This is a genomic window from Caulobacter sp. 05T431 (genome assembly GCF_056665975.1).
Map to the genome: position 1 here is coordinate 56277 of NZ_JBFTKU010000018.1, position 53241 is coordinate 109517.

At 68.4% G+C, this 53241-nt stretch carries 44 protein-coding genes and 2 tRNA genes (1 of these 46 cut by a window edge); 16 read left to right on the plus strand and 30 right to left on the minus strand.

The features are described 5' to 3' along the window. The 6 genes from AC1U89_RS16825 to clpX form a co-directional block, all read right to left on the minus strand. Positions 1–303: the 5' portion of a winged helix DNA-binding domain-containing protein gene (locus AC1U89_RS16825; RefSeq protein WP_479900822.1), read on the minus strand. 795 nt of this gene lie to the left of the window's left edge; only the first 303 of its 1098 coding nucleotides appear in the window; the start codon lies at positions 301–303; the stop codon falls past the left edge of the window. An 18-nt stretch (positions 304–321) separates the two neighbouring features. Next, positions 322–1512, minus strand: a complete 1191-nt coding sequence (locus AC1U89_RS16830) for an esterase-like activity of phytase family protein (protein WP_479900823.1) — start codon at positions 1510–1512, stop codon at positions 322–324. A gap of 48 nt (positions 1513–1560) precedes the next feature. Next, positions 1561–1635, minus strand: a tRNA-Val gene (locus AC1U89_RS16835). A gap of 157 nt (positions 1636–1792) precedes the next feature. Beyond that, positions 1793–2071: an HU family DNA-binding protein gene (locus AC1U89_RS16840; RefSeq protein WP_479900824.1), complete on the minus strand. Its 279-nt coding sequence runs from the start codon at positions 2069–2071 to the stop codon at positions 1793–1795. A 147-nt stretch (positions 2072–2218) separates the two neighbouring features. Next, the gene (gene lon / locus AC1U89_RS16845) at positions 2219–4618 is read right to left on the minus strand and encodes an endopeptidase La (RefSeq protein ID WP_479900825.1); all 2400 of its coding nucleotides are present in this window, start codon (positions 4616–4618) and stop codon (positions 2219–2221) included. Between the two features lie 400 nt (positions 4619–5018). Then, a complete protein-coding gene (gene clpX, locus AC1U89_RS16850; RefSeq protein ID WP_029913277.1) occupies positions 5019–6281 on the minus strand; it encodes an ATP-dependent Clp protease ATP-binding subunit ClpX in 1263 nt (420 codons plus the stop codon). Positions 6282–6662: 381 nt separating this feature from the next. Here clpX and AC1U89_RS16855 point away from each other — a divergent pair, with 381 nt between their 5' ends. Continuing rightward, positions 6663–7334, plus strand: coding sequence for an HAD-IB family hydrolase (locus tag AC1U89_RS16855; RefSeq protein WP_479900826.1), 672 nt, complete (start codon positions 6663–6665; stop codon positions 7332–7334). A gap of 24 nt (positions 7335–7358) precedes the next feature. On the opposite strand, the gene AC1U89_RS16860 is transcribed toward AC1U89_RS16855, so the two are convergent. The 5 genes from AC1U89_RS16860 to AC1U89_RS16880 all read right to left on the minus strand — a co-directional run bounded on the left by AC1U89_RS16860 (position 7359) and on the right by AC1U89_RS16880 (position 11396). Then, positions 7359–8378, minus strand: coding sequence for a hypothetical protein (locus AC1U89_RS16860; protein WP_479900827.1), 1020 nt, complete (start codon positions 8376–8378; stop codon positions 7359–7361). 88 nt (positions 8379–8466) lie between these two features. Next, complete coding sequence (locus AC1U89_RS16865; protein ID WP_479900828.1) at positions 8467–8808, minus strand: hypothetical protein; 342 nt, start codon at positions 8806–8808, stop codon at positions 8467–8469. Positions 8809–8939: 131 nt separating this feature from the next. After that, positions 8940–9566, minus strand: coding sequence for an ATP-dependent Clp protease proteolytic subunit (locus AC1U89_RS16870; protein ID WP_479900829.1), 627 nt, complete (start codon positions 9564–9566; stop codon positions 8940–8942). A 180-nt stretch (positions 9567–9746) separates the two neighbouring features. After that, positions 9747–11105 carry a trigger factor gene (gene tig, locus AC1U89_RS16875; RefSeq protein WP_479900830.1) on the minus strand — a complete coding sequence of 453 codons (1359 nt, stop codon included), beginning with the start codon at positions 11103–11105 and terminating at the stop codon, positions 9747–9749. A 206-nt stretch (positions 11106–11311) separates the two neighbouring features. Continuing rightward, positions 11312–11396 (minus strand) — tRNA-Leu (locus AC1U89_RS16880). Positions 11397–11717: 321 nt separating this feature from the next. Between AC1U89_RS16880 and AC1U89_RS16885 the strand changes: the two genes are divergently transcribed. Beyond that, the gene (locus AC1U89_RS16885) at positions 11718–11894 is read left to right on the plus strand and encodes a hypothetical protein (protein ID WP_479900831.1); all 177 of its coding nucleotides are present in this window, start codon (positions 11718–11720) and stop codon (positions 11892–11894) included. Here the strand turns inward: AC1U89_RS16885 and AC1U89_RS16890 are convergent. Genes AC1U89_RS16890 through AC1U89_RS16900 form a run of 3 tightly spaced genes read right to left on the minus strand, consistent with a single transcriptional unit; the run spans position 11891 to position 14234 of the window. Then, positions 11891–13348 (minus strand): NAD(P)H-hydrate dehydratase, encoded by a 1458-nt coding sequence (locus tag AC1U89_RS16890; RefSeq protein WP_479900832.1) that lies wholly within the window; start codon positions 13346–13348, stop codon positions 11891–11893. The two genes, AC1U89_RS16885 and AC1U89_RS16890, sit on opposite strands and share 4 nt — an antisense overlap. Positions 13349–13362: 14 nt before the next feature. Next, complete coding sequence (locus AC1U89_RS16895; RefSeq protein ID WP_479900833.1) at positions 13363–13932, minus strand: histidine phosphatase family protein; 570 nt, start codon at positions 13930–13932, stop codon at positions 13363–13365. Further along, positions 13929–14234, minus strand: coding sequence for a hypothetical protein (locus AC1U89_RS16900; protein WP_479900834.1), 306 nt, complete (start codon positions 14232–14234; stop codon positions 13929–13931). The genes AC1U89_RS16895 and AC1U89_RS16900 overlap by 4 nt, the downstream gene beginning before the upstream one ends. 202 nt (positions 14235–14436) lie before the next feature. Between AC1U89_RS16900 and AC1U89_RS16905 the strand changes: the two genes are divergently transcribed. Together AC1U89_RS16905 and glnA are read left to right on the plus strand one after the other, a co-directional pair. Then, complete coding sequence (locus tag AC1U89_RS16905; protein WP_479900835.1) at positions 14437–14775, plus strand: P-II family nitrogen regulator; 339 nt, start codon at positions 14437–14439, stop codon at positions 14773–14775. A 39-nt stretch (positions 14776–14814) separates the two neighbouring features. Next, the gene (gene glnA, locus AC1U89_RS16910; protein ID WP_479900836.1) at positions 14815–16224 is read left to right on the plus strand and encodes a type I glutamate--ammonia ligase; all 1410 of its coding nucleotides are present in this window, start codon (positions 14815–14817) and stop codon (positions 16222–16224) included. 57 nt (positions 16225–16281) lie between these two features. Here glnA and AC1U89_RS16915 read toward each other — a convergent pair whose 3' ends face one another. Together AC1U89_RS16915 and AC1U89_RS16920 are read right to left on the minus strand one after the other, a co-directional pair. Further along, positions 16282–16689, minus strand: coding sequence for a putative quinol monooxygenase (locus tag AC1U89_RS16915; RefSeq protein ID WP_479900837.1), 408 nt, complete (start codon positions 16687–16689; stop codon positions 16282–16284). Then, on the minus strand, positions 16686–17591 hold the full coding sequence (locus AC1U89_RS16920; RefSeq protein ID WP_479900838.1) for a LysR family transcriptional regulator: 906 nt from the start codon (positions 17589–17591) through the stop codon (positions 16686–16688). The genes AC1U89_RS16915 and AC1U89_RS16920 overlap by 4 nt, the downstream gene beginning before the upstream one ends. A 93-nt stretch (positions 17592–17684) precedes the next feature. On the opposite strand from AC1U89_RS16920, the gene AC1U89_RS16925 reads away from it, so the two are divergent. Beyond that, the gene (locus AC1U89_RS16925) at positions 17685–18419 is read left to right on the plus strand and encodes a hypothetical protein (RefSeq protein ID WP_479900839.1); all 735 of its coding nucleotides are present in this window, start codon (positions 17685–17687) and stop codon (positions 18417–18419) included. A gap of 7 nt (positions 18420–18426) precedes the next feature. Here AC1U89_RS16925 and AC1U89_RS16930 read toward each other — a convergent pair whose 3' ends face one another. After that, on the minus strand, positions 18427–18786 hold the full coding sequence (locus tag AC1U89_RS16930) for a Kazal-type serine protease inhibitor family protein (RefSeq protein ID WP_479900840.1): 360 nt from the start codon (positions 18784–18786) through the stop codon (positions 18427–18429). 163 nt (positions 18787–18949) lie between these two features. Here AC1U89_RS16930 and parE point away from each other — a divergent pair, with 163 nt between their 5' ends. Together parE and AC1U89_RS16940 are read left to right on the plus strand one after the other, a co-directional pair. Next, complete coding sequence (gene parE / locus AC1U89_RS16935) at positions 18950–21049, plus strand: DNA topoisomerase IV subunit B (protein WP_479900841.1); 2100 nt, start codon at positions 18950–18952, stop codon at positions 21047–21049. 296 nt (positions 21050–21345) lie between these two features. Next, complete coding sequence (locus AC1U89_RS16940) at positions 21346–21672, plus strand: UrcA family protein (protein ID WP_479900842.1); 327 nt, start codon at positions 21346–21348, stop codon at positions 21670–21672. Between the two features lie 89 nt (positions 21673–21761). Here the strand turns inward: AC1U89_RS16940 and AC1U89_RS16945 are convergent, their stop codons facing one another. After that, positions 21762–24101: a right-handed parallel beta-helix repeat-containing protein gene (locus AC1U89_RS16945; RefSeq protein WP_479900843.1), complete on the minus strand. Its 2340-nt coding sequence runs from the start codon at positions 24099–24101 to the stop codon at positions 21762–21764. A 500-nt stretch (positions 24102–24601) separates the two neighbouring features. Here AC1U89_RS16945 and AC1U89_RS16950 point away from each other — a divergent pair, with 500 nt between their 5' ends. Continuing rightward, positions 24602–26812, plus strand: coding sequence for a DEAD/DEAH box helicase (locus tag AC1U89_RS16950; protein ID WP_479900844.1), 2211 nt, complete (start codon positions 24602–24604; stop codon positions 26810–26812). Positions 26813–26846: 34 nt separating this feature from the next. Here AC1U89_RS16950 and AC1U89_RS16955 read toward each other — a convergent pair whose 3' ends face one another. From AC1U89_RS16955 to AC1U89_RS16965, 3 genes are all read right to left on the minus strand, one after another. Continuing rightward, the gene (locus tag AC1U89_RS16955; RefSeq protein ID WP_479900845.1) at positions 26847–28025 is read right to left on the minus strand and encodes a BaiN/RdsA family NAD(P)/FAD-dependent oxidoreductase; all 1179 of its coding nucleotides are present in this window, start codon (positions 28023–28025) and stop codon (positions 26847–26849) included. A gap of 184 nt (positions 28026–28209) precedes the next feature. Then, positions 28210–30033 (minus strand): methyl-accepting chemotaxis protein, encoded by a 1824-nt coding sequence (locus tag AC1U89_RS16960; protein WP_479900846.1) that lies wholly within the window; start codon positions 30031–30033, stop codon positions 28210–28212. A gap of 90 nt (positions 30034–30123) precedes the next feature. Further along, on the minus strand, positions 30124–30930 hold the full coding sequence (locus AC1U89_RS16965; protein ID WP_479900847.1) for an alpha/beta hydrolase: 807 nt from the start codon (positions 30928–30930) through the stop codon (positions 30124–30126). Positions 30931–31051: 121 nt separating this feature from the next. Here AC1U89_RS16965 and AC1U89_RS16970 point away from each other — a divergent pair, with 121 nt between their 5' ends. Together AC1U89_RS16970 and AC1U89_RS16975 are read left to right on the plus strand one after the other, a co-directional pair. Continuing rightward, on the plus strand, positions 31052–32380 hold the full coding sequence (locus AC1U89_RS16970) for an Hsp70 family protein (protein ID WP_479900848.1): 1329 nt from the start codon (positions 31052–31054) through the stop codon (positions 32378–32380). Positions 32381–32506: 126 nt separating this feature from the next. Beyond that, on the plus strand, positions 32507–33760 hold the full coding sequence (locus tag AC1U89_RS16975) for a glycosyltransferase (RefSeq protein WP_479900849.1): 1254 nt from the start codon (positions 32507–32509) through the stop codon (positions 33758–33760). On the opposite strand, the gene AC1U89_RS16980 is transcribed toward AC1U89_RS16975, so the two are convergent. The 4 genes from AC1U89_RS16980 to AC1U89_RS16995 all read right to left on the minus strand — a co-directional run bounded on the left by AC1U89_RS16980 (position 33654) and on the right by AC1U89_RS16995 (position 39871). Continuing rightward, positions 33654–34568, minus strand: coding sequence for a glucosamine inositolphosphorylceramide transferase family protein (locus AC1U89_RS16980; RefSeq protein WP_479900850.1), 915 nt, complete (start codon positions 34566–34568; stop codon positions 33654–33656). The two genes, AC1U89_RS16975 and AC1U89_RS16980, sit on opposite strands and share 107 nt — an antisense overlap. Before the next feature lie 4 nt (positions 34569–34572). Next, positions 34573–35712 (minus strand): heme-binding protein, encoded by a 1140-nt coding sequence (locus tag AC1U89_RS16985; RefSeq protein WP_479900851.1) that lies wholly within the window; start codon positions 35710–35712, stop codon positions 34573–34575. 111 nt (positions 35713–35823) lie between these two features. Beyond that, positions 35824–38511 carry a pyruvate, phosphate dikinase gene (gene ppdK, locus AC1U89_RS16990; RefSeq protein ID WP_479900852.1) on the minus strand — a complete coding sequence of 896 codons (2688 nt, stop codon included), beginning with the start codon at positions 38509–38511 and terminating at the stop codon, positions 35824–35826. A 313-nt stretch (positions 38512–38824) separates the two neighbouring features. Beyond that, a complete protein-coding gene (locus tag AC1U89_RS16995) occupies positions 38825–39871 on the minus strand; it encodes a carbohydrate porin (RefSeq protein ID WP_479900853.1) in 1047 nt (348 codons plus the stop codon). 320 nt (positions 39872–40191) lie between these two features. Here AC1U89_RS16995 and AC1U89_RS17000 point away from each other — a divergent pair, with 320 nt between their 5' ends. The 5 genes from AC1U89_RS17000 (at position 40192) to AC1U89_RS17020 (ending at position 48008) form a co-directional block, all read left to right on the plus strand. Further along, complete coding sequence (locus tag AC1U89_RS17000) at positions 40192–42000, plus strand: methyl-accepting chemotaxis protein (RefSeq protein ID WP_479900854.1); 1809 nt, start codon at positions 40192–40194, stop codon at positions 41998–42000. Between the two features lie 47 nt (positions 42001–42047). Then, the gene (locus AC1U89_RS17005) at positions 42048–43733 is read left to right on the plus strand and encodes a sensor histidine kinase (RefSeq protein WP_479900855.1); all 1686 of its coding nucleotides are present in this window, start codon (positions 42048–42050) and stop codon (positions 43731–43733) included. Positions 43734–43835: 102 nt separating this feature from the next. Beyond that, positions 43836–45470 (plus strand): flavin-containing monooxygenase, encoded by a 1635-nt coding sequence (locus AC1U89_RS17010; protein WP_479900856.1) that lies wholly within the window; start codon positions 43836–43838, stop codon positions 45468–45470. Between the two features lie 100 nt (positions 45471–45570). Next, the gene (locus tag AC1U89_RS17015) at positions 45571–47283 is read left to right on the plus strand and encodes an ATP-binding protein (protein WP_479900857.1); all 1713 of its coding nucleotides are present in this window, start codon (positions 45571–45573) and stop codon (positions 47281–47283) included. A gap of 56 nt (positions 47284–47339) precedes the next feature. Next, entirely contained in the window at positions 47340–48008 is a 669-nt protein-coding gene (locus tag AC1U89_RS17020) for a phytanoyl-CoA dioxygenase family protein (RefSeq protein ID WP_479900858.1), read from the plus strand. A 7-nt stretch (positions 48009–48015) separates the two neighbouring features. On the opposite strand, the gene glyS is transcribed toward AC1U89_RS17020, so the two are convergent. From glyS to AC1U89_RS17045, 5 genes are all read right to left on the minus strand, one after another. Beyond that, complete coding sequence (glyS, locus tag AC1U89_RS17025; RefSeq protein ID WP_479900859.1) at positions 48016–50088, minus strand: glycine--tRNA ligase subunit beta; 2073 nt, start codon at positions 50086–50088, stop codon at positions 48016–48018. After that, entirely contained in the window at positions 50088–50615 is a 528-nt protein-coding gene (locus tag AC1U89_RS17030) for a YegJ family protein (RefSeq protein WP_479900860.1), read from the minus strand. Before AC1U89_RS17030 ends, glyS begins: the two co-directional genes overlap by 1 nt. After that, positions 50615–51523 carry a glycine--tRNA ligase subunit alpha gene (locus tag AC1U89_RS17035; protein WP_479900861.1) on the minus strand — a complete coding sequence of 303 codons (909 nt, stop codon included), beginning with the start codon at positions 51521–51523 and terminating at the stop codon, positions 50615–50617. The genes AC1U89_RS17030 and AC1U89_RS17035 overlap by 1 nt, the downstream gene beginning before the upstream one ends. A gap of 86 nt (positions 51524–51609) precedes the next feature. Then, complete coding sequence (locus AC1U89_RS17040) at positions 51610–51993, minus strand: hypothetical protein (RefSeq protein WP_479900862.1); 384 nt, start codon at positions 51991–51993, stop codon at positions 51610–51612. Between the two features lie 84 nt (positions 51994–52077). Further along, positions 52078–52428, minus strand: a complete 351-nt coding sequence (locus tag AC1U89_RS17045) for a DMT family protein (protein ID WP_479900863.1) — start codon at positions 52426–52428, stop codon at positions 52078–52080. 322 nt (positions 52429–52750) lie between these two features. On the opposite strand from AC1U89_RS17045, the gene AC1U89_RS17050 reads away from it, so the two are divergent. Continuing rightward, complete coding sequence (locus AC1U89_RS17050; protein WP_007665036.1) at positions 52751–53089, plus strand: P-II family nitrogen regulator; 339 nt, start codon at positions 52751–52753, stop codon at positions 53087–53089. The last annotated feature ends 152 nt before the right edge of the window (positions 53090–53241 follow it).

The following is a 53241-nucleotide window of genomic DNA, read 5'->3' on the forward strand; positions in this document are numbered from 1 at the left end:
CAGGGCCCGGTCAAGACCACGCTGGATCAGCGGCCGGATCGCCGCGAAATCGGCCGCCATCGCCACATGCAGCGTGCCGCGCATCAGGGTCCCGCGCGCGACGCCGAGATCCTCGAGCCGGACCGACAGGTCCTGGGGCGTGAAGGCCTTCAAGCGAGTCCACAGGGCGAAATAGGGCGCGGCGGCGGCCTGGGCCTGCAGTGCGACCAGCCGGTCCAGCGCCTGGGGCACGGAGAGGTCGGCGCGCGCCAATAGGTGCTGCCGCGCCAGCAACGCCCGGTTCAACGCCCGCTGTTTCAGCATCTCCGCCATCCGCCCAGCCTAGGCCGGCCCAGCCGCCGGCCCGCTGTCGGCAAGCGGCGTCGCGAACGTCACGCGATAGAAGGCCGTCGCCCGCCCTTCGACGCCGAAGTCGTTGCCGGTGCTGAGCAGCAGGTCGCGATCCGAGAGCAGCGCCAGGCCTTCCAGGTCGGCCTCGATCTGGGGCCAGTMGTCGGTCGACAGCACAAGGGTCTTGGTCAGGACCGGCGAATCCAGGGTCACGCGATAGAGCTTCGTGGTCGCCGAGATCCGCTCGAGCACCAGCAGGTCGCCGCCGCCCAGCGATACGGCTTCCGAGATCTTCAGGTCGTCCGCCCCGACGGGTCCCGCCTCGGCGTCGCGACGGAAGGTCTCCGGCGCGTCGAACGGATAGAAATGCTCGGCCAGCGGCGCCCCGGTGCGGGCGTCCAGCGTCCAGAGCCGGGCGCGTCCCAGCCCCCTGGCGTCGACCTCGTCTTCCGGTGCGAGCGGGCTTTGCAGGATGACGTGCAGCCGCGTCTCGTCCGGCGACAGGGCCAGGGCCTCGAAGCCGCGGTTCAGGCGTCGGCGCGCGGACAGGGCTGGAAGCACGTCCTCGACACGATAGGCCGCCCCCGCCAGGGCCGCGCCCTCGCCTTCCGGGACCCAGCGCGCCTGGACCACGCCGTCGGCCGCCACGACCAGGATCGAGGGGCCGTATTCGTCGGCCACCCGGAACGTCCCGTCGGCCAGGGCCGCCACGCTTTCGGTGTCGCCGCCGGTCAGGCTGTGGCCCAGGGCGACGCCGGACAGGTCGAAGGCCGGCTCCATGGCCGCCATGTCGCCGCCGGGACCGGGAAGACCGTCGAAGCCCACGCCCCTCGCGTCGCGCAGGGGCAGCACCTTGAGGCACGCGACCGCGTCGCTCTCGACGCGCAGCTGGGCCAGCATCGGACCGATCGCCGGACGCGGCATGATCTTGGCCCCCTCCCGGCCGGCCAGGCCCGACAGGTGCGTCAGGCCATGATCCTCGACCGCCGGCCCGATCTTGATGTTGGGACCGCGATCCCCGATCGCCCAGACCACGCCCGGCGGATCGCCCGCCCGGCGCGCCAGGCCCGAACCCAGGCCCAGGGTGATGTTCAGGCGTCCGCGCGGCGTCTCGACCTTGTCGAGGGCATGGTCCGTCCAGTTCAGTCGGGTGACGGTGATCGCGGGATCGGGAGCGGCCATGCCCGATCAGTGCGGGCGGCGAAGGCGAAAGTCCATCGCCGGTGATCTTGGTGGGCGGTGAGGGGATCGAACCCCCGACCCTCTCGGTGTAAACGAGACGCTCTACCGCTGAGCTAACCGCCCCAAGGCCAATCGGACCTAAGCCTGTTCAGGTCCGTTCGAGGCGGACGAAGCCAAGACGGACGAGGATGTGGGAGATACCCCGTCCGCCCAGGAAAGTCCTGCATAGAAAAAGGCGGGACGCCGTCGGGCGTCCCGCCCTTCCAAATCTTGTACTGGATCAGCCGTTCAGCGTGGTCTTCAGACCTTCGCCGACCTGGAACCGGGCGGTCTTCGACGCCGGACGGTTCACGGTCTCGCCGGTGCGCGGGTTGCGCGCGGTGCCCGCGGCGCGGGCGACGGCCTTGAAGGTGCCGAAGCCGACCAGACGCACGTCCTGGCCCGATTTCAGCGAACTGGTGACCGCGTCGATGAAAGCTTCGAGAGCGTCCTTAGCCTGGTTCTTGTTGATGCCCGCCTTTTCGGCGATCGCCGTGACGAGTTCGGCCTTTGTGGTCATGTTCTTCTCCCAGCATGAAAGCGGCGGCGCCGGCTTCAGCTCACGCCGCTTCGCTMGACCGGGAGTATGCGGGGTTCAGACGGCCCGTCAAACGAAGGCGGCGCGGAAAATCTCCGCGCCGCCTAAGTTATCAACAATAAGTTACTGTTAGTGGGTCAGAACAGCGTCACTGTCGCCGTCGTCGACCTTCGCAGTTGCAGCAATCGGCTCATCCTCTTCACTCCACTCGATTGGCGTCAGCGGCCCCGTGAGGGCGTGCTTCAGCACTTCATCGGCCGTGGAGACCGGGATGATTTCCAGTCCGTCCTTCACGCTTTGCGGGACGTCGGCCAGGTCCTTCTCGTTCTCCTGAGGGATCAGGACCGTCTTCACGCCGGAGCGCAGGGCGGCCAGCAGCTTTTCCTTCAGGCCGCCGATCGCGGTGACCCGGCCGCGCAGGGTGATCTCGCCGGTCATGGCGATGTCCTTGCGGATCGGGATGCCGGTCAGAACCGAGACCATGGCCGTGACCATGGCGGCGCCGGCCGACGGACCGTCCTTCGGCGTCGCGCCGTCAGGCACGTGCACGTGGACGTCGGTCTTCTCGAACACCGGCGGCTTGACGCCGAACTGCAGGGCCCGCGAGCGGACATAGCTGTGAGCCGCCGAGATCGACTCCTTCATCACTTCCTTGAGGTTGCCGGTGACCGTCATGCGGCCCTTGCCCGGCATCTTCACGGCTTCGATGGTCAGGATGTCGCCGCCGAACTCCGTCCAGGCCAGACCGGTGACGATGCCGACCTGGTCGACTTCGTCGGTCTCGCCGTAGCGGTACTTGCGGACGCCGGCGTACTTGGCCAGGCGCTCGTCGTCGATCGTGATCGAGGCCAGCTTCTCGCGCGCCAGGTCACGGACCGTCTTGCGGGCCAGGGCGCCCAGTTCCCGCTCCAGCGACCGCACGCCGGCTTCCCGGGTGTAGTAGCGGATCAGGTCGCGGATGGCCTTTTCCGGCACGACGAATTCCGACGACTTTAGGCCGTGGTCCTTCATCTGCTTGGGCAGGACGTGACGCTTGGCGATCTCGACCTTCTCGTCCTCGGTGTAGCCGGGGATGCGGATGATCTCCATGCGGTCCAGCAGGGGCTGGGGCATGTTGAGGCTGTTGGCCGTGGTGACGAACATCACCTGGCTCAGGTCGTAGTCGACTTCCAGATAGTGGTCGCCGAACGTCGAGTTCTGAGCCGGGTCCAGCACCTCGAGCAGGGCCGAAGACGGGTCGCCGCGATAGTCGCTGCCCATCTTGTCGATCTCGTCCAGCAGGACGAAGGCGTTGGTGGTCTTCGCCTTCTTCATGGTCTGGATGATCTTGCCGGGCATCGAGCCGATGTAGGTGCGGCGGTGACCGCGGATCTCGGCCTCGTCGCGCACGCCGCCCAGCGAGATGCGGGCGAACTCGCGACCGGTCGCCTTGGCCAGCGAGCGGCCCAGCGAGGTCTTGCCGACGCCCGGAGGGCCGACCAGGCACAGGATCGGGCCCTTCAGCGAGTTCGTGCGCGCCTGGACGGCCAGGTACTCAAGGATGCGCTCCTTGACCTTCTCCAGGCCGTAGTGGTCCTCCTCGAGGATCGCCTCGGCCTCGACCAGGTCGATCTTCTTGGTCTTGGCCTTGCCCCACGGGATCGACAGCATCCAGTCCAGATAGTTCCGGACCACGGTGCTTTCGGCCGACATCGGGCTCATGTTGCGCAGCTTCTTCAGTTCGCCCTCGGCCTTGGCCCGGGCTTCCTTGGAAAGCTTGGTCTTCTTGATGCGCTTCTCGAGCTCGATCAGCTCGTCGCGCTGATCGTCAGGGTCGCCCAGCTCGCGCTGGATCGCCTTCATCTGCTCGTTCAGATAGTACTCGCGCTGGGTCTTCTCCATCTGGCGCTTCACGCGCGAGCGGATCTTCTTCTCGACCTGCAGCACCGAGATCTCGCCCTCCATCAGGGCGAAGACCTTCTCCAGGCGCTTCACGACGTCGAAGATTTCCAGCAGGTGCTGCTTGTCGCCGATCTTGACCGACAGGTGGGCCGAGATGCTGTCGGCCAGCTTGCCCGGCTCGGCGATCTGCGGGATCGAGGCCAGGGCCTCGGGCGGCACCTTCTTGTTCAGTTTGACGTAGTTCTCGAACTGCTCGACGACCGCGCGCGACAGCGCCTCGGCCTCGGGGCCAACGCCCTGGTCCTCGTTCACCTCGCCGACCTGGGCCTCGTAATAGGCCTCCTGGTCGGTGAAGCGCACGACGGCCGCGCGGCCCTTGCCCTCGACCAGCACCTTCACGGTGCCGTCGGGCAGTTTCAGCAGTTGCAGAACGGTGGCCAGCACGCCGACGTCATAGATGTCGGCGGGGGCCGGATCGTCGTCGGCCGAGTTCTTCTGGGTGACCAGAAGGATCTCCTTGCCGCCGCGCATCACCTCTTCGAGGGCGCGAACTGACTTGTCACGCCCGACGAACAACGGGACCACCATGTGCGGGAACACAACGATATCCCGCAGGGGCAGCACAGGAAGCGTACGAATCTCAGACATGATGCTTTCTACTCCTGGCCGGCGCGTTGCACTCACGCTCGGCCACGCGGGCCGCCGTCACCCAGACGATGCGCCTGAGTCGTACGACCCGTCCGCTCGGGACTGAGCGGATGTTCGTTATTTATGTGGACCTTTTGCAACACGGTTCAAGCACACTCGCCTCGTAGCGGCGACGGGTCGCGGTCGAGCGGCCAAGGTGCAATGCACATGCCCCTCCGGCGGCTCGACAATGCATGATCCGTGCTGTCCACGGCTCCGGCGCGCCCAAGTTTCACCGAACGCGGTTCAAACGGTCGCGCCCCGCGGGCCGAGCGTGACAACGGACAAAGGTCTCGTGTGACGAAAAGGGCGCGCCCGGCGAGGCCGGACGCGCCCGATTTGGCGAGCTTCGCCGAACGGCCTAGGCCGAAGCGGCGCCGCCCTTCTTCTCGGCGTAGATCAGCAGCGGCTGGGCCCGGCCTTCGACGACCTCGGCGTTGACCACCACTTCCTCGACGCCCTCGTAGTTGGGCAGCTCGAACATGGTCTCCAGCAGGATGCCTTCCATGATCGAACGCAGGCCGCGCGCGCCGGTCTTGCGGGCGATGGCCTTCTTGGCGACGCCGTGCAGGGCGTCGTCGGTGAAGGTCAGGCCGATGTTCTCCATCTCGAACAGGCGTTGGTACTGCTTGACGAAGGCGTTCTTCGGCTCGGTCAGGATCTTCACCAGGGCGGCCTCGTCGAGGTCCTCCAGGGTGGCGATCACCGGCAGACGGCCGATGAATTCCGGGATCAGGCCGAAGCGCTGCAGGTCGTCGGGCTCGACGCCGCGCAGGATCTCGCCCGTGCGACGCTCTTCCGGATCCGCCACCTTCGCGCCGAAGCCGATCGACTTGGCCTGGCCGCGCGCCGAGATGATGCGCTCCAGGCCGGCGAAGGCGCCGCCGCAGATGAACAGGATGTTGGTGGTGTCGACCTGCAGGAACTCCTGCTGAGGATGCTTGCGCCCGCCCTGCGGCGGCACGGAGGCGACGGTGCCTTCCATGATCTTCAGCAGGGCCTGCTGCACGCCCTCGCCCGACACGTCGCGGGTGATCGACGGATTGTCGGACTTGCGGCTGATCTTGTCGATTTCATCAATGTAGACGATGCCGCGCTGGGCGCGCTCGACATTGTAGTCGGCGGCTTGCAGCAGCTTGAGCACGATGTTCTCGACGTCTTCGCCGACGTAACCGGCTTCGGTCAGCGTCGTGGCGTCGGCCATCGTGAACGGCACGTCGATGATTCGAGCCAGGGTCTGGGCCAGCAGGGTCTTACCCGTACCGGTCGGACCGACCAGCAGGATGTTCGACTTGGCCAGTTCGACGTCGTTGTTCTTCGAGGCGTGGTTGAGGCGCTTGTAGTGATTGTGCACCGCCACGGCCAAGACCTTCTTGGCGTGGTTCTGCCCGATCACGTAATCGTCCAGGACTTCGCAGATCTCGCGCGGTGTCGGAACGCCGTCCTTGGACTTCACGAAGGCGATCTTGTGCTCTTCACGGATGATATCCATGCAGAGTTCGACGCATTCATCACAGATGAACACCGTCGGGCCGGCGATGAGCTTGCGCACCTCATGTTGGCTCTTTCCGCAGAAAGAACAGTAGAGGGTGCTCTTGGTGTCGCCGCTCGCGGCTTTCGTCATGGTCGCTTCTCACGCTAGGGCGGTCCAGGCCGAAGCCGAAACCACCGACTCCTTAGCGCCTAACCCGCCACCGAGGCAGCAGGATATCCGCCGGGAGTTGTCTAATCCTTGACATTCCCCGATCCGGACGCACGGCACAAGCCTTGGAGCCGATTTACAGCCCCCAAGTTCGTGGATGATGCATACGGTTTCATGGAATTCTTCTCTAAGATGGCGTTCCAGACCCTCAACGCAAGACGGCGGCGGTTCGCTCCGCGCGACACTCTGGCGCGAGCGCCCCTGAATCCGCGAAGAGCTTAGCGGTGGAAGCGGAATCGTGATGCAAGACGGGCTCGGTTGCGGGGCGCGTGAGCGCGGAGACGAATGGCGAAACGTTCACTGATGGCCCGGTCTTCCATGATGGCTAGGGGCCTTTCGGCCTCGACGCCGATGACGGGGGATCTGCACGAGGGCCCTCCCCTGGTCGCTTTCGATTTCGACGGCACCCTGACGGTTCGCGACAGCTTCACGGCCTTCCTGAAGTGGCGGGTCAGCCCCGCCCGGCATTTCATGGGCATGCTGCGGCTGTTCCCCGCCGCGGTCGGCTACGTGTTCGACCGCAACCGGGGCAAGATCAAGGCCGCCGCCGTCCGCGAATTCCTGCGCGGCGTGCCCCTGGAGCAGCTGGAGAAGGAGGCGCGAGCCTTCGCCCAGTCCGAGGCGCCCAAGCTGTTCCGCCCCGACGCCCTGGCCGTCTGGCGGCGCTGGCGGGCCAAGGGGGCCAAGCTGGTGATCGTCACCGCCTCGCCCGACGTGGTGGTCGCCCCGTTCGCTCGCGGCCTGGGCGCGGACCTGCTGATCGGCTCGAAACTGATGGTCAGCGCCGACGACAAGGTGCTGGGCCCCCTGCTCGGCGCCAACTGCCGGGGCCCCGAGAAGGTGGTCCGCCTGAAGGAGGTCTTCGGCGACGATTTGTCGCTGGCCGCCGCCTACGGCGACACCTCCGGCGACCGCGAGATGCTGGCGATCGCCCACGAGAAGGGCTACCGCATCTTCCGCGGCAAGCCGGGCTAGCCCGCCGCGCCTAACCTGCCGGGCCTAACCTGCCGGGATCGTCAGCAGCGGCGCGTGGGTCGCGCCCTCCTCGTCGTTGAGGAACAGCAGCATCTGCGTCAGCAGGAAGATCCGGCGTGAGTGTTCGTCCGCGCCGTCGATCCAGAACCACCGCCCGCGATAGCGCACCGAGGCATAGGCGTCGGCCGGAGCCCTGGAGCCGCTGCGGACGCGGATCAGGGCGTCGGCCCGCGGAGTCGCGGCGTCGCTGGTTTCCACGCCCTGCGCGAGTTCGCTGAGGATCTCGAACATCGAGCGCGTGGCCAGGGCCAGCTCGTTGTCGCCGCCGACCTTGGCGAAGACGACCACGCTTTCGCCGCCGTCGAACCGCAGGCCCAGCGCCTGCTTCAACAGCAACAGGTCCGCCCGATCGGCGTCGCTGATATCCGCTCCCACCCTGGCGCTGCCCGAATAGGTCTTGTCGCGCTCTTTCAGGCGGACGGAGATGGCCCCGCTMCGCTGCAGGCGGCGGAAGGCGCCGGCGACCTCGGCGAACTTCAGATCGACCTTCTGCTGGAAGAGATCGGCGTGGCTGGCGTTGGTCACGCMGTTGATCGAGCGGACGCCGAGGCTCAGCAGGTCGTCGGAGGCCCACCCCGCCTCCATCATCGCCAGCAGCGACGCGGGCGGCGTCGGCGCCAGCATGCTGCGCGCGAACCGCGAGCCCGTGACCGGGGTGTAGGTCACGGTGGGCGTCTCGCGCAGCAAGACCTCGCCGCCMGCCGAGCCGCCGTCGGAATCCGAAGCGGGATCCAGGGTCGCGCCCACGTGGGCCGAGGCCTCGCGGGTGTACTGGCTGATGACCGAGGTGACGGTCAGGAACAGCGGGGCGTCGCCGTACCGGATGGCCACGATGTTGGAGAGCAACTGCTGCTTCTCGCTGTCGCGCAGCTTGTCGACATAGTCGACCCGATCGACCCCGACCTGATGGACGCCCAGGCTGGTGCAACCGCCCAGCACCAGCGAGACGGCCAGGATCGAGACCGCGAACTTGCCCAGCCGCATTCCGGACTCCGAGACTGTCGAAGGCGGACTTACCGCCTGCATCAGAAACAAAAGTCCGGCCGAGCTTGGGCCGTTGCACTCCGTCCAGCTAGTTCGGCTTCTGGCCGCTCTTGGCGTTGATCCGCGCCACGGTCTGGGCGTGCGACTTGCACATGTAGAAGCCCGGCTTGACCTTGCCGTAGCCCCTGGCCTTGGCGCTGTAGACCTTCCCGCCGGCGGTGGCCCGCCAGACGATCGGCTCCGACCGGCAATAGGCCTTGGCGGCCTTCAGCGTCGTGAAGGTTCGCGGCGCCAGGGTGGTCGGCAAGCCCTGATAAGCGGATGGATTGGCGCAGACCGACGGGTCGCATTGCGCGTGGGCCGTAGCCGCCAGCGCCAGGATCGCGCCCGAAACGCCGAACGCCGCAAGGCGGMTGAACTTGAAGACCATGGCTTGAGCTCCCCCCCGAGCGGCACTTCACATGCGATCGCAGCCGAAGACAAACCAAAGTTATCCGAAATGAAAAAGCCGCCGACCTCGCGGCCGACGGCTTTTCCAAGACTTCGAAGACCGAAAGAGGCCTAGGCCGTCTCGTCCGAGGCGTCGCGGTTCTCGTTGATGTGGTCGATCAGGCCCCAGGCCTTGGCTTCCTCGGCGCTCATGAAGTTGTCGCGGTCCAGGTCGCGCTCGACCTCGTCATAGGTCCGGCCGCAATGCTTGACGTAGATCTCGTTCAGGCGGCGCTTGGTCTTCGCGATGTCCTCGGCGTGACGCATGATGTCCGAGGCCTGGCCGCGGAAGCCGCCCGACGGCTGGTGGACCATGATGCGGGCGTTCGGCAGCGCGATGCGCTGGCCGGGCGCGCCGGCGCAGAGCAGCAGGCTGCCCATCGAGGCGGCCATGCCCATGCACACCGTCGACACCGGGCTCTTGATGTATTGCATGGTGTCGTAGATCGCGAGACCCGCGGTCACCACGCCGCCCGGCGAGTTGATGTACATGGCGATTTCCTTTTTGGGGTTCTCGGACTCCAGGAAGAGCAGCTGGGCGCAGATCAGGCTGGCCATCCCGTCTTCGACGGGACCGGTCAGGAAGATGATCCGCTCTTTCAACAGACGGGAGAAGATGTCGAACGCCCGCTCGCCGCGGCTGGTCTGTTCGACCACCATCGGCACGAGGTTCATCGCCGTCGCCATCGGATCATACATAGGGATCGCCCTTTTTTAATCGTGTCTGGGCGGCGCGAGCACGAATCGGCCCCGCGCGCCGTCGTCAACGCATATCGCGTGGCCCTTAACAGGTTGCAAGGAGCCGGGGCGAAGCTTCCGCCACGAAAAAGGGCGCGGCCCTCGCGGACCGCGCCCTCTTCGCGTCGGATGACGGTGGCCTTAGCCGCCGTAGCCTTCCGGCAGGTCGTCTTCTTCCAGGAGCTCTTCCTTGGAGACTTCCTTTTCCTCGATCTTGGCCTTGCCGAAGATCAGGTCGACGACCTTGTCCTCATAGATCGGGGCGCGCAGGGCGGCCTGCAGGTCGGCGCGCTGGCGGTACATGTCGAACACCTGCTGGGCCTGCGGGCCGTACTGGCGGGCTTCGCGCATCATGGCGTCGGCCAGTTCCTGCTCGGTGACGGCCACGTCGTTCTTGCGGCCGATCTCGGCGAGCACCAGACCCAGGCGCACGCGGCGCTCGGCGATCTTCTTGTACTCGTCCTTCAGCTGCTCCTCGGTCTTGCCTTCGTCCTCGGGCGGCAGGCCACCTTGCGACTTGTCGGCCTGGACCTGCTGCCAGATGCCGGCGAACTCGGCGTCGACCATGCGCGGCGGCAGGGCGAAGTCGTGCTTGCTGTCCAGGATGTCCAGCAGGGCGCGCTTCAGCTTGAAGCGCGAGCTGTTGGCGTAGCGGCCTTCCAGGTTCGACTTCAGCAGGTCCTTCAGGGCCTGCAGGTCCGACAGGCCCAGACGCTTGGCCAGCTCGTCGTCCGGCTCGGCGTCGACCGGCGCGCGCACTTCCTTGACGGTGGTGGCGAACTCGGCGTCCTTGCCGGCCAGGTTGGCGGCTTGGTAGTCGGCCGGGAAGGTCACCTTCACGGTGACGACGTCATCCKGCTTGGCGCCGACCAGCTGGTCTTCGAAGCCCGGGATGAACTGGCCCGAACCCAGGGTCAGCTCGGCGTCGTTGGCCGTGCCGCCGTCGAAGGCCACGCCGTCGATGGTGCCGACGAAGTCGATCAGCAGTTGGTCGCCGTCCTTGGCCTTCAGGGACTTGCCCGTGCGCGGCGCGTAGGTGCGGGCCTGCTTGGCCAGGTCGGCCAGGGCCTCGTCGACCTCGGCGTCCGAGATCTTGTAGACCGGCTTGGTCAGCTCGATCGACGCGGGGTCGATCGGCTCGAATTCCGGCATCACTTCCACGGCCAGTTCGAAGGCCAGGTCCTCGCCGCCGGCGAGCACCTTGTCCATGTCGGACGACGGCTTCAGGTCCGGCTGGCCGGCGGGGCGCAGCTTGTTGTCTTCCAGGACCTTCTGGGTCCCTTCGTTCAGCGTCGCCTCGATGACTTCGCCCATCAGGGCCTTGCCGTACAGGCGGCGAACGTGGGCGGTCGGCACCTTGCCGGGACGGAAGCCCTTGACGTTCATCTGGGGCGCGACTTCGGCGATACGGGCCTCGAGACGCGTGGCGAGTTCACTCGCGGGCACCGTCACGCCATAAACGCGGCTGAGGCCTTCGCCCGATTTTTCAACGATCTGCATCGACATTCTTAGCTTCTCGGCTCTTCGGGCGCCCGCGCCCGTCGTCCGCCCCAGGGGTCAAAACATCAAAGCCGCCCACGTCACCGGGGCGGCGAAAGAGCGCCCTTATGTCACGCGTTTGGCGACCATCCAAGGGCATTGGTGCACTCTCACGGGCCATTGACCCGAGAAAGCGGCGCGACCGCCGGGCGCGGGGCCCGACGGCGTGGTGCGGATGAGAGGACTCGAACCTCCACGCCTCTCAGCGCCAGAACCTAAATCTGGTGCGTCTACCAGTTTCGCCACATCCGCACGATGCGCCGCAGCGGGTTAGACATGCCCGGCCGGCTTGGCAAGTCGCCAGGCGATCCGACCGCCGGCTCATCCATCCTGCGACCATCCGGGACAAGGGTCGCGAGGCGCGAAAATTTCTTCTGAACACCGGGAACAAAGAACGGGCCGGCCGGTTATGCAGATGTCCGCGGCTGTTCAAGAACGCCCCGGATTTACGCCGGCCCGGGCCATGCCCCCCCGACTGACGCCCGGGCCGGTGTTTCCCCTCAGAAATTCGATGCGGAACGATTTGGCCTCGGACGGGTTTGCGTCTGCGTTCGTCCACAGAGTGCGCGCGTCATGGAAACCATCGAAGTCATCGAAGACGACAAGGGCTGGACCGTGAAGCACGGTTCGCGCGTGCTGTTCATCGACACTGTCGAGGAGCGCACCTTCCAGACAGCGCTGGCCATCAGCCACACCCTGTTTGACGAAGGCGTCCGCACCCAGGTCGTGCTGGTCCGGCGGGACCACTAGGCGCGCGGTCGCGCCCTCCACAGATTTCCCAGGACAGCGGGCGCCAGGTCCGGCAGGTCCTCGGCGATCAGGCCCGGCCCATGGGTCGCGCCGGCTTCGGCGTGGATCCAGGCCCCGGCGCAGGCGGCCTCGAAGCTCTCCATGCCCTGGGCGATCAGGCCGGCGATGAAGCCGGCCAGCACGTCGCCCGCGCCGGCCGTCGCCAGCCAGGGCGCGCCGTTCAGGCCGACCGCCGCCCGGCCGTCGGGCGCGGCGATCACCGTATCCGGCCCCTTCAGCAAGACCACCGCCCCGGCCCGTCTCGCGGCCTCCCGCGTCGCGGCGATGCGCTCGGGCGAAGCCGCCAGCAGTCCGGGAAACACCCGCTCGAACTCGCCGGGGTGCGGGGTCAGCACGTCGTCGCGGTCCAGGGCCGGGAACAGGGCGGCGGGGTCCTCGGCGAAACTGGTCAGGGCGTCGGCGTCGACGACCAGGGCCGCGCCGTTGCGGGCCAGGGCGAAGACGTGCCGCATCGTCGTCTCCCCCACCCCGGCCGCCGGCCCGATCACCACCGCGTCCGCCTGGGCGGCGCGGGTCTGCAGGTCGTGCTCGCTCTCGAACGGCGCCAGCATGATCGCCTCCAGATGGGCGGCGTTGACGGCCAGGGCGTTGGGCGGCGACAGCACGGTCACCACCCCTGCCCCGATGCGCAGCGCCCCGCGCGCCGCCAGCCGGGCCGCGCCGGTGTTCCAGGCCTCGCCGCTGACCGCCATCATCCGGCCCCGCGCGTGCTTGTGGGCGTCGACCGCCGGCCACGGGAAGCGCTCGGCCCAGAGGCCGGGCTCGTTCTCGAACAGACGCCCCTCGCCCACCGCCTCCAGCCCGATATCGACCACCACGACGTCGCCGCAGGCCGCCCTGCCCTGCGCCAGGACGTGGGCTGGCTTGCGCCGGTGGAAGGTGACGGTCAGCTCGGCCTTCAAGGCCCGCTCGCCCAGGGGAAGCCCGGTGTCTCCCAGAACGCCGGAGGGAACGTCGACGGCGACGATCCGCGCCGCGCCCGGCATGACCCGCGCCAGGCGGTCGGCCTCCCCCTCCAAGGGGCGCGACAGACCCGCGCCGAACAGGCAATCGATATAGAGCGCGGCTGAACCCGGCTCGGAGACCAGCGGACCGACCTCGCCCTTCCAGCGCGCGGCGGCCCATTGGGCGGCGGGACTGGCCGGCGGGGCCAGCGCCTCGACCCGCACCAGCCAGCCGCGACGCTTCAGATGCCGGGCGATCACATAGCCGTCGCCGCCGTTGTCGCCCGGCCCGCACCAGATCACCGTCGGGCAGCGGGCGTAGCGCTCGCGGACGACCTCGGCCACGGCGCGGCCGGCGCGCTCCATCAGCACTGTGGTCGGGGTTCCCGCCTCGGCCGCCGCGCGGTCCGCCGCGGTCATCTCGGCGACGGTCATGATCTCGCGTGGCACGGCGGCTCCTGTCTCTAAAGCACCTGGGTGGGGGCCTCTTGGCCCTTTTCGACCAGGATCAACGCGCCGTCGACCACATCGAACACCGTGACCGACACATGGTCGGGCCGGAACGCCGCCACCGCCTCGTCGCCGGTGGCCGCCGACACCGCCGCGTTCAGGGCCACGAAATGGCTGAACACCGCCGCGCCGGGATGCGAGGCCACGGCCTCGGCCACCTGTCGGGTCCAGGCGACATAGTCCAGATCGCCTTGGATATCGCGCCATCGCCCCTGGAAGGCCTGGCGCAGCCAACCGGGGCGCGCCTCGGCGTCGAGGGCCGCCGGCGTCGGGATCTCGCCGACCCGGGGATCGATCTCGACCGGCACGCCCAGGGCGTCGGCCAGCGGCTGGGCCGTTTCCCGGCAGCGCCGCAGTGGCGAGCTCACCACCCGGGACGGGCGCTCCTTCTCGGGCAAGGCCAGCAGGCGCTCGGCCACCGCCCTCGCCTGCTCGGCGCCCGCCGGGTCCAGTCCCGGGTCCGGATCGGCGTCGCCCCAGGTCGAGGCGGGACGGCCGTGACGGATCATCCGAATGCGGCTCATGGGCTTATCCCCTCATCGCAATATCTTCMCGGCCGCGCCCGTGACGCCGGATGTTGTTCCAAGGTTTCCGGGTCGGTCTGGGCCCGCTTCGCCGCCGAAACGTGCGAGCGCGCAAAAACCAACCCCGCGTTCACCGCCCTGCCCGTCGCGGATTTCGCCACAATCTTCAGCAGTTTTCGAATCGACGACGCATTTTTGGCCATTCCGCCGAAACGGATCCAACGCCGCTCCGTGTCGCGCCACCCGCCTTCGGCCCGTTCTTTGTCCCAGAAATGGTCGTTTCCGCGATCCTCGATCCGCAATCGACGCTCCGGGGCCGGTTTGGTCGCCCAAACGCGCCATGATGAAGTTTCAGGCTTTATCTGCACAAATAATGATCAATGAGCCAAACTCGACAGAACTCGACCCATAAAGCGCGTCAGCACGCTTGTGAGCCGACAGGCCGGCGTGCTCCGTGCCGCTCAGTCAGCGGCGCCCGCGCCGTATGGGCGTGAAAGAAGTCTGATGAAAAAGATCGAAGCCGTCATCAAGCCGTTCAAGCTGGATGAGGTCAAAGAGGCGCTTCAGGACATGGGCGTGCAGGGCATGACCGTGCTGGAAGCCAAGGGCTWCGGCCGCCAGAAGGGCCACACCGAGCTSTATCGCGGCGCCGAGTACGTCGTCGACTTCCTCCCCAAGATCAAAGTCGAAGTCGTGGTCGAAGACAGCCAATTGGACGCCGCGCTCGAAGCCATCACCAACGCCGCCCGCACGGGCCGCATCGGCGACGGCAAGATTTTCGTGTCGGAGATCACGGAAGTCGTCCGCATCCGCACCGGAGAAACCGGCCCGTCCGCCGTCTAGGCCCGGACCGAAACCGCTTAACGCTCAAAGGGGATAACGATGAGCACCGCCAAGCAAATCCTGGACCTGATCAAGGAAAAGGACGTCAAGTACGTCGACGTCCGTTTCACCGACGTGCGCGGCAAGCTGCAGCACGTGACCTTCGACATCGATCTGGTCGATGACGACTTCCTCAACGACGGCACCATGTTCGACGGCTCGTCGATCGCCGGCTGGAAGGCCATCAACGAGTCGGACATGAAGCTGCGTCCGGACCTGACCACCGCGATCATCGACCCGTTCTACCAGCAGACCACCCTGGCGCTGTTCTGCGACGTGGTGAACCCCGACACGGGCACCCCCTACAACCGAGACCCGCGCTCGATCGCCAAGAACGCCCTGGCCTACGTCAAGTCGTCGGGCATCGGCGACACCGTGTTCTTCGGCCCGGAAGCCGAGTTCTTCATCTTCGACGACGTCCGCTGGAACACCTCGTCGAACAACACGGGCTACTCGTTCGACAGCGTCGAACTGCCGGGCAACTCGGCCAAGGAATATCCGGAAGGCAACATGGGCCACCGCCCGGGTCCGAAGGGCGGCTACTTCCCGGTCAACCCGATCGACTCGGCCCAGGACCTGCGCGGCGAAATGCTGGCCGTCATGGGCGAGCTGGGCATGAAGCCGGAAAAGCACCACCACGAAGTGGCGCCTGCCCAGCACGAACTCGGCCTGAAGTTCGACACCATGGTCACCATGGCCGACCGGATGCAGCTGTATAAGTACGTGATCCACAACGTGGCCCACGCCTACGGCAAGACCGCCACCTTCATGGCCAAGCCGATGTTCGGCGACAACGGCTCGGGCATGCACGTGCACCAGTCGATCTGGCAGGACGGCAAGCCGCTGTTCGCCGGCGACAAGTACGCCGGCCTGTCGGACATGTGCCTGTGGTACATCGGCGGCATCATCAAGCACGCCAAGGCGATCAACGCGTTCTCGAACTCGACGACGAACTCGTACAAGCGCCTGGTGCCCGGCTATGAAGCCCCGGTGAAGCTGGCCTACAGCTCGCGCAACCGCTCGGCCTCGATCCGTATCCCGCACGTCGACTCGCCGAAGGCCAAGCGCATCGAGGCGCGCTTCCCCGACCCGATGGGCAACCCGTACCTGACCTTCGTCGCCCTGCTGATGGCTGGCCTGGACGGCATCAACAACAAGATCRATCCGGGCGCGGCCGCCGACAAGAACCTCTACGACCTGCCGCCCCGCGAGCAGAAGAAGATCCCGGAAGTCTGCGGCTCGCTGCGCGAAGCCCTGGAGAACCTGGACAAGGACCGCGCCTTCCTGAAGGCCGGCGGCGTCATGGACGACGACTTCATCGACAGCTACATCGAGCTGAAGATGGAAGAGGTGATGCGTCTCACGCTGCACCCGCACCCGGTCGAATTCGACATGTACTACAAGTGCTAGGCCTTACGGCTTAGGACCAAGGAAGAGGCCCGCGGAGCGATCCGCGGGCCTTTTTCTTCAGGCTTTAGCCAATCCCACCCCGCCCACAGGCGCGGTCTCGAACCGGTGCCCGAAGCCCGCGATGATCGGGCGGGCCTTGGCGATCGCCGCCTGGACGGCGGGCAGCTTCAGCGAGGCGGCGTGGCTGTCCTTGTCGGTCCACACCTCGGTGATCCACAGGGCGTCGGCGTCCGTGGTGTCCTTGGCGACGATGTAGCTGAGGCAGCCGGGCATGCCTTGCGTGTCCTCCGACAGGATCGCGACCAGTTCGTCCCGCTTGCCGGGCGCGGCCTTCATCTGGCCGATCAGTCCGTACATCGCCTTGTTCTCCTGGGCTTGGGTGAGCGAAGGACCGGCGAGCGCCGCCAGGGCCAGGCCGCCGGCCAGCAGATCGCGTCGTCCGATATCGTCGGGTGCGGTCGTCATGGTTCCTCCCCCTCGCCATTGTCGGCGAGCCCATTCTTAGCAAGAAGGGACCGGATCGTGTCAGCATCCGCCGATCCCAACGCCCCGCCAAGGCCCAGCAGGTGCAGGGGATTGAAGCACGGCGGCCGCCCCGCGGGCCGGACGATCCGCACGCGATCGCGCCAGCAGACCGAGCGGACCAGGTCCAGCGGCGCGACGATCGCCCCTCGCCCGGCCGCGCAGCTCTCCATCGCCTCCTCGATCTCGCCGGCGTGGTCCAGCCGCCGGAGGCCGTCGGGCTGGGCGTCGAACACCGTCTCGAACCAGTGGCCGAAGACGAACTCGTACTCGTCATAGGTGGCKAAGATCGTGCGCGAGAGCCCGGCCAGGTCCTCGGGGACCTCGATCCCCGCCGGCGCGGCCAGCACCAGTTCCTCGCGGGCGATCGGCGTCGACTGCACCGGGGCGGCGGTGACCGGCCGGTAGGTGACGCCCAGGTCGACGGCCCCGGTCGCCACCGCCGACAGCACCGCCTCGTGCGAGCCGAAGGTCAGCTCGATCGGCCGGTCCGCCGGGAGGCCCGCATAGAGCCGCGGCGCCAGGCGATAGCGCCCGAAGGCCGAGACCACGGCCAGGCGCAGGGGGCGCAGCGCCGGGTCCGCCCGGCTCAGCCGCTCGCGGGTGCGCTCCACCTCGTCCAGGGCGCGGCCGACGCTCTCGAACAGGGCCTGGCCGGCGGCGGTCAGACGCAGATGCCGTCCCACCCGCTCGAACAGCGGCCGGCCCATCTCGCGCTCGAAGGCCTTGAGGTCGTGGTGGATGGCCGGCGGCGACTTGCCCAGGCGCGGACTGGCGGCGGCGATGCCCCCGGCCGAGGCCACCGCATGGAACACCGCCGCCCGACGCAGATCGACATGTCGCATCGTTTCGCAATCCAGAACGAATGGCTGGTCCGTTCGAAATATCGCCGATCGCTGTTCGCGGCTAGGGCTGGGCCTTCATCCAAGGAGGCGTAGATGACCTGGAAACAGACCCTGACGGCGATCGCCCTGGCCGCCGCGCTCGCAAGCGGCCCGGCCCGCGCCCAGACCCAGCAGGCCGCCTTCCTGTTCACCTACGACATCGATCGCGGACAGCAGGCCGCCTTCGAGGCAGGCTACGCCGCCCATCTGAAGTGGCACGCCGCCCACCGCGACGCCCTGCCCTGGTTCGGCTGGTACGTGACCAGCGGCGCGCGCACCGGCCTGTTCGTGGACGGGACGTTCGGCATCCCGTTCGCCGCCATGGACGCCCGGCCCGACCCGGCCGGCGACGGCGCCGACATGGCCGCCCGCGTCCTGCCCTACGCCAAGGCCCGCGCCTATTCGGCCTATGCGCTGTGGGCCGAACCCAGCACGACCCGCAGCCTGGAGGACCGCCGCCCCACGCCCGAACTCGACGCCTACGACCTGAGCGTCGCCCCTGGCGACGTCGCCGCCTTCGAGACCGCCCTGCTGGCCTCGGCGCGGGCGGGCAAGGGACGCCTGGGATGGACCTGGTATCGCCTGGCCGGCGGCGGCGAGCTCGGAAGCTATCTGGCGCTGGTCCCTCGGCGGACCTGGGCCGACCTGGCCGACCGTCCCGCCGACCTGGCCGGCCTGATCGCGGCCGCGTATGGCCCCGGCCCGGACGCGGCGCGGGCCGCCGCCCTGGTGAAGCGCGTCCAGGTCGAGACCTGGTCCTACAAACCCGAGCTCAGCCGCCTGCCCTAGCCGGCCCCTAGCCGGCCTTGCACTCGCCCTGGGACGCGACGCTGACTCCCTTGGCGGCGGCGTTGCAGGCGCTGGCGTAGGTCTTGCCGTCGCATCCGCAGACGGGGGCGTAGATCATCGTGCACATCTGGGGCGGCTTGCGGCAGACGCCCGAGGCGTCGGCCACGGTCTTGCACTGGCCCGCCTGCATCTGGCAGCTCAGCCCCTCGGCGCACTGGAAGCCCGCGAAGCCGCCGCACATGCCGCCCTCGGCCACGGGCGTGCGGGCGTTGGGCGGCGGGGTCGGTTGCGCCGGGCCGGAACCGGGGCTGGAGCAGGCCAGCAAGCTCAGCGAGGCCAGCAGGATGGTGAGGGGCTTCCAGGTCATCGGGCGCTCCGGTTGGGTTGAAACCGTCTGAGGAACGCGCCACCCTGCCATGTGTCCGTCCGAGCGGGCAAATCCGCCCGTTCGCCGACCTATCCCCCTCTTTTCTTCGCGCGCGGCGCGGCCCATACGGGGCGCTCCGGCCGAATCGACGCATGTTCCCGTAATGTCCTCCAAAGACGCTCCCGCTTCCTTCTCGCTGTTCGACGACGACGCCCTGGCGCCCGTGCCGGCCTCGCCGTTCCCCGCCCGCGAACCGCATCCGCAGCCCGCGCCCCGTCCGGCCGCCCCTCCGCCTCCGTCGGCCAAGTCCGAGGCCGCTCCGCCCTCGTCGGGCGCCTACGACGCCAGCGCCATCGAGGTGCTGGAAGGCCTGGAGCCCGTGCGCATGCGTCCGGGCATGTACATCGGCGGCACCGACGAACGCGCCCTGCACCACCTGTTCGCCGAAGTGCTGGACAACTCGATGGACGAGGCCGTGGCCGGCTTCGCCAAGACCATCGAGGTCAAGCTCGACGCCGACGGCTTCCTGTCGGTCCGCGACGACGGCCGCGGCATGCCCGTGGACCCGCACCCCAAACATCCGGGCAAGTCGGCCCTGGAAGTGATCATGACCGTCCTGCACGCTGGCGGTAAGTTCAGCGGCAAGGCTTACGAGACCTCGGGCGGCCTGCACGGCGTCGGCGCCAGCGTCGTCAACGCCCTGTCGGAACTGGTCGAGGTCACCGTCTGGCGCGACGGCTTCGAGCATCGCCAGAGCTTCGCCCGCGGCAAGCCGCTGGGTCCGGTCGAGAAGATCCAGCCCAGCAAGAAGCGCGGCACCCAGGTCCGCTTCAAGCCCGACGACCAGATCTTCGGCGAGGGCTGCGCCTTCAAGCCGGCGCGCCTGTACCGCATGGCCCGCTCCAAGGCCTATCTGTTCCGCGGCGTGCAGATCAAATGGTCCTGCGATCCCTCGCGCATCCACGACCAGACCCCGCCCGAAGCCACCTTCCACTTTCCCAACGGCCTGGCCGACTTCCTGGCCGAGCGCACCAAGGGGCTGGAGATGGTCACGCCCGACAGCTTCTCCGGGCGCATCGAGCGCCAGGGCGAGGCCGGCGCGGTCGAATGGGCCATCGCCTGGACCCCGCGCGGCTTCGGCGAGCATGACGGCTTCATGCAGTCGTACTGCAACACCGTGCCGACCCCCGAGGGCGGCACCCACGAAAGCGGCCTGCGCGCCGCCCTGACCCGGGGCCTGAAGGCCTATGCGGAGCTCAAGGGCGAGAAGCGCGCGGCGATCATCACCGCCGACGACGTCATCGCCCAGGCCGGCGCCCTGATCTCGGTGTTCATCAAGAACCCGGAATTCCAAGGCCAGACCAAGGAAAAGCTGTCATCGAGCGAGGCCCAGCGCTTCGTCGAGAACGCCCTGCGCGATCCGTTCGACCATTGGCTGACCGGCTCGCCCAAGGCCGCCCAGGCCCTGCTGGAGTTCGTGATCGAGCGGGCCGAGGAGCGCCTGAAGCGCCGCAAGGACAAGGAAGTCCAGCGCGCCTCGGCGACCCGCAAGCTGCGCCTGCCGGGCAAGCTGGCCGACTGCGCGGCCGGGGCCGTGGACGGCGCCGAACTGTTCATCGTCGAAGGCGACTCGGCCGGCGGCTCGGCCAAGCAGGCCCGCAACCGCAAAAACCAGGCGATCCTGCCCCTGCGCGGCAAGATCCTCAACGTGGCCTCGGCCAGCGGCGAGAAGTTCACGGCCAACAAGGAGCTCAGCGACCTGATGCTGGCCCTGGGCGCCCAGGGCGGCAACAAGTATCGGGAAGAKGATCTGCGCTATGAGCGCATCATCATCATGACCGACGCCGACGTCGACGGCGCCCACATCGCCTCGCTGCTAATCACCTTCTTCTACCGGACCATGCCGGAGCTGATCCGCCAGGGTCACCTGTTCCTGGCCCTGCCGCCGCTGTACCGCATCAGCCACGGCGGCAAGAGCGCCTACGCCCGCGACGACGCCCACAAGGACGAGCTGCTGGCCACGATGTTCAAGGGCAAGAAGCCCGAGATCGGCCGCTTCAAGGGCCTGGGCGAGATGATGGCCTCCCAGCTGAAGGAGACCACCATGGACCCGTCGGTGCGCACCCTGGCCAAGATCACCCTTCCCCGCTCGGAAGACGCGGTCGAGGCCCTGGTCGAGACCCTGATGGGCCGCAAGCCCGAGTTGCGCTTCCGCTTCATCCAGGAAAACGCCGAGTTCGCGGCGGACGACCTGGACCTCTAGGCCCCGCTCCCTCCCCCTTTTCGGGGAGGGAAACGGCGACCTATGAAAAAATCTGACATTTCAGATTTGCGCCCATCAAGCGCCGCTAACCCCTCAAATGAATTCGACATTTCGCGCGCCGATGAGTCGCGAACGCTCGGTTTTTGACCGTTTTGTCGACCTTTTTCGCTTTTCCCGCGCGCAAACTAGGCAGATGCAAGGTTTCGAACTCGATTTCGAGCCAAACCGCTTGCGGCTCGAGACGGGATCGATCCGAGCGGCGCCCCGAGACGTCGCCGAAACAGGGAAGACGTCAAATGAAGACCCTCGCCGCCTCGACCGCCGCTCTGCTCCTGCTGGCCGGCGCCGCGCCCGCCTTCGCCGCCCAGGCCGAGACCGAAACCGTCAGCATCCCGGTCTCCAAGGCCAAGCTGAACCTCAACAACCCGCAGGACGCCCAGCGGTTGATGCGCCGCATCGACGCCGCCGCCCTCGAGGCCTGCGGCGCGGACGCCCACAGCTTCCAGTATGTGAAGCAGGCCGTGGCCGCCTCGGCCTGCCACCGCGAGGCCGTCGCCGGCGCGGTGTCGCAGCTGAATTCCCCGCAAGCCTCGCTGACCGTCACGGGCGTCCGCAACCGCTAGAGCCTTTCATCCCCCGCCAAGAGGGGAAGTGTCGGCGATACGCCCGGAGCCGAGCTCCGGGCGTTTTGCGTTCTGAGCCCATGAAAGCCTCAGAAGAGGATGTCGCCGGCCGACAGGGTGGTGACGTGCTCGAGCGTGGCGATCAGGTCATGGGCGCCGTTGTGGTCGAAGTAGACCTGGAGCCCGGCGTCGGTCTGGGCCGTGCTCCAGGTTCCCGACGCATAGTCCTGGTGCAGGGCCGACAGATCCAGTTTGTCCTGGCCGACACTGAAGTCCGTGATGACATCCGCGCCGTCGGCCACGCTATGGAAGACGAAGACATCCGCCCCGGCGCCGCCGGTGAGCCTGTCGAGACCGCCGCCACCTTCGATATGATCAGCGCCGTCCTTGCCGATGATCCAGTTGGCCGACGCATTGCCGATCACCGTCGCGCCGTCATTCGTCGTGATCGTCGCGTTCTCGACCTGGGCCTCGAGCAGATAGCGCGAAGCCTGGACTAGGACGGTGTCGATCCCGCCCCCGCCGAACTCGAGGATGTGGTCGCCGGCGCTGTCGACCACATAGGTGTCGTCACCCGCCCCGCCCTTCATGACGTCGGCGCCGGCGCGGCCGTCGATCTTGTCGTTGGAAGACGTGCCGGTGATGACGTCGAACTTTGAGGTGCCGGTGAAGGTCGCCGTCGTCGCGCCACCGGCGGCGACCGTGGTCGCCAGGCCGTCGAGATCGAAGCTGGTCGCCGTCAGGTCGGCGGCGACGACACCCTTGAGGGTCAGGGTATGTCCGTCGCGGAAGTGCAGCACAGTGTCGGCGTCGGACTGAGCGAGCGCGGCCTGCAATTCGGCGAAACTGGCGAAATCGTCACCGGCCAAGACCACCTTGTCCCCCGCGGTGAAATCGGAAACCACGCTTGAGCCGTCGACCGACACCATGAAGGCGTCGGCACCCGCACCGCCGGTCATGAAGTCCGCGCCGCCGGCCCCGATGAGCGTGTCAGCGCCGGCGGCGCCGATCAGCATGTTCGACAGGCCGTTGCCGAACAGGGTCGCGCCCTGGTTCGACTTGGCGGTCAGGTTCTCGACATTGTCCCCCAGCTGATAGGACAACTCGTAGAGCAGGACCGTGTCGACACCTCCTGACACAGCCTCGACGACCACGTCCCGGGAGCTGGACGCGGCATAGGTGTCGTCGCCCGCGCCGCCGGTCATCGTGTCGAGCCCGGTAAGGCCGTCGATATAGTCGTCGCCGGACGTTCCCGTCAGGAGATCGGCGCTGCTCGTCCCCTTGATGGTTTGCGCCGATCTGGCGCTTTCCTCCCACGGCGTGGCTGACTCCGAAGGCAGCGTGATCGTCGGCGACCAAAGCGCCACCGCGTCCGGCCCGACATCGCCCGTCCAGATGACCCCGGACCCGTTGTCGTCGCTCACGACCACGTCCGTGCCGTTGCCGGCCTCGATGCGGGTGACCGCCACAGCGCCGATCAGCGTGTTGCCCGACACCGTGACGTCGGAAGAATATCGAACCGTCTCGGCATTGGGATTTCCCGTGGCCACATAGACGGCCCACGGGGCCTTGGTGTTCGAAACCAGATAATTGTCGGTGATCGAGACATCGACCGCGCCATGCACGCTGACCGGCAGCTTGCCGACGTTGACCACCTTGTTGCCGGTGACATCGACATTCTTGGCTTCATAGTCCGCGCCCGGAAGCATATAGGCGTCGCCGGTCCAGCCGCCGGCCGAAATCCCGTCGCCGGTCACGTCATGAATATTGTTGTCCGAAATTGTGATGTCGCTCGATCCACCTTTCGCGAAGATCGCCGCGGTGGTGTTCTGCAGATTGTAGATTTCGTTGCGCGCTATGACGCCGTTCTGTACGCCGACGAAATCGATGCCTTCCTCGGTACCGATATCGTGAACGACATTGTCCAACACATAGGCGTTGTTGGCCTGCCCAACCTTGATGCCGTCCTCGACAGAGCCGCTAATGACATTGCCTTGGATCACGATGTTGTTGACGTAGTTGGTAAAGTCGCTACCGCTTTGATTGAATTGAATTCCGTCGTAACCGCCGACGATGGCGAAGTTCTTGATCACGTAGTTGTCGACGCCCAGCGCCTGGATCGTCGGCTTGTCGTTGCTCGCGGCCACGATCGTGGCGGCCTGCGGGCCGTCGGCCGAAAGCAACCAGATCGGTGCGTCCGCCGTGCCGCTGGCGTTCCAGGGGATCTTCACGTTCTCCACATAGGTGCCGGCATGCACATAGATCGCCGTGCCGGGCTTTGCTGCCGCCACCGCGGCCTGAATGGTGGCATAAGGACTATCCGAACTGCCGTCGCCCCCTGCCGCCGCGCCGGCCGAAACGTGGATAATCGCGGTCGGACCTTGGTCCGAGAACACAACTTCTGACGCTGACACAATGTAATCCTTCACCAAACCCGCGATAAGGGTATGGCGACTTCTCGCTTCGCACCTTAACGCGTTAAGTTAATTTGTGATCATACTCCTAGATTCCCATGTATTCGCGTGCGACATATTGACCAATTATCTCTACTATTGGAGATATGACGCCGAACATAAATTATCATCTTCGTCAATTTTGAAATGTCGAGTTTTATACTTTACCATCAGGCAAGCTCGGCCCGCCCGACGGCGGCTGGAGTATGGCGACACGAGCGGGACACGCACGGGAGCCAAATCGCCACACCGATGCGATATTGCGCGCCCGCACTTGCATTTGGACGGGTTTTGCCTTCCTTAGGCCGCCCATCCGACCGCCCATCGTCGCGCCTCATCGGCATCCCGGCGAAAACGGTCTATTCTCTGAAGATATTGACCAAGAAGCGCGGTCCGTTTGGGGGTCGTCATTTGGTCGTGGTGCGGGCCGCGCGCGTTTGTGTGTGCGCCGTCCGCTTGAACGAACTGGACCCCGTATGCCCTTCCCCGCCTCCCACCCCGCTCTTGAGCGGGCTCTCGCCGCTCAAGGTTACGCCGAGCCCACCCCCGTCCAGGCCGCCGTGCTGGACGCCGACGCCGCCGACCGCGACCTCCTGGTCAGCGCCCAGACCGGCTCGGGCAAGACCGTCGCCTTCGGCCTGGCCGCCGCCCCCACCCTGCTGGGCGAGGCCGAGACCTTCGAGCGCGCCGCCGCGCCGCTGTGCCTGGTGATCGCCCCGACCCGCGAACTGGCCATCCAGGTCAATCGCGAGCTGACCTGGCTCTACGCCGAGGCCAAGGCCGTGGTCGTCAACTGCGTGGGCGGCATGGACGCCCGCCGCGAGCAGCGCGCCCTGAACTACGGCGCCCACATCGTGGTCGGCACCCCCGGCCGCCTGCGCGACCACATCGAGCGCGGCCACCTGGACCTGTCGGAGCTGAAGGTCGCCGTCCTCGACGAGGCCGACGAGATGCTGGACATGGGCTTCCGCGAGGACCTGGAGTTCATCCTGGACGCCGCGCCCAAGGAACGCCGCACCCTGCTGTTCTCGGCAACCCTGGCGCGCGACATCGTGCAACTGGCCAAGAGCTACCAGAACGACGCCGTCCGCATCGACACGATCGGCCGCAACGAACCGCACCGCGATATCGAGTACCGCGCCGTGCGCGTGGCCCCCAACGAGGTCGAGCACGCGGTCGTCAACCTGCTGCGCTATTTCGAAAGCCCCGGCGCCCTGGTGTTCGCCAACACCCGCGAAAGCGTCCGCTCGCTGCACGCCAAGCTGCGTGAGCGCGGCTTCGACGTGGTGGGCCTGTCGGGCGAGCTGAGCCAACGCGAGCGCGCCGACGCCCTGCAGGCCCTGCGCGACGGCCACGCCCGCGTCTGCGTCGCCACCGACGTCGCCGCCCGCGGCCTGGACCTGCCCGACCTGGGCCTGGTCATCCACGCCGAGCTGCCGGTCAACAAGGCCACCCTGCTGCACCGTTMGGGCCGCACGGGCCGGGCCGGCAAGAAGGGCGTCAGCGCCCTGGTCGTGCCCTACACCCGCCGCCGCAAGGCCGAGCAGCTGCTGATGGCCGCCGGCGTCGAAGGCCAGTGGGGCGGCGCCCCGACCGCCGACGAGATCCGCGTGAAGGACACCGAGCGCCTGCTCGACGACCCGATCTTCTCGGAAGCCTCGAACGAGGATGACGCCGGCCTGGTCGCCGCCATGCTGGAACGGCGCACGCCGGAAGAGCTGGCCGCCGCCCTGATCCGCGCCCGCCGCGCCAAGCTGCCGGCCCCGGAAGAGATCTACGACGATCCGCGCCACGGCGCCGATCCGGGTCCGCGGGCCCGCGCCGATCGCGGCGCCGACCGCTTCGCCGACCGCGAGCCGCGTGACTTCGGGGATCGTCCGGAACGCGAACCGCGCGCCGACATGGCCAACTCAGCCTGGTTCCGCCTCAACACCGGCCGCCGCAACAACGCCGACCCCAAGTGGCTGATCCCGCTGATCTGCCGACTGGGCCACATCACCAAGAAGGACATCGGCTCGATCCGGATCTTCGACTACGACACCAAGTTCGAGATCTCGGCCGAGGCGGAAGTGAAGTTCGGCGCCGYCGTCCAGGCCACCGTGCGCGACGACGTGACCATCACCCCGACCACGGCCCCGGCCGCCCGCGAGGCCGGTCCGCGCCGGGAGTACGCGCCGCGTCCGCCGCGTGACGACAACGACGCCCCGCGCCGCGACTTCAAGCCCCGCGCCCCGCGCGGCGACGACGACCGTGGCCCCCGCGCCCCACGTCCGTCTTCGTTCGGCGCCGACGGCGTCAGCAACGCCAAGCCCTACGCCCGCAACGAGGAACCCAAGCGCGACTACAAGCCGCGCGATCGCGACGAAGCCCCGAAGCGCGACTTCAAGCCCCGCGCCGAAGGTCCCAAGCGCGATTTCAAGCCGCGTGACGAAGCGCCCCGCGCCTATGCCGAGGCCGCCCCGCGTCGCGCCCCGCGCACCGACCGCGAGAGCGTGCCCTACGATCCGGCCGCCGCGCCGGAAAAGCCCTTCCGCAAGCCGCGCGTCGACGCCGGCGCCGGTCCGGCCAAGCCGTTCAAGGGCCCCAAGCCGTTCAAGGCCAAGGGTTCGTTCGGCGACAAGCCGGCGTTCGGCGCCAAGCCGGCCTTCGGTAAGAAGCCGGGTAAGGCGCCGTTCAAGAAGAAGTAGTTGAGCTCGTCCCTCCCCCACGGGGGAGGGACTGCTAGACCGCCTGCCCGGCGCACCAGCCCGACGCCCAGGCCCACTGGAAATTATACCCGCCCAGCCAGCCGGTGACGTCCACGACCTCGCCGATGAAGTACAGGCCGGGAGCGGCCTTGGCCTCCATGGTCCGCGAGTCCAGGCCGTCGGTGTCGACGCCGCCCAGGGTCACTTCGGCCGTGCGATAGCCTTCCGAGCCCACCGGCTTGAACGTCCAGGCATTGACCGTGGCGGCCACGCCGCGCAGCAGCACATCCGAACAGTCCGCCATGTTGCCGTAGGCCCCGGCGTCCTCGGCGATCAGCTGGGCCAGGCGCTTCGGCAGCAACTCGCCGAGCACGGTGGACAGCGCGCGCTTGGGTGTGGCCGTTCGGGCGGTCCGCAGCGTCTGGAAGACGTCGACGCCCGGGGCCATGTCGACGCTGATCTCGCCGCCCTCGCGCCAGTACGACGAAATCTGCAGGATCGACGGACCCGACAGCCCCCGGTGGGTGAACAGCATGGCCTCGGCGAATTTCGTCTTGCCGCTGGAAACCACCGYGTCCAAGGCCACGCCCGACAGGGGCGCCAGGCGCTCCAGGGTCTTGACCTCGAAGGTCAGCGGAACGAGCGCGGGCCGGGTCTCGACGATGTCCAGACCKAACTGCTGGGCGATCTCGTAGCCCAGGCMCGTCGCGCCCATCTTCGGGATCGACTTGCCGCCCGTGGCGACCACGACCGAGCGGCAGGTCACCGGACCGTTCGAGAAGCTGACCCGCCAGCCCTCCCCATCCTTGGCCACGCCCTTGACCTCGGTCTCCAGGCGCAGCGTCACGCCCGCCCCGTCCATCTCGGTMAGCAGCATCTCGATGACCTGCTTAGCCGAGCCGTCGCAGAACAGCTGACCCAGGGTCTTCTCGTGGAAGGCGATGCCGTATTTCTGGACCAGGGCGATGAAGTCGCTGGGCCGATAGCGCCGCAGGGCCGAAACACAGAATTTCGGATTGGCCGACAGGAAGTTGGCCGGAGCGGCGTTGACGTTGGTGAAATTGCAGCGCCCGCCGCCGCTGATCCGGATCTTCTCGCCGGGAGCCTTGGCGTGGTCGACGACCAGCACCTTGCGGCCCCGCTTGCCCGCCTCGATGGCGCACATCATGCCGGCCGCGCCGGCGCCCAGCACCACGACGTCGAAATCTTCCAAGGCCGCTGCCCTCTCTCTTGAGGGGCGTATCGACAGGAGGCCGGCCGCGAAGTCAATGCAGCGGCGATCAGACCGGCGTCGGCTCGTTCAGCACGAAGACGCCGATGCCGATCAGCAGCAGGACCAGGCCGCACCAGATCGACACCGCGATCCACCGGGCCCTGGCCAGACGGCGGGCCATCAGCTAGCCCGCGCGCCGCATCGGCTGGGCCGAGGCCTGGCCGCCGCTGACCTGGAAACGGCCCATCATCTGCACCAGGCCGCCGATCTCGGTCTTCAGCGCGTGGCTGACGGCGGTGGCCTGCTCGATCATGGCGGCGTTCTGCTGCACGCCCTGGTCCATCTGGTTCACGGCGCTGTTGACCTCGTGCAGGCTGGTGGCCTGCTCGCCTGCCGAGGCGGCCAGCTCCTTCACCAGGGCGTCGATCTCGCCCACCTTGAACACGATGCCTTCTAGGGCCTCGCCGGTCTGGCCGACCAGCTTGACGCCTTGGCCAACCTGGCCGGCCGAGGTCGAGATCAGGGTCTTGATCTCCTTGGCCGCTTCCGCCGAGCGCTGGGCCAGGGCCCGGACTTCCTGGGCGACGACCGCGAAGCCGCGGCCGGCGTCGCCGGCCCGGGCGGCTTCCACGCCCGCGTTCAGAGCCAGCAGGTTGGTCTGGAAGGCGATCTCGTCGATCACCCCGATGATCTGGCCGATCTGCTGGGAGGACTGCTCGATGCCGTTCATGGCCGCGACGGCGTCGCGGACGACGTCGCCCGAACGCTCGGCGTCCTCGCGGGTCGAGCCGACCACGCGGGCGGCGTCGTTGGCGCCCTGCGAGGCGCGGCGCACCGTGGCGGTGATCTCGTCCAGGGCCGCGGCGGTCTCTTCCAGGCTGGCGGCCTGTTGCTCGCTGCGGCGCGCCGTGTTGTCTGCGGCGGCGGTGATCTCGTCCGAGCTGCGGCCGATGCCGCCGACCGCCGTCAGGATCTGGCCCATGGCCTGGTCCAGGTGCTCCATGGCGCCGTTAAAGTCGGTGCGCAGCTGGCCGTAGCCTTCAGGGAACTGGTCGACGACGCGGACGGTCAGGTCGCCGCGCGACAGGCGCGCCAAGCCGGCGGCGATGCGTTCCATGACGAAGGCCTGGTCGCTGGCCGCGCCCTGGCTGGCCGCCTCGTTGCGACGACGCTCGTCTTCGCTGGCGGCGCTGATCCGTTGCTGCTCGGCTTCGGAGGTCCGCAAGGCCACGGCGTTGTCCCTGAACACCTGGACCGCGCGGGCCATCAGCCCGACCTCGTCCTTGCGGCCGGCGCCGGCCACTTCGACGTCGACCTCGCCCTGGGCCAGTGTGGTCATGGTTCGTGACAGCGAGGCCAGCGGACGCGAAATCTTCCGCGAGCCGATCCACAGCGCCAGGCCCATGCCGCCCAGGGCGGCGACCAGGCCCAGCACCATCATCGTCAGCGCGCCCTCGTTGGCCTTCTTGTTGGCGGTCGCCACCAGGGCGTCGGTCTCGACGTGATAGCCGTCGCCCCAGGCCTTGGCGTCCTTGGACAGGCTTTCGATGGCAGGATCGAGGGCGGAGAGGCGCGCGATGGCACCGGTGTCATCATTGGCCAAGCCCAGGTCGGCGGCGGCGCGGCCGTCGGCGTAGAGGGCGTCGATGCGCTGGCGGAAGCCGTCGGCGGTCGGGGCGATGCTCGGGTCGGCCTTGACCATCTTGTCCAGGCTGTCCTTGCCCTCGGCATAGACCTTGTCGAGTTCCTTGGAGGCCGACTGGGCGGCTTCCGACGCGCCGTCATAGGTGACCGCGCGGTGGGCGGCGTGGCCCATCATGCTCAGGCGGCGGCTGAAGCGGGCCGACTGGACCTCGGCCGGCGAGCGATGCTCGACCAGGACGCGCGTGGCGTCCTGCAGGCTCTTCTGCTGCCAGACGCCCATGCCCGTGCAGCCGAGGACGGCGACGGCCAGGATGGCGGAAGGCAGCAGAACCTTGGTCGAGATCTTGAGGTCGTCGAGACCCATGGCTTCCCCCGTCAGGCCTGACCGCAGGAACGCGCGTGGCCCATGTCATATAATTCGGGAGATTTTCCGCTCGGCGACGTGAAAGACGGGTTAACGCGGCGGAAACAGCCAAGGCAGGCCGGCCTTCGCCGACGGGTCGTAGATCGTGGAATGATGCTCGTTCGGCATGGGGTCGTAGCGCCACAGCAGGCCCTTGGGCGGCTTGGCTTTCAGCGCCGCCACGACCCGGTCGACGCCCGCCTGCATGGTCGTGCCCTCGTCGCCGATCGACAGGTAGAGCCGACGCCCGCCGAACTTCCCCTTGGCCAGCAAGGACGCGGCTTCGCGCGACAGGCTCTGGTCATCCCACCACAGGCTGGGGCTGGCGGCCAGGTAGGCGTCGAAGGCCTGGGGCTCGCGCAGGAAGGTCTCGACCACGAACAGTCCCGCCAGCGACTCGCCGATCAGGCCTTTGTGGCCGTTGACGCGATAACGCGCCTTCACCCAGGGCTGCAGTTCGTCGACCAGGAAGCGACGATACGCCGCGGAGCCGCCGGACTGCGGCAGCAGCTTCAGGTCGTCGGCGAAGGTCGCCGGGTGGGTCAGGTCGTGCTTGCGGTCGACGCCCTCGATCCCGACGACGATCATCGGCGCCGCGCGACCGGCCGCGACCGCCTCGGCGACGAAGTCGGTGATCTTGGGGAAATCCTCCTGAACCGTGCCGCCGTCCAGCAGGTACAGCACCGGGTACTTCCGCTTCGACCCGGCATAGCCCGGCGGCAGGGCGATATTGACGCGGCGCTGACCGCCCAGCACGTGGCTGTCGACCATGAACGTCCCGTCCGGCGTCACCGCGCGGGACATGGTGGGAACGAGGGCGGCGGCGGCCGTGGCGGCCAGGAATCGTCTGCGATGCATGCCTAGACCTTAGCCATGGAACACAGGTCGCCAAGGCCTCGCCGTCGAAACCGCCGCCCCGCGCTTGACGCCAGCGCCTGGAGGGTTAGGAACCCTGCCCTCCTCCCGACCAGGCGCTCCCATGACGTCCGTTCCCCAAGCGACGATCGGCATCGATTTCGGCACGACCAACACCGTGGTCTCGATGACCCACGGCGACGGCCCCGCCACGCTGGTCAAGTTCCCGACGGCCGGCGGCGACATCTTCGCCTTCCGGTCGGCGCTCAGCTTCCACGCCCTGATGGGCGCGGGCGGCCGTCCCAACACCCTGGTGACCGAGGCCGGCCCCTGGGCGATCGAGGCCTATGTCGAGGACCCGCTGGAGACCCGTTTCATCCAGTCGTTCAAGACCTTCGCCGCCAGCGCCGCCTTCACCGAGACCAAGATCCTCAACAAGCGCTACCTGTTCGAGGACCTGCTGTCGGACTTCCTGCTGAAGCTGAAGGGCCATGGCGGCGCGGCGATGGAGACCCTGCCCGCGCGGGTGATCGTCGGCCGTCCCGTGACCTTCGCCGGCGGCAATCCCGACGAGGCCCTGGCCCTGGCGCGCTACGAGGCCGGCTTCAAGCGCCTGGGCTTCACCGACATCCGCTACGCCTACGAGCCCGTCGGAGCGGCGTTCTTCTTCGCCCGCCAGCTGAAGCAGGACGCCACCGTGCTGGTCGCCGACTTCGGCGGCGGCACCAGCGACTTCTCAATCGTGCGGTTCGAGCGTGAAGACGGCAAGCTGCGCTCCACCGCCCTGGCCCGATCGGGCGTCGGGGTGGCCGGCGACGCTTTCGACTACCGGATCATCGACCAGCTGGTCTCGCCGGAGCTGGGCAAGGGCAGCCTGTACAAGGCGTTCGACAACCGCCTGCCGATCCCCCAGCGCTACTACACCGCCTTCGCCCGCTGGGATCAGCTGGCCCTGCTGCGCGCCTCCAAGGACATGCGCGACATCCGCGCCCTGGAGAGAACGGCCGTCGAGCCGGAGAAGATCGCCCGCCTGATCGAGGTGCTGGACGACAACCACGGCTACGCCCTCTACCGTTCGGTCTCGGCGTTGAAGGAGGCGCTGTCCAGCCAGGACGAGGCGACGTTCCGGTTCGAGGCGGGCTCGGTGCTGATCRAGAAGACCGTCAGGCGCGCGGACTTCGAGGGCTGGATCGCCCCCGAGCTGAAGGCCATCGAGATCGCCGTCGACCAGGCGCTGGAGCGTTCCGGCCTGGGGGCGGACCGCGTCGACCGCGTGTTCCTGACCGGCGGCAGCTCGTTCGTCCCGGCCGTCCGCGAGATCTTCGTGCGGCGCTTCGGGGCGGCCAAGATCGAGAGCGGCGGCGAGTTCGAGTCCATCGCCTCGGGCCTGGCCCTGATMGGCCGCGAGGACGACCTGGACCTCTGGAGCGAGCGCGCCGCCCCGACGACCTGAGGCCGCGAACGGAGCGGTTTCAAAATATTGCACATCCGCAACAAATCTTTCCGGTTCCGCCCGACCCGCGACGTCTAATCCTCAGTGGAAGTTGGAAGTCCGCGGTCCGCCCGCGCCCGACACGCCATGATGTCGAGGTCGGGGGACCTGCTGAAGATGGGCGACAACGCGCGCACGATMGCGATCGTGCTGCATGATCTGCCGTTGGGCGGTTCGGAACGGATCGCGGTGCGGCTGGCCAACCGCTGGGCGGCGCTGGGACGGCGGGTCACGCTGTTCTGCGGCTCGCGCCAAGGGCCTCTGGCCGATCTGATCCACGCCGAGGTCGAGATGGTCGAGGCCGATCCGCCGATCCCGCGCGGTCGCGGCTCGCGCAAGGCCCTGGGCAAGGCCGCGGCGGCCTTCGTCGCCCAGCACCGGCCCGACATCCTGTTCGTGCCCGGTAACTACCATTGGCCGGTCCTGCCCGGCGTCGACGCCCTGCCCGCCGACCAGCGCCCCGGCGTGGTCGCCCAGATCGGCACGCCGCTCTACCGCCACGGCCGCAGCGCCCTGGCCCAGATCCCGTACAATCTGAAGACCCGCTTCCAGCTGCGCCGCATCGACCGAGCGATCTCGCTGTCGGACAGCATGACCGACGACGCCAACCGCGCCCTGGGGCGCCGTGTCACCCAGTGCATCCGCCTGCCGGCCCTGGACGATGACGACCACGCCTTCGTGCCGCCGGCCGAGGGCAAGCTGATCCTGGCCGCCGGGCGGCTGGTCAAGGAGAAGGGCTTCGACGTCGCCCTGCGCGCCTTCGCCCTGCTGGACGATCCGGACGCCCGTCTGGTCATCGTCGGCGAAGGCGAACGCCGCGCCGAACTCGAGGCCCTGGCGGTCGAGCTAGGCGTCGCCGAGCGGGTGCACATGCCGGGCTACGTGCCCGACATCCGCCCTTGGCTGGAGCTGGCCCGCACCTTCCTGCTCACCTCCTGGTACGAGGGCTACGCGGCGGTGATCGTCGAGGCGCTGGGCGCGGGACGGCCGGTGGTCAGCACCGACTGCACGCCGGCGGCGCGCGAGCTGCTGGCGGACGGGCTGAACGGCCGCGTGGCGCCGATCGGCGACGCCTTCGCGCTGGCCGAGAGCCTGCGCGACGTGCTCGACGCGCCCGCCCCCGATCCCCGCGTCCTGGCCCGCGCGGTCGACGCCTATCGGCTGGGACCGATCGCCGAGGCCTATCTCGACGTGTTCGACACGGTGGTCGCCAAGCGCACCGGCCTCGCGACGGTCAAGCGGTTCGCGCCCTTCCCCGGACGCGCTTTGTCCATTCCCATCGGACGTCCAGCGCCAGCGAGCGCGGCGAGACTTCGAAGCGCTTGGCGTCGATCAGCGTGACAGGCCCCGCGGCCGACAGGGTGTGCAGCCCGTCGGTCAGTCTGCCGAAACTGGGCGGCGGCGTGATCGGCTCGTCCGCCTCGGCCTCGAACCTATCCGGCGTCAGGGTGGTGACCCGCAGCGCCCGGATCGCGCCGCCATAGGTCCGCCGGCAGTCCTGCATCGGCAGCACGATCGCCCCGTCGACGACGACGGGCGTTCCGCCGGGCCGTGAACTGGAGCGATCGAAGCGCACCGGATTGCCCGGATGCGGCGTCCACGGTCCGGTGATCCGGTCGGCCCAGGCCACGTGCAGCGCGCTGACCTTCTCGGCCTTGGTCGTGGCCGGGGTGTAGAACAGCCACCACCGCCCGCCGTCGAACACCGGGGTGGCGTCGATCGCCACCTGGTCCAGCTCGATCGTGCCGACCGGCGCCCACTTCGTCGGGAAGTCCTCGGCGCGGTACAGGGTCAGCCGCCCCGACTTGTGCGCCTCCGGCAGCATGTAGGTCTCGCCGCCCTCCTCGATGATGAAGGGGTACGACAAGTGCCAGGGCTCCTTCAGCGCCGGCTCGCGGCTCAGCAGCCTCAGGCCCGCGTCGAAGGTCAGCACCTCGATGGCGCCGACCCGGTCGCGATAGTCGTAGATCTCGGCGAAGACGTAGAGCCTGCCGTCGCGCCAGACACCGATCGGGTCGGCGAGGAAGCGCAAGGGTCCAGGGTCGGGAATCCAGGTCACCGGATGCTCGGCCAGGGCGCCCGGCTTCAGCAGGTCGGCCATCGGCGCGCGGACCAGGCCGACGCGCCACATGTCCTTCATCAGGCCCATGAGCTCAGTTCACCTTGCCGGCGAACCTGGCCAGGGCCTCGCGGGCGCAGGCGTCGGCGGTCTCGTGGGTGGTGTCGGCCACGGCCAGTCCACCCACCAGCTGGCCGCCCATGTGCAGCGGCAGCGACCCGGCGTGCGGGTTCAGTCGCTCGGGCTCGGCCTTGATCAGGGCGGCGAAGGCCGGGTCGATCTTCTCGCGCGGCTCCATGACGCTGCCGGGAGCGTCGAACTGCACGGCGGTGGCGGCCTTGCGCGGCGCGGCGACCGGCGGCTTGGGGCTGGCGGACGAGCGCAGCACGACCAGCGGATTGCCCTTGTCGTCGACCACGGCGGCGCTGACCGCCGCGCCCTTGGCGGCGCAGGCGTCGACGGCGGCGCGGGCCAGGTCGACCGAGAGCGGCAGGTCCAGGGCCGGGGCGGCGAAGGCGTCGGTGGGAACCACGCTCGCCAAGCCGGCCAGAGTCATCATCAGCGCCGTCACGGTCGCCCTGGCCGGCCGGACCACCGCCACCAGCCAGCCGCCGCCCCAAGGCGTGTTGACCGCCGCCTCGTCCAGAACCTGGCCCAGCCGCTTGAGCCGATGCCACAGCCGCAGGGGCTTGAGCGCCAGCCACATGGTCAGGCCCACTCCGCCGTCGGGCTTCAGGTTGGGGGCGTAGTGGGCGACTAGGTCCTCGACCTCGCCCAGGTGCTCAATGCATTCGGAGAACACGACCACGTCGAAGGCCTCGTCGCTGCGGAAGGTGCGGCCGTCGCCCAGCAAGAGCTCCACCTGGCCCGCCGCGCGCTCGGCCGACAGGCGCTCCAGGCCGCGCTCGACGGCGGGAGCCGAGAAGTCGACGCCGACATAGCGGGCCGGCGCATGCGATCGGAAGGCCTCGAACAACACGCCCTCCCCGGCCCCGATCTCGAGGATACGGGGATTGGGCCAGCGGTCGGCGATCATGGCGGCCAGCAGGCGATGGTGGTGGCGCTGGTCCGAGCGGGCCAGGCGGTCGTAGACGCCTTCGCGATATTCGCGATCCCACTTCTCGACCGGGGCCGCGACGATAGGCTTGTGGCGCTTGCGCATGAACAGCTCGCCCACCCACGGGCGGTCGAGCGAGACCATTTCCACGAACCGCCGCCAGCGCAGATAGGCCATGTTTCCCCCAGGATATCCTCGATACCCGGATAGGCGCCGACCTGTCCGCTGTCCAGCGTCTCTAGGCTGTCATCGCCGGGCGGGATCGGCCCGCCCGGCGATGGAAAGGCGTCAACCCTTGTTGGCCAGGGCCGCCTGGGCGGCGGCCAGGCGGGCGATCGGCACGCGGTAGGGCGAGCAAGACACGTAGTCCAGGCCGACCCGCTCGCAGAAGTCGATCGAGGCGGGGTCGCCGCCGTGCTCGCCGCAGATGCCCAGCTTGATCCCGGGTCGCGCAGCGCGGCCGCGCTCGGCGGCGATGCGGATCAGGTCGCCGACGCCTTCCTGGTCGAGGCTGACGAAGGGGTCCTTGTCGAAGATGCCCTTCTCGATATAGGCGCCCAGGAACTTGCCGGCGTCGTCGCGGCTGATGCCGAAGGTGGTCTGGGTCAGGTCGTTGGTGCCGAAGCTGAAGAACTCGGCGTTGGCGGCCAGGTCGCCGGCCCGCAGGGCGGCGCGCGGCAGCTCGACCATGGTTCCGACCGTGTACTGAAGATCGACGCCCTGCTCTTCCAGCACGGCCTTGGCGGTGCGGTCGGTCAGGTCGCGCAGGTACTTCATCTCCTCGCCCTTGGTGACCAGCGGGTGCATGATCTCGGGCACGGGCGCGGCCTTGCCCGACTTGGCGATGTCGCAGGCCGCCTCGACGATGGCCCGCACCTGCATCTCGTAGATTTCCGGGTACGAGACGCCCAGGCGGCAGCCGCGATGGCCCAGCATCGGGTTGGTTTCGTGCAGTTCCTTGGCCCGGCGCAGCAGCTTGGCGGCGTCCAGGCCCGTGGCCTCGGCCACCGCCCGAACGTCTTCCTCCGTATGCGGCAGGAATTCGTGCAGCGGCGGGTCGAGCAGGCGGATGGTGACCGGCAGGCCTTCCATGATCGTGAACAGCTCGACGAAGTCGGCCTTCTGGAAGGGCGCGATCTTGGCCAGGGCGGCGCGGCGGCCGGCTTCGTCGTCGGCCAGGATCATCTCGCGCACGGCGGCGATCCGGGTGTCGTCGAAGAACATGTGCTCGGTCCGGCACAGGCCGATGCCCTCGGCGCCGAAGCCGCGGGCGGTCTGGGCGTCCAGCGGGGTCTCGGCGTTGGCGCGGACCTTCAGGCGGCGGACCTCGTCGGCCCAGCCCATCAGGGTGGCGAAGTCGCCGGTCAGCTCGGGCTCGATCATCTTGGGCGAGCCGACCAGGATTTCGCCGGTCGAGCCGTCGATGGTGATGGTCTCGCCCGCCTTGAAGTCGCGGCCGCGCACCCGGAACAGGCCTTCCTTGGGGAAGATCGCCACGTCGCCGGCGCCGCTGACGCAGGCCCGGCCCATGCCGCGCGCCACGACGGCGGCGTGGCTGGTCATGCCGCCCCGGGCGGTGATGATGCCGCGGGCKGCGTGCATGCCGTGGATGTCCTCGGGGCTGGTCTCCTCGCGCACCAGGATCACGGCCTCGCCGCCGGCCGCGGCCTTCTCGGCGGCCTCGCTGTCGAACACGATCTTGCCGGTGGCCGCGCCGGGCGAGGCCGGCAGGCCCTTGGCGATGAGCTCGCGATGGGCGGTGGGATCGATGGTCGGGTGCAGCAACTGGTCCAGCGAGGCCGGCTCGACGCGGCCGATCGCTTCCTCGCGGGTGATCACGCCCTCGGCGGCCATGTCGACGGCGATCTTCAGGGCGGCCTTGGCGGTGCGCTTACCGCTGCGGGTCTGCAGCATGTAGAGCTTGCCCTGCTCGACCGTGAACTCGATGTCCTGCATGTCGCGGTAGTGGCGCTCCAGCGTCTCGACCACGGTCTTGAACTGGCCGAACACCTCCGGCATCGCCTCTTCCATCGAGGGGGCCGTGTCGCCCATCTCCTCGCGGGCGGCCTTGGTCAGGGACTGGGGCGTGCGGATGCCCGCCACCACGTCCTCGCCCTGGGCGTTGATCAGGAACTCGCCGTACAGGCGGCCGTCGCCGTTCGAGGGGTTGCGGGTGAAGGCCACGCCCGTCGCCGAGGTCTCGCCCATGTTGCCGAACACCATCGACTGGATGTTGACGGCGGTGCCCCAGGCCTCGGGGATGTCGTGCATGCGGCGATAGAACTTGGCCCGGTCGTTCATCCAGCTGGCGAACACCGCGCCGACCGCGCCCCACAGCTGCTCCTGGGCGTCCTGCGGGAAGGGCTTGCCCAGGGCGTCGCGCACGGCGGCCTTGTAGTCCTTGATCACCGCGGCCCAGTCGTCGGCGGTCAGGGCCGTGTCGACGGTGACGTCCAGGCGATCCTTGTGGTCGTCCAGGATCTCCTCGAACATGTGGTGCTCCAGGTCGAGCACGACGTTCGAGTACATCTGGATGAAGCGGCGATAGCTGTCATAGGCGAAGCGACGGTCGCCCGACAGCTTGGCCAGGCCCTCGACGGTCTCGTCGTTGAGGCCCAGGTTGAGGACTGTGTCCATCATGCCCGGCATCGAGGCCCGGGCGCCCGAGCGCACCGAGACCAGCAGCGGGTTGGCGACGTCGCCGAACGTCTTGCCGGTCAGGCTCTCGACCTTGGCCAGGCCGGCCTCGACCTGCTGCGCCAGCTCGGCCGGGTACTGCTTGCCGTTGGCGTAATAGTGAACGCACGCCTCGGTAGTCACCGTGAAGCCCGGCGGCACCGGCAGGCCCAGGGACGACATCTCCGCGAGATTGGCCCCCTTCCCGCCCAGCAGGTTCTTCATCTTGGCGTCGCCGTCGGCGCCGCCTCCCCCGAACGAATAGACCCACTGCGTCTTGGTCAGCGTATCAACCGGCATTTCTTGTTCACCCTGCGATAAGTGAAAAAGCCGGCGGCCCTCTTATGGAGCCGTCCTGGCTTGGGACAGTGAGCGTTAACGCCCATCCCGCACTGCAATATCCGGGCGTTCAGTAGCACCTTGTCAAAGAAGCCGTCCACCGACGGTTTTCCGTTCGCAGTCTAAACCGAAATTTCGGCAAATTCTTCCAATGACAACGTTGTCCTGTTCGAGATTTGCGCGAATACCGGCGTGATCGAACACCACCCCGAGTCTTGGGCGGCGCCGAAGGCGTCGCGCCTCGCCATGCTTAAGCTGGCGGGCGCGCGTCGTTCTAGAACAGGTTGATGGTCAGCCGCAGTGCAGCCACGACCACCGTCCCGGCGTCTCGATCACCGCCGGCGCGGCGGATCACCTGCAGATCCGGCTGCAGGGACACCCGGGGCGCGACCTTGTCCGAATACGTGATCTCGACGCTGGATTCGGCGTCGGCGGGCGTGACGCCGGCGTCCAGGGTGTTGGCGCGCTGTTTGGACGACAGCCGCCCCTGCTCCACCCCGATCGAGAACGCGCTCTCGGGACGCGAGGCGAAGACCCGCTCGACCAGCACCCCGGCCTGCCAGCCCGAGCTGAAGGGCGTGGTGTCGCCGTCCGAGAAGCCCAGGCGGGCGAAGCCCCGCACGGATCGGCCGCTCTCGCCGCCGTCGACGAACGGATACTCGGCCAAGACATAGCCGCCCCGCGCCTTGCTCAGCGCCGGATCCCCGTTGGCGTCCAATGCGCGCAGGTCCGGCTGGCGCTCGGTGTAGAACCAGCCTCCGGCCGCCAGCCGCCAGCTGTCGCCGAACCCGGCCTCGGCGATGATCAGGGCGCCGTTGTCGAAGCTGGTCGACGGTCCGTCCGGATCGCCGACCGTCCCCGCATGGGCGTTGAGCGCGGCGGCCTGGAGATAGGCGCCCTTGCCGCCCTCGATCCTGGCGCGCACGGCCAAGGCCGTGGACGGGAAGATCGACGGGCCGTTCGGGCCGGTCGAGGCGAACTCCGAGCCGATGCCGAACGGCGGCGCCAGCAGCAGGCCCGAGGCCTCGGTCGAGTAGAACTCGCTGTTGAGGTCGTAGAGCCCGGCCAGCACCGAGCCGTGGTCGTCGGCGAACTTGGACTGGACCCAGAGCTCGTAGAGCCGCGCGCGCGGCCGGGCGACCTCGATGTTGTCGATCCCCTGCAGCGTGCCGGCCAGGTCGTTGGGCGCGCCGCCGCTGTTGTTGAGCAGGTAGCCGTGCACCGTGGCCCCGCGCCAGCCGACCAGCTTCTCCAGGTCGCCGTCAACAATCACGTCGAGATTGTCCAAGGCCCGGCCGGCGTGGGCCGTCCCTCCGTGCACCGTCCCCGCGACGTCCGCCGTATAGGTGACCTCATGGGTCCAGGCGCCTTGCCCGGCCTCGGTTTCTGCCCAGGCGGCCGCGCTGGACGAGACGCCAATTGCGAATGCCGCGCAAGAACAGATTGATCTAATCGAAGTCATAGCCCTGCCCCATCAACACGAGGACAAGTACCGGCTCGACTTGAAGCACCTCTTAAAGTTTCCCGGGCGCGGCCTTTTGTCTCAGGCGCGACATTTGAACCTCCAAACATGCATGGCGAAGACGCCGTTAACCCCATTGGGAGAAGCTGACCAAATCTAAACGGCGCGCGAGGGCGGCTATGCTTCGGACGATCAACCACAAGGTGATGGGCGCGGGCGCGGCCGTCATGGTGCTGTGCACGGCCAGCGCCGGAGCGGGCCTGTGGTCCACCACGCGCCTGGACGCCGCCCTGCAAGACGCCAACGTGTCGGCGGCCGTGCTGCGCAACCACATGGAAGCCGACATGATGCACGACGCCCTGCGCGCCGACGTCCTGTCGAGCCAGCTGTCGGACGACACCGGTTCGGGCGTCGACATCGCCGGCACCCGCAAGGACCTGACCGCCCACGTCGCCAACTTCCGCAAGGCGATCGCCGACAACGACGCCCTGGCCACCGACCCGGCCAGCCGCGCCGCCCTGGCCGAGGTCAAGGCCCCTCTCGACACCTACATCAAGTCGGCCGGCCAGATGGTCGACCTGGCCGCGACCGACCGGACCCAGGCCATCGCCGCCATGCCGAGCTTCATGAAGCAGTTCTCGACGCTGGAAGGCGCGATGAGCCAGGCCTCGGACAAGATCGAGGCGGCCTCGAACGCCGCCGCGCTGCGCGCCAAGGCCGTGGCCCGGTTCTCCGAGATCCTGATGACCGCCGCCGTGGTGGCGGGGATGATCTTCGCCGGCATCCTGATCGTGATCTCGCGCGCCGCCATCGTGCGGCCGGTGCTGAACCTGGCCAACGACATGCGCCGCATGGCCGCCGGCCAGAACGACATCACTGTCTCGGGCGCCGGGCGTCCGGACGAGATCGGCKAGATGGCCAAGAGCGTCGAGGTGTTCCGCCAGTCGGGCATCGAGCGCGCCCGCCTGGAAGCCGAGGCCGCCGGCTTCCAGCAGGAGCTGGACCGCAAGCTGCGCGACATGGAGGCCGCCTTCGAGCTGGCCGGCCGTGAGCAGAAGGCCGTGGTCGACGTCATGGCCAAGGGCCTGTCCAGCCTGGCCGGCGGCGACCTGTCCACCCGCATCGCCGCCCAGGTGGCCAGCGACTACATGGCGCTGAAGAACGACTTCAACGCCGCCGCCGAGGGCCTGGAGAACGCCATCCGCACGATCTCGGGCGTCGCCTCGCAGATCGGCTCGGGCACCCAGGAGATCGCCCAGGCCTCCAATGACCTGTCGCGCCGCACCGAGCAGCAGGCCGCCAGCCTTGAGGAAACCGCCGCGGCGCTCGACGAGATCGCCGCCACCGTGCGCCAGACCGCCGACGGCGCCACCCGCGCCACCACCGAGGTCGCGTCGGCTCGCACCGACGCCGAGCGCTCGGGTCAGGTGGTCGGCCAGGCCGTCGCGGCCATGGGCGCCATCGAGGACTCCTCGCGCCAGATCACCCAGATCATCGGGGTCATCGACGAGATCGCCTTCCAGACCAATCTGCTGGCCCTGAACGCCGGCGTCGAAGCGGCGCGGGCCGGCGACGCGGGCCGCGGCTTCGCCGTGGTGGCCCAGGAAGTCCGGGCCCTGGCCCAACGCTCGGCCGAGGCCGCCAAGGAGATCAAGACCCTGATCTCGACCTCCACCCAGCAGGTCGAGACCGGCGTGGACCTGGTCGGCCAGACCGGCGAGGCCCTGGGCCGCATCGTCGGCCGCGTGGCCGCCATCGACGATCTGGTGCGCCAGATCAGCTCGTCCAGCCAGGAACAGGCCTCGGGCCTCGCCGAGGTCAACACCGCCGTCAACCACATGGACCAGGTGGTGCAGCAGAACGCCGCCATGGTCGAACAGGCCACCGCCGCGACCCATTCGCTGAAGGGCGAGACGGCCCAGCTGGTCTCGCTGGTCGGGCGCTTCAAGATCGGCGGCGGGCGCGAAGCCCTGCGGATGGCGGGCTAAACGGTCGCTGCGGCCAAGAGCCGCGCACGCCGCCCGTGGAGCGGAAAATGAGCTATGCCAAAGGCATGGCGTGGCTCAATCCCCCTTCCCTGACGCGCGGGCTGCGGTCGATCCACTGGATCGTCGGAGCCAGCGTCATCCTGGTCGCCGTTTCCGTCGTGGGCAGCCTGGCCCTGATGCTGTTCGCCGCCCGCTCGCTGGACCGGATGGAGAGCCAGGACGAGCACCAGCTGGTCCAGCGCACGATCCAGCGCGACCTCAACCGCATGGCCCGCGACCTGACCTCGGCGACCGTCTGGGACGACGCCGCCAAGGCCATGGGCCCACCCGTCGACCGAGCCTGGGCCGACGTCAACTTCGCCGCCTACTACCACCAGTATTTCGGGCACGACCTGACGTTCGTCGTCCGCGACGGCCAGGTGATCTACAGTTCGCTGGCCGGAGCGCGCGTGTCGGCGACAGCCCTGGGCGCCCTGCCCCGCGACGCGGCGCCGCTGATCGCCCGCGTCGCCGCCAAGGCCGGCTCCGCCCACGCGGCCAGACGCTTCAGCCTGGAAGGCTCGACCGCGGAAGGCGGCCTGGTCCGCTCCGGCGACGAGGTCTATCTGGTGGTGGCCGCCGACGCGATCGCCGAAACCCCCGGCATGGCCCGGCTCACCCGGGACATTCCGCCCGCCGTGGTCGTCACCGCGCGCCGGGTCGGCGCCGGCTATACGCGCGGCCTGCAGAACGACCTGGGCATCGAGGGCCTGACCCTGTCGCCCGCGACCGCCCCCAGCGTGTCCAGCGTGCCGCTGGTCGACATCTCTGGCCGCCCGGTCGGGTCGCTGGCCTGGCCGGCGCGCGATCCGGGCATGTCGCTGCTGAAGGCTGGAGCGCCCTGGCTGGCCCTGGGCTTCGTCATCCTGGCCGTCGCGGCGGTCGTGCTGCTGCTGCGGATCACCGAAGCCCTGAACAGGCTGGCCGCCAGCCAGCGGGCCCTGATCGCGGCCAAGGACGACGCCGAGGCCGCCAACGCCGCCAAGACCCAGTTCCTGGCCAATATGAGCCATGAGATCCGCACCCCGCTGAACGGCGTGCTGGGCATGACCCAGGTCATGCGGGCCGACCAACTGCCCGAACGCCAGCGCAATCGGCTGGATGTGATCCACAATTCGGGCGAGGCGCTGCTGGCCCTGCTCAACGATATCCTCGACATGGCGCGGCTCGAAGGCGGCGGGGTCCGGCTGCGCGCCGAACCGTTCGAACCGGCCGCCCTGGTCGAGGCGACCTGCGCCCTGTTCTCCGGCGCGGCGACCAACAAGGCCATCGCCCTGTCGTTCGACCTGGCCCCTGGCTGCGACGGGGCCTGGATCGGCGATCCGATCCGCCTGCGACAGGTGCTGGGCAACCTGGTCGCCAACGCCGTGAAGTTCACCCGCCAGGGCTCGGTGCGGATCGTCGTGTCGCCCTCGGAGACCGGCCTGCGGTTCGAGGTGCGCGACACCGGTCCGGGCATCGCGCCGGAACATCGCCCGCGACTGTTCAAGATCTTCTCGCAGGTCGACGGCTCCCTGACCCGCGCCCACGAGGGTTCGGGCCTGGGGCTGGCGATCTGCCGCGACCTGGTCGCCCTGATGGGCGGCGTGATCGGCGTCGACAGTGTTCCGGGCCGTGGCTCGACCTTCCATTTCGACGTGCCGCTGCAGCGCGCGTGGACCGAGCGCCCCGCCCTGCGCGTGGTCGGCGGATAGCGGTCCGGCCAACAACACGGATGGACTGCCCCTAGGGCAGTTCCGTAGCCTCGACTCCACCGGTCGTCCCCAGGGGCGGAAACAAGAACCGGGGAGGAAACCATGGCGTCAGTATCGACCGCGAGCGCGGCCGCTCGCGAAGCCGTCCGCACTCCCGCCCACGCGCCGCTGGACGCGGTGGTCGTCGGCGCCGGCTTCGGCGGGCTCTACATGGTCCACAGGCTGCGCGAGGCGGGTCTTTCGGTCCAGGGGATCGAGGCCGCCGGCGACGTCGGCGGGACCTGGTGGTGGAACCGCTATCCCGGCGCGCGCTGCGACATCCCCAGCCTGCTCTATTCCTACACCTTCTCGGACGACCTCCAGGCCGAATGGCGGTGGACCGAGAAATACGCCACCCAGCCCGAGATTCTGGCCTACGCCCAGCACGTGGCCGACCGCTTCGACCTGCGCCCGTCCTTCTTGTTCGACACCCGCGTGGTCTCGGCGATCTTCGACGAGGACGCCAAGCTCTGGCGGGTGACCACCGACCGGGGCGACCAGGTCACCGCCCGGTTCTGCGTGATGGCCACCGGCTGCCTGTCGGCCCCGCGCGGCCTGGACCTGCCCGGCGCCGAGACCTTCCGGGGCCAGACCCTGGTCACCGGCCTGTGGCCGCACCAGCCCGTCGACTTCACCGGCAAGCGGGTGGCGGTGATCGGCACCGGCTCGTCGGCGGTGCAGTCCACGCCGCTGATCGCCGAGCAGGCCGACCAGGTCTACGTGTTCCAGCGCACGCCCAACTACAGCCTGCCCGCCCTGAACGCCCCGCTGACCGACGAGGAGGTGGCCGGCTTCCGGGCCAATTTCCCGATGTACGTCGAGCTGCTGCGCAGCGGCCAGCCGCCCCTGCCCATCCCGCCGGCCGACTACGTGCCGTCCGACGAGGAGCTGAACGCCCTGGTCGAGCAGTTGTGGAACGGCTGGGGCCTGATCTCGGCCGTGCAGATCCCCAACATCGTGCGCGACGAGCGCTGCAACCAGGCGGCCGGCGACTTCGTGCGGGCCAGGATCGCGCAGACTGTCAAGGACCCGACCCTGGCCGAGAAGCTGACCCCGCGCGACTTCCCGATCATGACCAAGCGCGCCTGCGTCGACACCGGCTATTACGAGACCTTCAACCGCGACAATGTCGAGCTGATCGACCTGCGCGAGACGCCGATCGAGGCGATCACGCCGGCGGGGGTGCGCACCAGCGCGCGGGAATACGCCGTCGACGTGATCGTCAGCGCCCTGGGCTTCGACGCCATGACCGGGGCCCTGCTGCGGATGGACATCCGCGGTCGCGGCGGCCGCCCCCTGGCCGAGGCCTGGGCCGAGGGGCCCAAGACCTATCTGGGCCTGGCCGTGGCGGGCTTCCCCAACCTGTTCACGGTCACCGGCCCGGGCAGCCCGTCGGTGCTGACCAACGTCCTGACCGCCTGCGAGCAGCATGTGGACTGGATCATGGACGCCATAGCCCACGTGCGGAGCACCAACGCCGCGACGCTGGAGGCGACGGACCAGGCCCAGGAAGACTGGGTGGCCCACGTCAACGACGAGGCCGACAAGACCCTCTTCCCCCGCGCGGCCTCCTGGTACATGGGCGCCAACATCGAGGGGAAGCCCCGGGTGTTCATGCCCTATGTCGGCGAGGGCTATAAAATCCATTGCGACACGGTCGCGGCTGAGGGTTATCCGGGGTTCGCGCTTGGGTCCTGAGTCATGAATCCGACTTAGATGAGATTGTTTCGCAATTTGATTTGACCTGACGTCCCAGCCGTGACTGAACACGTTCGCTCAATTGCGGGAGGGCGAGCGCGTGGCGAACAGGTCGAAATGGCTGGACGACGGCATGGACACCGTCACGGTCACCTCCCTGCCGACCCTGGGACTTCGCCTGCTGGGCTCGGCCTTCTGCGTCGTCATGGCCGGCGTCAATCTCGGCTGGGCGGTCGCCCTGCCCTGGACCGCGGCGATGGTCGTCGCCGAGATCTCCACCTGGATCACGGCCACACCCCAGCGTCACGGCCATCGCCCCACGGGTCGCCAGCGGCTGCTCTATTTCCTGGCCGTGGCGTGGACCAACCTCGTCTGGTGGACCTATGTGCTGATGCTCTGGTTCCTGGGCGGCCCGGCCATGCGCGTGGCGGCGATCCTGCTGCTGATCGCCCAGATGATCCACGGCCAGGCCTTCGCCTCGCGGTCCAAGCCGATGTTCATCATGATGGGCGGCGGACCGGCCGCCCTGCTGGTGGTCCTGTGCGGCTTTTTCGCGGGCTTCAGGGGGCAGGAGCAGGTCTTCGTCGCCCTCGGGGCGGTGATCTCGGCCGTCTACAGCCTGCGCGCCACATGGGCCAATCGCCGACAGGCCCAGTTGCTGGAGACCTCCCGCGCGGACGCCGTCGCGGCGAACAAGGCCAAGTCCTCGTTCCTGGCCCTGATGAGCCATGAACTGCGCACGCCGATGACCGGCGTGCTGGGCATGGCGCGGGCGCTGGAGATGGAGCAGCTGTCGCCGCGCCAGACCCAGCAGGTCGGCATCCTGCGCCGCTCGGGCGAAGGCCTGCTGACCCTGCTCAACGACATCCTCGACCTGTCCAAGGTCGAGGCCGGCAAGCTCGACCTGGAAAACACGCCCTTCGACCTGGCCGCCGAGGTGGAGCAGGTCGGCGAACATTGGAGCCAGGCCGCCGAGGCCAAGGGCCTGCTGCTGACCTGCGCCCTGGAACCCGCCGGTCCGACCTGGCTGCTGGGCGACCCGACCCGGCTGCGCCAGATCATGATGAACTTGCTGTCAAACGCCCTGAAATTCACCGAGGTGGGCGAAGTGCGGCTGGGCGTGCGCGTGGCCGACGAGACGGACGGCCTGGCCAGGCTGGAAATCGCCGTCTCCGACACCGGCGCGGGCATGTCGGCCGCGGACCAGGCCCGCCTGTTCGAGGCCTTCTCCCAGGCGGACGCCTCGGTGGCCCGGCGCTTCGGCGGCTCGGGTCTGGGCCTGGCGATCTGCCGCCGCCTGGCGCGCATGATGGGCGGCGACATCGCCGTGGACAGCCGAAAGGGCCAGGGCTCGACCTTCACCGTCGATCTGCGCCTGCCCCGCTGCGAACCGGCGCCGAAATCCCTCGATGTGACGGCGGACCTCGATCTGACCGGCTTCCGCGTGCTGGTCGTCGACGACAACGCCACCAATCGCATCGTCGCCCAGACGCTGCTGGAAGCCTTCGGCTGCGCGGTGACCACGGCCGAGGACGGCTTCGACGCCCTGGCTCGCCTGCGGATCCAGAGGTTCGACGCCGTGCTGATGGACGTCCACATGCCGCGCATGGACGGACCGGCCGCCCTGGCCGCGATCCGGGCCGGCGAGGCCGGCGACCCGACCATTCCCGTGGCGGCCCTGACGGCGGACGTCATGACCGCCAGCGTCCAGGCCCTGAAGCAGTTGGGCTTCAACGGCGTCCAGCCCAAGCCGATCGATCCCGAAAGCCTGGTGGCCGCCCTGGCCGGACTGCGGGTGAAGTCCGACGCGTGAGCCCGGACTCCACGCGGCTGGCGTCGGGCGGACGCCACGGCTAGGCTTCAACGGCCATGAGCGAGCTCACGACGCCCACCAAGGTCGCCCCGCTGGAGGCGGAACAGGCCACCGCCCTGGACCGTGACGGCTATCTGCTGCTGCGGAGCGCCGTGCCCGAGACCTGGCGCGAGACCCTGCGCKCCGCCTTCGACGCGGGGGTGGGACCGCCGGAACAATGGGCCGTGGCGCGCGGCGCGGGCTGGCGGCATTCCTTGCTCGACCTGGACCCGATCGTTCAGGCCGCCTGCCGCCTGCCGCCCCTGCTGGGCGCGGCGGCGCGTCTGCTGGACGCTCCGTTCTTCCTCAGCCAGGTCGAGGGCCGCGAGCCCCTGCCGGACCAGGGCCACCAGGCCCTGCACCGAGACGGCGCGGGCCGGAAGGTCGTCTCCGCCCTGGTCTTCCTCGACGCCTACATGCCGGACAACGGGGCCACCCGGGTGGTGCCGCGTCACCTCGACCGGGGCGAGCCGGACGAGGCCCTGTCCCTCACCCTGTCGGGCGAGGCGGGCGACATCCTGGTGTTCGACGCTGACCTGCTGCACGGGGCGACCCTGAACCGCTCGGGCGCGCGGCGGCGCTCGCTGCTGCTGAGCTTCGTGCCCGAGGTCCATCGAGCCTCCGACGACGCCTGCCGGGCCATCCGCAGCGTGCGGATGGACACCAGCGAGGTCTTCGTTCCCTAGAAGGGCCCTAGCCGCCGATCAGCGAGAAATCGGCCACCTGGCCCATGGCGTCGCGGACAGCGGCCAGGGTCTTCAGGCGACTGTCGCGCTCGGCGGCGACGTCCGAATTGACGAACACGCCGTCCAGGAAGGCGTCGACCGGACCACGCAGCCCGGCCAACTCCTGCATGGCGGCGGTGAAGTCCTCGGCCTTCAGGGCGTCGGCCAGGGGCTGGCGAACCAGCCGCAGGGCGTCGTGCAACGCGACCTCGGGCTCGGAGGCGTTGGGCGGGAGTTCCGCCTCGCCCTCGCCCTTCCAGCCCTTCTTCTCCTCGGCCTTGAGGATGTTGGACGCGCGCTTGTAGCCGGCCAGCAGGTTCTTGCCGTCGTCGGTCTTGAGGAAGCCGTCCAGGGCCTGGGCTTTCAACATATCGCGGTAGGGACGCGCGGGCCCCTGCCCCTTGGCCGTGGCCGCCTTGACCGCGTCGGCGTTCAACCCCTGATCGCGAAGCATGACGTATAGCCGGTCGTCGATGAAGCCGTGCGCCAGCTCGCCCACAACCGCGTCCGGATCAGCCGAAACGTTCAATCGCTTCACGGCGCCCTCGATCAGAGGGTCCAGCGCGATATCGAGTTCGTTGTCGATCGTCAGGCGAATGAATCCCAACGCCGCGCGACGCAGCGCGAACGGGTCCTTCGAGCCAGTGGGCTTCTCGTCGATCGCGAAGAACCCGACCAGCGTATCCAGCTTGTCCGCCAGGGCGACGGCCACGCTCAGCGGCGCGGTCGGCACCGCGTCCGAAGGCCCCTGCGGCTTGTAGTGATCGCGGATGGCGTCGGCGATCTCGGGGTCCAGGCCGGCGGCGCGAGCGTAGTAGCCGCCCATCAGCCCCTGCAGCTCGGGGAACTCGCCCACCATCTGCGAAGCCAGGTCGGCCTTGGCCAGGCGCGCGGCTTCCTTGGCCTTGGCGACATCGGCGCCGACCAGGGGCGCGATCTGGCCGGCCAGGGCGACGATGCGCTCGACGCGCTCGGCCATCGTGCCCAGCTTGGCGTGGAAGGTGACGCCGTTCAGCTTCTCCAGCCACGGCTCGAAGCCGACCTTGACGTCCTCGTCCCAGAAGAATCGGGCGTCCGACAGGCGCGACGACAGCACCTTGGCGTTGCCCTCGGCGATCACCTTGCCGCCGTCGGCCGACTGGACGTTGGCGATGGTGATGAAGTGCGGGGCCAGGCCGCCCGTGGCCGGGTCACGGACCGCGAAATACTTCTGGTGCGTGCGCATCGAGGTGCGGATGACCTCGCCGGGCAGGTCCAGGAACGCCGGGTCCATGTCGCCCAGCACGGGGGTCGGCCATTCGGCCAGGCCGGCCACTTCCTCGAGCAGGCCCAGGTCTTCGACCAGTTCCAGATTGCGCGCGAAGCACAGGGTCTTGCAGCCTTCCAGGATGCGCGCCTTGCGCTCCTCGACGTCCAGCACGACGAAGTGCTCGAGCAGGCCCTTGGCGTACTCGTCGAAGTCGCGCGCCTTGAACGGCTGGCCGCCCCAGCCGAAGCCCACGCGCATGAAGCGGTGGCCCTCGGTGATGTCGCCGGCCTCGATGCCTTCGACGGCGAACGGCACGACCTCGCGGTCGAAGACGCAGAGGATGCGCTTCAGCGGCCGCACCCAGCGCAGCTTGCTGGTGCCCCAGGTCATCGACTTGGGCCACGGGAAGCCACGGATGATGGCCTCGACCATTTCGGCGACGATCTCGGTCGTCGGGCGACCGGTCTTCTCGATGAAGGCCATGTAGACGCCGTCGCGTTCGACCAGCTGGTCCTGGGTCAGGCCCGCCTTGCGCAGGAAACCTTCCATGGCCTGGGGCGGGGCGCCGACGCGCGGGCCCTTCAGCTCTTCCTTGCGGTCGGCCTGGGCGATCGGCAGCCCTTCGACCACCAGCGTCAGGCGACGCGGACCGGCGAAGGTCTTCAGGGCCTCGGGCAGGAAGCCGGCGGCGGCCAGGTGCTCGCGCGCCATCCGCTCCAGGTCGCGCGCGGCGCCGGCCTGCATGCGGGCGGGGATCTCTTCGGAGAACAGTTCGAGAAGCAGTTGGGGCATCAGGATGCGTCGGACTCGACAGGATTTTCGGAAAGCGTCGCACGCACCTCGGCCGCTTCGGCGGGATCGATATGCTTGATGACGACGCGGGTGGTGTAGTGGCCGTAGAACTTGCCGTTCTTTTCGTAGGCCCAGTCGGAGATCTGCTCCGGCTTGAAGGTCACGGGCACGTACGGGCTCAAGCCCGGGACGTTATCGGGCCTGTTGGCCAGCATGGCGGTGACCGTATCGCCTCCGGTGCGGTGCATCTGCTTGACCCAGATATGCTCGTGACCGCCGTCCGGCGTGGGAAAGGCGACCTTCAGGAAATGGGGCGTCGTGGGGCTGGCCTGGAGGTGCTTCCAGAACACCGGCAGGGTCTTGCGCGCCGAAGCGATGGCGGCGTTCATCTCGGCGTCTTCCTCGCCGAAGTTCACCACCTTGTCGTCCTGCGCCTGGCTCGTCGGGGCCGGGGCCGCCGAAAGAGCGACCGGCGACGCGACGCAGAGCGCAAGGACCGCCAGGCCAAGGCCGAGCCGCGCCCGCATCACGCGGCTTCCTGCTGCTCGACCCAGGCGCTGGCGCACAGCTTACAGAGGTCGCGTATGCGGCCGATGTAGGAGGCGCGCTCGGCGACGGCGATCGCGCCGCGGGCGTTCATCAGGTTGAAGAGGTGGCTGGCCTTCAGGACCATGTCGTAGGCGGGCAGCACCAGGGACTTGCCCTGGTACGAGCGGGCCAGCATCAGCGGCACCTGCTGCTCCATGTCCTCGAACTGGCGCTTGAGCACGGCCACGTCGTAGCCGTGGAAGTTGGCCTCGGACTGCTGGCGCTCGTTCTCCAGGAACACGTCGCCATAGGTCAGGTGGCCCAGCGGCGCGTCCGGGTCGTTGAACGGCAGGTCGTAGACGTTGTCGACGCCGAACACGTACATGGCCAGGCGTTCCAGGCCGTAGGTCAGCTCGCCCGCCACCGGCGAGACGTCCAGGCCGCCCACCTGCTGGAAGTAGGTGTACTGGCTGACCTCCATGCCGTCGCACCAGACTTCCCAGCCCAGGCCCCAGGCGCCCACGGTGGGATTCTCCCAGTCGTCCTCGACGAAGCGGATGTCGTGGGTGCGCAGGTCCAGGCCGATGGCCTCCAGCGACCCCAGGTACAGGTCCTGCATGTTCGGCGGGTTCGGCTTCAGGATCACCTGGTACTGGTAATAGTGCTGCAGGCGGTTGGGGTTCTCGCCGTAGCGGCCGTCGCCCGGACGGCGCGAGGGCTGGACGTAGGCCGCGTTCCAGGGCTTGGGACCCAGGGCGCGCAGCACAGTTGCCGGGTGCAGGGTCCCCGCCCCCACCTCGACATCGTGCGGCTGCAGGATCACGCAGCCCTGGGCGCTCCAATAGTCGTGGAGCGTCAGGATGAGGTCCTGGAAAGACCTCGGTTTTTCTTGGAGTTTCGCGGGCATCAGGGTCCGAACAGGGCCAGAAAAAAGTCGGCGGACCATAGGGCCCGCCGACTGACGCTTCAAGCGCGTTGGGACCGCTGAAAGGCTTAGTTGCCCTTGGCGGCGGTGTGGCGTCCCGCGTTCGACAGCGGCGCGCCGTAGAGCTTGCGGTTTTCCGGGGTGTCGGCGACCGGTTGGTTGGAGACCACGTTCGGGTCGCCCGCTTTCAGGCCGGCTTGCTGCTCGGCCGGCATCGACGAAACGCGGCCGGCGGTGTCGGTCGCCATGCCGGTCGGAGCCGTGGTCGACTCGGTCGTGGTGGTGGTCGTCGTCGTGGTCGTGGCCGTCGGGTCGGCCGGCATCGTCTGGTCGGTCGGGGCGGCGGCTGTGGGGTCCGGGTTCACAGCGCCGGCGGGCGCGGTGGACTGGGCCATGGCCACGCCGGACATCAGCGCCAGGGCGGCGGTGGCGGTAGCGATACGCACAAACATGGGGCTGATCCTTATTGAGGAAATACAGCCCAATCAGCGTCCAAAGCTTGAGTCCGTTGCGAGGATCACGGGTTCGTGAACGCTTTACTTGAAGAACATCACGATCGCCACGCCCACGAAGATGAAGCCGAAGCCGACCAGCGTCTTCCAGCTGATCGCCTCGCCCAGGAAGAACACAGAGAACAGCGTGAAGACGATCAGGGTGATCGCCTCTTGGCCGGTCTTCAGCTGAGCCGTCGAATAGACCTGATGGCCCAGCCGGTTGGCGGGCACGGCCAGCAAGTATTCCGGCAAGGCGATCAGCCAGCTGGTGAAGATGGCCACGAGCATCGTCGTCGAGCGATTCTTCAGATGGCCGTACCAGGCGAAGGTCATGAAGACGTTCGAAGCGATCAGCAGGCACCAGGGCGCGATCTTCAACCAGAGGGACGGCATGGGCGGCGGGAACTCCAAAGCGCGACGCGGGGTCGGTGATTGTATGCGCTTCGCGACAAGCTCGGCCACCCTGCCCTCCGCACGGCGAAACGCCGTGTTTCCGTGCGCCCAACGTCCCTAATGCACGCTTTTTAGGCGCCGCACCCCTTTCACTTCCAAATCCCGACCGCGCGACAGCCATGTCCGAAGCGCGACCGATAGCGTGAACACCGCCGGGGAAACGATGAGGACCGCTGGGTCCACGTCGCGGTGCGAACGAGCAACGCGCTCTAAAGCCAATTTCAAGGGGAGCCCGCACAGTCGGCGGGTCGGAGCAAGGCGGATGAAACTGATCATAGCGATCGTCAAACCCTTCAAGCTCGACGAGGTCCGCGAGGCGCTCGTCGCCGCGGGCGTCGAAGGCCTGACCGTGTCCGAGGTCAAGGGCTACGGCCGTCAGAAGGGCCAGACCGAAATCTATCGCGGCGCGGAATACCAAGTGAACTTCGTGCCGAAAGTGAAGCTGGAAGCCGTGGTCGACGACGCGTCGGCCGCCAAGGCGGTCGAGGCGGTCAAGGCCGCCGCCGCCACGGGCAAGATCGGCGACGGCAAGATCTTCGTCCTCAATGTCGAGGAAGCCGTTCGCATCCGGACCGGCGAAACCGGCCCGGCCGCTCTGTAATTCGTCGGGGAAAAGGGGATACCAACGATGAGACTGACCTTTAAACCGCTGGCCGGGCTGATGCTCGCGGCGACCCTGGCGGGGGCCCCGCTGGGCGCCGTCGCCTTCGCTCAGGACACAGCGGCCCCGGCCGCCGCCGCGCCCGCCGAGGC

Excerpts from the sequence above, each read along its gene's own strand:
- AC1U89_RS16895 (WP_479900833.1), bottom strand. The coding sequence starts at position 13,932 with ATGAGCCGCATTCGGATGATCCGTCACGGCCGTCCCGCCTCGACCTGG.
- AC1U89_RS16940 (WP_479900842.1), top strand. The coding sequence starts at position 21,346 with ATGAAGACCCTCGCCGCCTCGACCGCCGCTCTGCTCCTGCTGGCCGGC.
- AC1U89_RS16930 (WP_479900840.1), bottom strand. The coding sequence starts at position 18,786 with ATGACCTGGAAGCCCCTCACCATCCTGCTGGCCTCGCTGAGCTTGCTG.
- AC1U89_RS16980 (WP_479900850.1), bottom strand. The coding sequence starts at position 34,568 with ATGGGCCTGATGAAGGACATGTGGCGCGTCGGCCTGGTCCGCGCGCCG.
- lon (WP_479900825.1), bottom strand. The coding sequence starts at position 4,618 with ATGTCTGAGATTCGTACGCTTCCTGTGCTGCCCCTGCGGGATATCGTT.
- AC1U89_RS16855 (WP_479900826.1), top strand. The coding sequence starts at position 6,663 with ATGGCCCGGTCTTCCATGATGGCTAGGGGCCTTTCGGCCTCGACGCCG.
- AC1U89_RS17035 (WP_479900861.1), bottom strand. The coding sequence starts at position 51,523 with ATGCCCGCGAAACTCCAAGAAAAACCGAGGTCTTTCCAGGACCTCATC.
- AC1U89_RS17010 (WP_479900856.1), top strand. The coding sequence starts at position 43,836 with ATGGCGTCAGTATCGACCGCGAGCGCGGCCGCTCGCGAAGCCGTCCGC.
- AC1U89_RS17005 (WP_479900855.1), top strand. The coding sequence starts at position 42,048 with ATGAGCTATGCCAAAGGCATGGCGTGGCTCAATCCCCCTTCCCTGACG.
- AC1U89_RS17050 (WP_007665036.1), top strand. The coding sequence starts at position 52,751 with ATGAAACTGATCATAGCGATCGTCAAACCCTTCAAGCTCGACGAGGTC.
- glyS (WP_479900859.1), bottom strand. The coding sequence starts at position 50,088 with ATGCCCCAACTGCTTCTCGAACTGTTCTCCGAAGAGATCCCCGCCCGC.
- clpX (WP_029913277.1), bottom strand. The coding sequence starts at position 6,281 with ATGACGAAAGCCGCGAGCGGCGACACCAAGAGCACCCTCTACTGTTCT.
- AC1U89_RS17040 (WP_479900862.1), bottom strand. The coding sequence starts at position 51,993 with ATGTTTGTGCGTATCGCTACCGCCACCGCCGCCCTGGCGCTGATGTCC.
- AC1U89_RS16965 (WP_479900847.1), bottom strand. The coding sequence starts at position 30,930 with ATGCATCGCAGACGATTCCTGGCCGCCACGGCCGCCGCCGCCCTCGTT.
- AC1U89_RS16960 (WP_479900846.1), bottom strand. The coding sequence starts at position 30,033 with ATGGGTCTCGACGACCTCAAGATCTCGACCAAGGTTCTGCTGCCTTCC.
- AC1U89_RS16870 (WP_479900829.1), bottom strand. The coding sequence starts at position 9,566 with ATGTATGATCCGATGGCGACGGCGATGAACCTCGTGCCGATGGTGGTC.
- AC1U89_RS17045 (WP_479900863.1), bottom strand. The coding sequence starts at position 52,428 with ATGCCGTCCCTCTGGTTGAAGATCGCGCCCTGGTGCCTGCTGATCGCT.
- AC1U89_RS16915 (WP_479900837.1), bottom strand. The coding sequence starts at position 16,689 with ATGACGACCGCACCCGACGATATCGGACGACGCGATCTGCTGGCCGGC.
- AC1U89_RS16925 (WP_479900839.1), top strand. The coding sequence starts at position 17,685 with ATGACCTGGAAACAGACCCTGACGGCGATCGCCCTGGCCGCCGCGCTC.
- AC1U89_RS17030 (WP_479900860.1), bottom strand. The coding sequence starts at position 50,615 with ATGCGGGCGCGGCTCGGCCTTGGCCTGGCGGTCCTTGCGCTCTGCGTC.
- AC1U89_RS16985 (WP_479900851.1), bottom strand. The coding sequence starts at position 35,712 with ATGGCCTATCTGCGCTGGCGGCGGTTCGTGGAAATGGTCTCGCTCGAC.
- AC1U89_RS16885 (WP_479900831.1), top strand. The coding sequence starts at position 11,718 with ATGGAAACCATCGAAGTCATCGAAGACGACAAGGGCTGGACCGTGAAG.
- AC1U89_RS16840 (WP_479900824.1), bottom strand. The coding sequence starts at position 2,071 with ATGACCACAAAGGCCGAACTCGTCACGGCGATCGCCGAAAAGGCGGGC.